The sequence below is a fragment of the Streptomyces sp. DH12 genome (genome assembly GCF_020873895.1).
Lineage (GTDB): Bacteria > Actinomycetota > Actinomycetes > Streptomycetales > Streptomycetaceae > Streptomyces.
Window position 1 is genome coordinate 1 of sequence record NZ_JAHWGT010000027.1, and the last position, 57671, is coordinate 57671.

At 73.7% G+C, this 57671-nt stretch carries 44 protein-coding genes and 1 pseudogene; 21 read left to right on the forward strand and 24 right to left on the reverse strand.

From position 1 onward, the window contains the following. Positions 1-142: 142 nt before the first annotated feature. Positions 143-481: an ATP/GTP-binding protein gene (locus LPA54_RS23110; RefSeq protein WP_228980900.1), complete on the forward strand. Its 339-nt coding sequence runs from the start codon at positions 143-145 to the stop codon at positions 479-481. A gap of 10 nt (positions 482-491) precedes the next feature. On the opposite strand, the gene LPA54_RS23115 is transcribed toward LPA54_RS23110, so the two are convergent. From LPA54_RS23115 to mce, 7 genes are all read right to left on the reverse strand, one after another. Next, a complete protein-coding gene (locus LPA54_RS23115; protein WP_228980904.1) occupies positions 492-1301 on the reverse strand; it encodes an ABC transporter permease subunit in 810 nt (269 codons plus the stop codon). Then, complete coding sequence (locus LPA54_RS23120) at positions 1298-2368, reverse strand: ABC transporter ATP-binding protein (protein WP_228980908.1); 1071 nt, start codon at positions 2366-2368, stop codon at positions 1298-1300. Before LPA54_RS23120 ends, LPA54_RS23115 begins: the two co-directional genes overlap by 4 nt. A 122-nt stretch (positions 2369-2490) precedes the next feature. Further along, positions 2491-3270, reverse strand: coding sequence for an ABC transporter permease (locus LPA54_RS23125; RefSeq protein WP_228980910.1), 780 nt, complete (start codon positions 3268-3270; stop codon positions 2491-2493). Positions 3271-3273: 3 nt separating this feature from the next. Next, positions 3274-4218, reverse strand: coding sequence for an ABC transporter ATP-binding protein (locus LPA54_RS23130; RefSeq protein ID WP_228980914.1), 945 nt, complete (start codon positions 4216-4218; stop codon positions 3274-3276). 145 nt (positions 4219-4363) lie between these two features. After that, a complete protein-coding gene (locus LPA54_RS23135; protein ID WP_228980915.1) occupies positions 4364-5302 on the reverse strand; it encodes a cellulose-binding protein in 939 nt (312 codons plus the stop codon). 115 nt (positions 5303-5417) lie between these two features. Continuing rightward, positions 5418-9473 (reverse strand): polarized growth protein Scy, encoded by a 4056-nt coding sequence (gene scy, locus LPA54_RS23140; RefSeq protein WP_228980917.1) that lies wholly within the window; start codon positions 9471-9473, stop codon positions 5418-5420. A gap of 177 nt (positions 9474-9650) precedes the next feature. Then, positions 9651-10091, reverse strand: a complete 441-nt coding sequence (gene mce / locus LPA54_RS23145) for a methylmalonyl-CoA epimerase (RefSeq protein WP_228980920.1) — start codon at positions 10089-10091, stop codon at positions 9651-9653. Between the two features lie 149 nt (positions 10092-10240). On the opposite strand from mce, the gene LPA54_RS23150 reads away from it, so the two are divergent. Beyond that, positions 10241-11452 carry an acetyl-CoA C-acetyltransferase gene (locus LPA54_RS23150; protein WP_228980921.1) on the forward strand — a complete coding sequence of 404 codons (1212 nt, stop codon included), beginning with the start codon at positions 10241-10243 and terminating at the stop codon, positions 11450-11452. Positions 11453-11467: 15 nt separating this feature from the next. Then, complete coding sequence (meaB, locus tag LPA54_RS23155; protein ID WP_228980923.1) at positions 11468-12424, forward strand: methylmalonyl Co-A mutase-associated GTPase MeaB; 957 nt, start codon at positions 11468-11470, stop codon at positions 12422-12424. A gap of 177 nt (positions 12425-12601) precedes the next feature. Here the strand turns inward: meaB and LPA54_RS23160 are convergent, their stop codons facing one another. The 4 genes from LPA54_RS23160 to LPA54_RS23175 form a co-directional block, all read right to left on the reverse strand. Next, entirely contained in the window at positions 12602-13078 is a 477-nt protein-coding gene (locus LPA54_RS23160) for a MarR family winged helix-turn-helix transcriptional regulator (protein ID WP_228980925.1), read from the reverse strand. A gap of 128 nt (positions 13079-13206) precedes the next feature. After that, on the reverse strand, positions 13207-14001 hold the full coding sequence (locus LPA54_RS23165; protein ID WP_228980927.1) for an AIM24 family protein: 795 nt from the start codon (positions 13999-14001) through the stop codon (positions 13207-13209). Beyond that, entirely contained in the window at positions 13998-14648 is a 651-nt protein-coding gene (locus LPA54_RS23170; RefSeq protein ID WP_228980928.1) for an AIM24 family protein, read from the reverse strand. The genes LPA54_RS23165 and LPA54_RS23170 overlap by 4 nt, the downstream gene beginning before the upstream one ends. Beyond that, positions 14648-15286: an AIM24 family protein gene (locus LPA54_RS23175; protein WP_228980929.1), complete on the reverse strand. Its 639-nt coding sequence runs from the start codon at positions 15284-15286 to the stop codon at positions 14648-14650. The genes LPA54_RS23170 and LPA54_RS23175 overlap by 1 nt, the downstream gene beginning before the upstream one ends. A 152-nt stretch (positions 15287-15438) precedes the next feature. On the opposite strand from LPA54_RS23175, the gene LPA54_RS23180 reads away from it, so the two are divergent. The 4 genes from LPA54_RS23180 (at position 15439) to LPA54_RS23195 (ending at position 20122) form a co-directional block, all read left to right on the forward strand. Further along, the gene (locus LPA54_RS23180) at positions 15439-15783 is read left to right on the forward strand and encodes a DUF3817 domain-containing protein (protein ID WP_228980934.1); all 345 of its coding nucleotides are present in this window, start codon (positions 15439-15441) and stop codon (positions 15781-15783) included. Continuing rightward, positions 15780-16073 carry an MTH1187 family thiamine-binding protein gene (locus LPA54_RS23185; RefSeq protein ID WP_228980936.1) on the forward strand — a complete coding sequence of 98 codons (294 nt, stop codon included), beginning with the start codon at positions 15780-15782 and terminating at the stop codon, positions 16071-16073. The genes LPA54_RS23180 and LPA54_RS23185 overlap by 4 nt, the downstream gene beginning before the upstream one ends. A gap of 359 nt (positions 16074-16432) precedes the next feature. Beyond that, on the forward strand, positions 16433-18139 hold the full coding sequence (locus LPA54_RS23190) for a glycosyltransferase family 2 protein (RefSeq protein WP_228981044.1): 1707 nt from the start codon (positions 16433-16435) through the stop codon (positions 18137-18139). A gap of 3 nt (positions 18140-18142) precedes the next feature. Continuing rightward, complete coding sequence (locus LPA54_RS23195) at positions 18143-20122, forward strand: kelch motif-containing protein (protein WP_228980938.1); 1980 nt, start codon at positions 18143-18145, stop codon at positions 20120-20122. A gap of 112 nt (positions 20123-20234) precedes the next feature. Here LPA54_RS23195 and LPA54_RS23200 read toward each other — a convergent pair whose 3' ends face one another. Then, on the reverse strand, positions 20235-21296 hold the full coding sequence (locus LPA54_RS23200) for a glycoside hydrolase family 6 protein (protein WP_228980939.1): 1062 nt from the start codon (positions 21294-21296) through the stop codon (positions 20235-20237). Positions 21297-21450: 154 nt separating this feature from the next. Between LPA54_RS23200 and LPA54_RS23205 the strand changes: the two genes are divergently transcribed. From LPA54_RS23205 to LPA54_RS23220, 4 genes are all read left to right on the forward strand, one after another. Further along, positions 21451-21960, forward strand: a complete 510-nt coding sequence (locus LPA54_RS23205; protein ID WP_228980941.1) for a MarR family winged helix-turn-helix transcriptional regulator — start codon at positions 21451-21453, stop codon at positions 21958-21960. A gap of 100 nt (positions 21961-22060) precedes the next feature. Then, entirely contained in the window at positions 22061-22393 is a 333-nt protein-coding gene (locus LPA54_RS23210) for a DUF3817 domain-containing protein (RefSeq protein WP_228980943.1), read from the forward strand. 94 nt (positions 22394-22487) lie between these two features. Continuing rightward, the gene (locus LPA54_RS23215; RefSeq protein WP_228980951.1) at positions 22488-24188 is read left to right on the forward strand and encodes a methylmalonyl-CoA mutase; all 1701 of its coding nucleotides are present in this window, start codon (positions 22488-22490) and stop codon (positions 24186-24188) included. Between the two features lie 73 nt (positions 24189-24261). Further along, positions 24262-24756, forward strand: a complete 495-nt coding sequence (locus tag LPA54_RS23220; protein ID WP_228980954.1) for a GNAT family N-acetyltransferase — start codon at positions 24262-24264, stop codon at positions 24754-24756. 35 nt (positions 24757-24791) lie between these two features. On the opposite strand, the gene LPA54_RS23225 is transcribed toward LPA54_RS23220, so the two are convergent. Beyond that, positions 24792-25445 (reverse strand): TetR/AcrR family transcriptional regulator, encoded by a 654-nt coding sequence (locus tag LPA54_RS23225; protein ID WP_228980955.1) that lies wholly within the window; start codon positions 25443-25445, stop codon positions 24792-24794. 228 nt (positions 25446-25673) lie between these two features. On the opposite strand from LPA54_RS23225, the gene LPA54_RS23230 reads away from it, so the two are divergent. The 4 genes from LPA54_RS23230 to LPA54_RS23245 all read left to right on the forward strand — a co-directional run bounded on the left by LPA54_RS23230 (position 25674) and on the right by LPA54_RS23245 (position 29902). Beyond that, positions 25674-26645: a tetratricopeptide repeat protein gene (locus tag LPA54_RS23230; RefSeq protein ID WP_228980957.1), complete on the forward strand. Its 972-nt coding sequence runs from the start codon at positions 25674-25676 to the stop codon at positions 26643-26645. 590 nt (positions 26646-27235) lie between these two features. Further along, positions 27236-27901: a DUF6230 family protein gene (locus LPA54_RS23235; protein WP_228980959.1), complete on the forward strand. Its 666-nt coding sequence runs from the start codon at positions 27236-27238 to the stop codon at positions 27899-27901. Between the two features lie 92 nt (positions 27902-27993). After that, positions 27994-28518: a DUF6114 domain-containing protein gene (locus tag LPA54_RS23240; RefSeq protein ID WP_228980960.1), complete on the forward strand. Its 525-nt coding sequence runs from the start codon at positions 27994-27996 to the stop codon at positions 28516-28518. After that, the gene (locus LPA54_RS23245; protein WP_228980963.1) at positions 28508-29902 is read left to right on the forward strand and encodes a hypothetical protein; all 1395 of its coding nucleotides are present in this window, start codon (positions 28508-28510) and stop codon (positions 29900-29902) included. Before LPA54_RS23240 ends, LPA54_RS23245 begins: the two co-directional genes overlap by 11 nt. 45 nt (positions 29903-29947) lie before the next feature. On the opposite strand, the gene pyk is transcribed toward LPA54_RS23245, so the two are convergent. The 3 genes from pyk to pta form a co-directional block, all read right to left on the reverse strand. Next, positions 29948-31378 carry a pyruvate kinase gene (pyk, locus tag LPA54_RS23250; RefSeq protein WP_228980965.1) on the reverse strand — a complete coding sequence of 477 codons (1431 nt, stop codon included), beginning with the start codon at positions 31376-31378 and terminating at the stop codon, positions 29948-29950. Between the two features lie 113 nt (positions 31379-31491). Beyond that, a complete protein-coding gene (locus LPA54_RS23255) occupies positions 31492-32700 on the reverse strand; it encodes an acetate kinase (RefSeq protein ID WP_228980967.1) in 1209 nt (402 codons plus the stop codon). 99 nt (positions 32701-32799) lie between these two features. Then, entirely contained in the window at positions 32800-34878 is a 2079-nt protein-coding gene (gene pta, locus LPA54_RS23260; protein ID WP_228980968.1) for a phosphate acetyltransferase, read from the reverse strand. A gap of 293 nt (positions 34879-35171) precedes the next feature. On the opposite strand from pta, the gene LPA54_RS23265 reads away from it, so the two are divergent. Together LPA54_RS23265 and LPA54_RS23270 are read left to right on the forward strand one after the other, a co-directional pair. Next, positions 35172-36197 (forward strand): ATP-dependent 6-phosphofructokinase, encoded by a 1026-nt coding sequence (locus LPA54_RS23265; protein WP_228980969.1) that lies wholly within the window; start codon positions 35172-35174, stop codon positions 36195-36197. A gap of 193 nt (positions 36198-36390) precedes the next feature. After that, entirely contained in the window at positions 36391-37734 is a 1344-nt protein-coding gene (locus LPA54_RS23270; protein WP_228980970.1) for an RICIN domain-containing protein, read from the forward strand. Between the two features lie 45 nt (positions 37735-37779). Here LPA54_RS23270 and LPA54_RS23275 read toward each other — a convergent pair whose 3' ends face one another. From LPA54_RS23275 to LPA54_RS23285, 3 genes are all read right to left on the reverse strand, one after another. Further along, positions 37780-38391: a helix-turn-helix transcriptional regulator gene (locus tag LPA54_RS23275; protein WP_228981046.1), complete on the reverse strand. Its 612-nt coding sequence runs from the start codon at positions 38389-38391 to the stop codon at positions 37780-37782. 256 nt (positions 38392-38647) lie between these two features. Beyond that, positions 38648-39346: a response regulator gene (locus LPA54_RS23280; protein ID WP_228980971.1), complete on the reverse strand. Its 699-nt coding sequence runs from the start codon at positions 39344-39346 to the stop codon at positions 38648-38650. After that, on the reverse strand, positions 39343-41049 hold the full coding sequence (locus tag LPA54_RS23285) for a sensor histidine kinase (RefSeq protein WP_228980973.1): 1707 nt from the start codon (positions 41047-41049) through the stop codon (positions 39343-39345). Before LPA54_RS23285 ends, LPA54_RS23280 begins: the two co-directional genes overlap by 4 nt. Positions 41050-41174: 125 nt before the next feature. On the opposite strand from LPA54_RS23285, the gene LPA54_RS23290 reads away from it, so the two are divergent. The 3 genes from LPA54_RS23290 to LPA54_RS23300 all read left to right on the forward strand — a co-directional run bounded on the left by LPA54_RS23290 (position 41175) and on the right by LPA54_RS23300 (position 46628). Next, positions 41175-42581, forward strand: coding sequence for a cation:dicarboxylase symporter family transporter (locus LPA54_RS23290; RefSeq protein ID WP_228980974.1), 1407 nt, complete (start codon positions 41175-41177; stop codon positions 42579-42581). Positions 42582-42846: 265 nt separating this feature from the next. Continuing rightward, complete coding sequence (locus LPA54_RS23295; RefSeq protein ID WP_228980975.1) at positions 42847-44088, forward strand: YncE family protein; 1242 nt, start codon at positions 42847-42849, stop codon at positions 44086-44088. Positions 44089-44336: 248 nt separating this feature from the next. After that, positions 44337-46628, forward strand: a complete 2292-nt coding sequence (locus LPA54_RS23300; protein WP_228980978.1) for a UvrD-helicase domain-containing protein — start codon at positions 44337-44339, stop codon at positions 46626-46628. Here the strand turns inward: LPA54_RS23300 and glgB are convergent. From glgB to LPA54_RS23325, 5 genes and pseudogenes are all read right to left on the reverse strand, one after another. Further along, positions 46615-48834: a 1,4-alpha-glucan branching enzyme gene (glgB, locus tag LPA54_RS23305; RefSeq protein WP_228981048.1), complete on the reverse strand. Its 2220-nt coding sequence runs from the start codon at positions 48832-48834 to the stop codon at positions 46615-46617. The genes LPA54_RS23300 and glgB overlap by 14 nt on opposite strands. 86 nt (positions 48835-48920) lie before the next feature. Next, the gene (locus LPA54_RS23310; protein WP_228980980.1) at positions 48921-50381 is read right to left on the reverse strand and encodes a phosphotransferase; all 1461 of its coding nucleotides are present in this window, start codon (positions 50379-50381) and stop codon (positions 48921-48923) included. Positions 50382-50798: 417 nt separating this feature from the next. Then, positions 50799-52484, reverse strand: a pseudogene (gene treS / locus LPA54_RS23315) (maltose alpha-D-glucosyltransferase); the annotation flags it as partial. After that, the gene (locus LPA54_RS23320) at positions 52481-54517 is read right to left on the reverse strand and encodes an alpha-1,4-glucan--maltose-1-phosphate maltosyltransferase (RefSeq protein WP_228981049.1); all 2037 of its coding nucleotides are present in this window, start codon (positions 54515-54517) and stop codon (positions 52481-52483) included. The pseudogene treS and the gene LPA54_RS23320, both read right to left, overlap by 4 nt. 297 nt (positions 54518-54814) lie before the next feature. Next, complete coding sequence (locus LPA54_RS23325) at positions 54815-55744, reverse strand: SDR family oxidoreductase (RefSeq protein WP_228980983.1); 930 nt, start codon at positions 55742-55744, stop codon at positions 54815-54817. 117 nt (positions 55745-55861) lie between these two features. On the opposite strand from LPA54_RS23325, the gene LPA54_RS23330 reads away from it, so the two are divergent. Further along, positions 55862-56815: an AraC family transcriptional regulator gene (locus tag LPA54_RS23330; protein WP_228980985.1), complete on the forward strand. Its 954-nt coding sequence runs from the start codon at positions 55862-55864 to the stop codon at positions 56813-56815. Positions 56816-57671: the final 856 nt, after the last annotated feature.

Sequence of the window (57671 nt, forward strand, 5' to 3'; positions counted from 1 at the left end):
GGCCGGTGGTGGGGGTTGTGGTCCCTTTCGGGGGCGTGAGGCGGCGGGGGCGCCCGCGGGGGCGTGCCGGGCGCCCCCTGGGCGGCCCTTAGGCTGGACGGGAGACCGCAGCCCGTGCCCGCCCGCCCCCGTGAGGTGTCCCGTGTCCCCGCGCCGCAACCAGCCCCCGAAGCGGGGCGGAGCGAAGTACCCCCTCCCCCCGGGCGCGGGCGACGGCGACCGGTACGGCGGCTTCCAGCGGACCGAGACCTGGCAGGGCGAGGAGTGGTCGGTCCGCGACGTCGCCGGGGCGACCGCGATGGGTAAGCGCTACCGCTGCCCCGGCTGCGACCAGGAGATCCCCTCGGGCGTCGCCCACGTCGTCGCCTGGCCGCAGTACGGCGGCGTGGACGACCGGCGGCACTGGCACAAGGCGTGCTGGAACGCGAAGGACCGCCGCACCACCCGGGTGCAGCGGTCCCGCAACGCGCCCCGCTACTAGGGGCCGTCGCCTACACGTCGCGGCGGTCGAGCGCCACGGACGCCCCGGCGAGCGCCACGGCGGTCACCGCGAGCATGATCCCCAGCGGCTGCCAGCCCGACGGCGCCGCGGCGTCCATCGAGCCACCGCTGTACAGCGCCGCCAGCATGCTGGGGATGGAGTACTCGACCAGGGCGCTGCGCAGCGGCTGGAGGTTCTCCGTGTAGAGGCCGATCGCCAGGACGAACGGCATCAGCACCAGGCCGATCACCGTCGTGATCGCCCCGGCCGAGTGGCGCAGCAGGGTGCCCACGGCGAGGGACAGCAGGCCGAGGGTCGCCATGAAGAGGCCCACGCCGAACGTCGCGCGCACCCACTGCCCGGCGGTGGCGCCCCCGGTCGAGCCGAGGACGGCGGACTGCGCGGCGGCGGTGAACGCCGACACGAGCGTGGTGATGGTGAAGACCAGCCCGAAGAAGACGACGCACTTGGCCGCCAGCACCCGGCCTCGGCTGGGGCAGGCCGTCAGCGACGTGCGGATCATGCCGGTGCCGAACTCGGAGGTGATCGTCAGCACGCCCAGGGTGATCACGCAGACGGTGCCGAGCAGCATGCCGACCATGCCGAGGTCCAGCGCGGTGCCGCCGACCTCGCCGCCCTCCGGGATCCGGCCGATCGCCACGGCCAGCAGGATGCCGACGCCGGCGACGACCAGGACCATGACGCCGAGCGTCCAGACCGTCGACCGCAGCGACCGGATCTTGGTCCACTCGGAGGCGATGGCGTCCCCGAGGTGGGCGCGGCGCACGGGGATGGGGGAGGTGTACGGAGTGGTGGTCATCGGGCGTCCTCGGTGCTGCTGTCGTGCGTACGGCTCTCTCGCGGCCCGCCCCCGGCGCCGGGCGGCGGCGGCGCGTACCAGCCCTCCATCGGGACGTCCGGGACGACCGGCGGCTGCTCCGGCAGCGGGCCCAGCTCGGCCAGCCGGTCGTCGGTGGAGCGGTAGTCCACGGCCGACTGCGTCATGCGCATGTACGCCTCCTCCAGCGACGCCTGGTGCGGCGAGAGCTCCCACAGGCGTACCCCGGCGCCGTGCGCCAGGTCGCTGATGCGGGGGAGGGGCAGCCCGGTCACGCGCAGCGCCCCGTCGCGCTCCGGCAGGACGAAGCCGCCCGCGCCGGTGAGCGCGGCCGTGAGCTTCTCGCGCTGCTCCGGCTCGTCCGAGGGGACCCGCACGCGGGCGAAGCCGGCGGAGTTGGCGGCGATGAACTGCGGCACGGTCATGTCGGCGAGCAGTCGGCCGCGGCCGATGACGATGAGGTGGTCGGCCGTGAGGGCCATCTCGCTCATCAGGTGCGAGGAGACGAAGACCGTGCGGCCCTCGGCGGCCAGCGCCTTCATGAGGTTGCGCACCCAGAGGATGCCCTCGGGGTCCAGGCCGTTGACCGGCTCGTCGAAGAGGAGCACCTGCGGGTCGCCCAGGAGCGCCGCGGCGATGCCCAGGCGCTGGCCCATGCCGAGGGAGAAGCCGTTGGACCGCTTGCGGGCCACGTCCTGGAGGCCGACGACGCCGAGGACCTCGTCCACCCGGCCCGCGGGGATCCCGGCGAGCTGGGCGAGGGCGAGGAGGTGGTTGCGGGCGGTGCGGCCGCCGTGCACGGCGCGGGCGTCGAGCAGCGCGCCGACCTGGCGGGGGGCGTTCGGCAGCTCCCGGAAGGGGTGGCCGCCGATGGTGACCCGCCCGGAGGTGGGCCGGTCCAGCCCGAGGATCATCCGCATCGTCGTCGACTTGCCGGAGCCGTTGGGCCCGAGGAACCCGGTGACGACACCGGGCCGCACCTGGAACGAGAGGTCGTCGACGGCGGTCTTGGCGCCGTAGCGCTTGGTCAGGCGGACTGCCTCGATCATTCTCCAGCCCCAGCACAGGTCGGTTCGTCGGGGGGCGCCACCGGGTCGGACCGGACGCGGGGGTCACCCGTAAGAGGTAAGAGGGGGATCCGGCGGTGCCGGTTCCCTCCTCCGTCCACAACCTACGCGTCGCGGTGCTTCAGCACCATGTAGCCGCCGACCAGCGCCGCCGCCACCCACAGCACCATGATCCCGAGCCCGCCCCACGGCCCGTACGGGGCCGGTTCCTGGCCCATGGCGTCCGGGAGCACCTGCATGATCTTGGAGCCGGCCTGGTCGGGGAAGTACTGGGCGACCTCCCTGGCCTTCGGCACCGCCGACAGGATCTGCGACACCAGGAAGAAGAACGGCACGAGCACGCCCAGCGACAGCAGCGACGAGCGCAGCATCGCCGCGACGCCCATCGAGAAGACCGCGATCAGCCCCATGTACAGGCCGCCGCCGACCACCGCGCGCGCCACGTTGTCCTCGGTGATCGTCGTGCTGTGCTCCCCGAGGAGCGCCTGACCGACGAAGAACGACAGGAAGCTGGTGACCAGCCCCACCGCCAGGGCCAGCAGCCCCGCCACCGCGATCTTGCCGAAGAGGAACGTCGCCCGCTGCGGGACCGCCGCCAGTGACGTGCGGATCATGCCGGAGCCGTACTCCGTGCCGACGACGAGGACGCCGAAGACGACCATGGCCAGCTGGCCGAGCATCATCCCGGAGAAGCTGACCACCGTGGGGTCGAAGGTCAGCCGCTCCGCCTCCGGCAGGTCGTCGAAGAGCGACCGGGTCAGCGCGCTCAGCCCCGCGCCGACCGCGACCGTCACGACCAGGGCGCTCGCCAGCGTCCAGACGGTCGACGCGACCGTGCGGATCTTGGTCCACTCCGACCGGAGTACCGCCGGTACCGATGCCATCGTTCAGGCCCCCTTCACGCCCGCGCCCCACTGGGGCGGGGCGACCGTGTGTGCGTGGTACTCGACCGCGCCGGCGGTCATGCGCATGAACGCCTCCTCCAGCGAGGCGCGCTGGGCGCTCAGCTCGTGCAGGACGACGCCGTGCCGCGCGGCCAGCTCGCCGATCCGCTCCGTCGACGCCCCGTCGATCTCCAGCGACCCGTCGGCGCCGTCCACGGGCGTCATCCCCTCCTGCCGGAGCACGTCCCGGGCGAGCTCCTGCTGCGGGGTGCGCAGGCGTACGTACGCCCGCGAATTCCGCTGGATGAAATCCGCCATCGTCGTGTCGGCCATCAGCCGGCCCTGTCCGATGACGATCAGGTGATCCGCCGTCAGTGCCATTTCACTCATGAGATGGCTCGAAACGAAGATCGTCCTTCCTTCGGCCGCGAGCTGTTTCATCAGATTGCGGATCCAGTGAATTCCCTCCGGGTCAAGCCCGTTGACCGGTTCGTCGAACATGAGAATCCGTGGATCACCCAGCAGCGCTGCGGCGATTCCCAGTCGCTGCCCCATGCCCATCGAGAAGTTCTTCGACTTCTTGCGCGCCACCGCCGTCAGCCCGACGATGTCGAGCACCTCCCCGACCCGCTGTTCGGGAATGCGGTTCGCCTGCGCCAGGCAGAGGAGGTTGTGGTACGCGCTGCGCCCGCCGTGCATCGCCTTCGCGTCCAGCAGGGCGCCGATGTACTTCAGCGGCTCCTGGAGCTGCTGGTACCGCATCCCGTCGATCCGGACCGTCCCGCTCGTCGGGGCGTCCAGACCGAGCATCATGCGCATCGTCGTCGACTTGCCCGCGCCGTTGGGCCCGAGGAAACCCGTGACCATTCCGGGACGGACGGTGAAGGAGAGTCGATCGACGGCCGTCTTCGTACCGAAACGCTTCGTCAGGCCCTCTACTTCGATCATGCGCCCACGCTACGGAAGCCGATGGCCCCCCGCCACCTCAATGACGGAGGGCCATCGGACGTACACGCACGGCGGTCCTCACGGGGGAACAGGACCGTGTCGCGCGGCGGCCGCGCCGGGGCACGGCGGCTCGTACGCCGGTGTGTCAGCGGGACTGCTGCGCCGGGACGCCGCGGGTCGTCGGCTCCTCGTCGCTCGGCACGTTGGCCGCGGCGACGGCCGCGCCGGTCAGCGTCGCCAGCATCTCGCGGACGTTGGTCAGCTGGGCGTTGATGGAGTCGCGGCGGTTCGTCAGCGCGGCGAGCTCGCGCTCCGACTCGCTGCGGATGCGGTCCGCCTTGGCGTTCGCGTCGGCCACGATGTCCTCGGCCTGGCGCTGCGCGGTCTCCACCGTCTGGCGGGCCCGGCGCTCCGCGTCCGTGCGCAGCTTCTCCGCCTCCAGGCGCAGCTGCTCGGCACGGTGCTCGATCTCCGCGAGCCGCTTCTCCGCCTTCGCCTGACGCGAGGCCAGGTCCCGCTCGGACTGCTCGCGCCGCTTGGCGAGGTTCGTCTCGAAGTCGGCGGCGGCCTGCGCGGCCTTGGCGCGGGTCTCCTCGAAGAGGGCCTCCGCCTCCTCCCGCTTGGACTGGGCGTCCTTCTGCGCCTCGGAGCGCAGCGAGTTCGCCTCGGACTGGGCCTTCTCGATGATGCGGACGCCCTCGTCCTCCGCCTTCGCCTTGCGCTCGGCGGCGAACGACTCGGCGTCGTTGCGCACCTGCTGGGCGGCCGACTCGGCGAGCTCACGGTGCTGCTCGGCGGCGCGACGGGCCTCCTCGCGCAGGTCCTTGGCCTCCTCCTCGGCGAGGCGGAGGATCTTCTCGACGCGGGCGCCGAGCCCGGCGTACGACGGCTCGGCGTCGCTGACCTGGGCCTGGGCGTTCTGCGTCTCGAGGTGCAGCTCCTCGATGCGCTTTTCCAGAGCGGTGATTCGGGCCAGAGCACTGTCACGGTCGGCGACGAGCTTGGTAATGCGGTCGTCCACCTGACCGCGGTCGTAACCACGCCGCACGAGCTCGAAGCCGAAGGGGGAGGATGTGTCGCTCATGGGGTTCCTGTCGAATGAGACCGGTGAGGTGTTAGAGGGAATCCTAGGGGCCGAGGCGGCGTGTCATCGAGCGGATGACCGTTTGATTGGGAGAATGTCCAGCCTTTTGAGTGGCCTAGTCGGTGTTTGACTTGCCACTCGAACGGGTACCCCCGGCCGCCGCGCCGGCCTTCACGGCGCCGTCCTTGCCGCCGGTTGCCGGCGCCTCGAAGGACTCCAACGCCTCCAGTACCGCCTGGACACGGGAGATCTCCGTCTGGATGTCCCCCTGGCGACGCACGAGCACCTCCAGCTCCTGCCGTCCGTCGGCCACCACGCGCGCGGCCTCCGCCTCCGCCTCCTCGCGGACGCGCTGCGCCTCGCGGTCCATGTCGGCCTTCTTCTGGTTGGCCTCCTTCAACAGGCCCTCGGCCTTCTTCACCGCGGCGATACGGACCTTGCTCGCCTCGGAGTTGGCGTCGGAGAGCAGCTTCTCGGCCTTCGCCTCCGCCTCGGCCAGCTGCTGCTCGGCGGCCTTCACCAGCTTGTCCGCCCGCTCGCCGGCGACCCGCACCTGCTCGGCGCTCTCCCGGCGGGCGCGCTCGTGCAGCTCCTCGATCTCCGACTCGGTCCGCGTGCGCAGCTCCTCCATGCGCTCCCTTATGGCGTTGGCGTCGCTGCGCGCGCCGACCAGCAGCTCGTCGGCGTCCGTACGCGCCTTCTCCACCAGGGCGTTGCCCTCGATGGTCGCCTCGGAGACGATGCGCTCGGCCTCCTTGCGGGCGGCGCCGACCATCGTGTCGGCCTGCGACTCGGCGTCCGTCGTGGCGCGCAGCGCCTCCTCCTGCGCCTTCGCTACCAGCTGGTCCGCCTGCTCCGCGGCGTCGGCGCGCCGCTTGTCGGCCGCCTCCCGGGCCTCGTCGAGCAGCCGGTCCGCCTCCGTACGGGCCTCCGCGCGCAGCTGCTCGGCGACCTCCTCGGTCTCCCGCAGGTGCTGCTCGGCCTCCTCGCGCAGCCGCTCGGCGGCCCGCTGCGCGGAACCGACCGTCTCGGCCGCCTCCGCCCGCAGCCGCTCCGCCTCGCCGCTCGCCTCCGCGACCAGCTGGTCCGCCTGCTCGGCGGCGTCGGCGCGCCGCTTGTCGGCGGCCTTGCGGGCCTCGTCCCGCAGCTGCTCGGCGTCCGCGCGCGCCTCGGCGCGCAGCCGCTCGGCCTCCGTCTCGCCGTCGGCCTTCACCCGCTCGGCCGCGGCGCGCAGACGGGCCGCCTCCGCGCGCGCCCCGTCGAGCGCCGCGGTCGCCTCGGCGGCCAGCCGCCCGGCCTCCTCGGACGCCCGGGTGGTGACGCGCTCCGCCTCGCCCGTCGCGTCGCCGACGATCTCCTCGGCGCGGGCGGTCGCGTCACCGACGAGCTTCTCCGCCTCGTTCGACGCCTCCGTGACGAGCCGGTCGGCCTGCGCGGCCGCCTCGGAGCGGATGCGGTTGGCGTCGCCCCGGGCCTCGGCCCGCGTACGCGCCGCGTCCTGCTCGGCCGCGGCCAGCGAGTCCGACGCCTCCGTGCGCACCCGCTGCGCGTACTCGGAGCTGTCGCTCTTCAGCCGCTCGGCCTCCGCCAGGGCGTCGCGGACGGTCCGGTCGGCGAGCGCCTTCGCCGCCTCGCTCTCCTCCTGGGCCCGCTCGCGGACCCGGGTGGCGTCCTCGGCGGCGCGCTCCCGCTCCTGGTAGGCGTCGGCGCGGACGCGGTCCGCCTCCTCCTGCGCCTCGGTACGGGTCCGCTCGGCGGCGTGCTCGGCGGCCGACCGCAGTCCGGCGACCTCCTCCTCGGCGGCCTCCTGCAGCCCGGCCACCGAGTCGCGCACCTGCTGCGCGGTCTGCTCGGCGGCGGAGACCAGCTCCGTGGCCCGCCGGTCCGCCTCCTCGACCAGCCGCTGCGCCTCCGTCTGGGCCTCCTCGACCCGGGTGCGGGCCGACGCGAGCAGCTCCTCGCTCTGCCGCCGTGCCCGGTCGCGCTCCTGGTCGGCCTCGGCGCGGGCGGCGCCGAGGGTCTCCTCGGCCTCCCTGCGGCGCCGGTTGGCCTCCTCCTGCGCGGCCGCCAGCTCCTGGTCGGCCTCCGTCTTGAGCCGCTCGGCCGCCGCCTGGGCCTCGGTCCGCACCCGGTCGGCGGTCTCCTGCGCCTCGGTGCGCAGCCGCTCGGCCTCGGCGGCCGCCTCGGCGCGCAGCCGTACGGCGGCGTTCTCCGCCTCGGCGCGGGCGCCCGACGCCTCCGCCGCCGCCTCGGTGCGCAGCCGTTCGGCCTCCTGCTCGGCCTGCTCCTGGAGGGTGCGGCGCCGCTCGGCCGCCTCGGTGCGCAGCCGCTCGGTCTCCTCGGCGGCCTCCCGGCGCAGTCCCTCGGCCTGCGCGCGGGCGTCGGCGAGGGCCTGCTCGGCCGAGGTGAGCCGGGCCTCGGCCTCCTCGTGGAGCCGGGACAGTTCCTCGGCGGCCTCCTCGCGCCGGGCCGCCACCCCGCGCTCGGCCTCCTCGCGCAGCGCGGTCGCGGCGGTCTCGGCGGCCGCGCGCACCGACTCGGCCTGCTCCTCGGCCTCGGCGCGCAGCCGGTCGGCCTCGGCGCGGGTGCGCTCCAGGGTCTCCTCGGCCTGGGCGCGCAGGGCGGTCGCGCGCTCGATGGCCTCGGCGCGGACGCGCTCGCTGTCGGCGGCCGCCGCCGTGCGCAGCTCGTCGGCGTCGGACTTGGCCTTGGTCAGCAGCTCCTCGGCGGTCCCGGCCGCCTCCTCGATCTGCTGGAGCGCCTCGCGCCGGGCCTCGGTGCGGATCCGCTCGCCCTCGGCGACGGCCTCCGACCGCAGCTGCTCGGCCTCCCCGCGCAGCCGGCGGGCCTCCTCCTGGAGCTCGACCGTCTTGGCGCGGTACTCCTTGGTGTCGTCCTTGGCGGCGCCGCGCAGCTGCTGCGCGGTGTCCGCGGCCTCGCCGACCAGGCGGTCGGCCTCGGCCTCGGCCTCGCGGCGGATCCGCTCGGCCTCCTCGCTCGCCTTGCGGGTGGTGGCCTGGGCGTCCTCGGACGCCTTGCCGAGCACCTCCTCGGCGGCGCGTGCGGCCTTCGCCAGCTGCGCCGCGGAGTCCTCGGCGGCCTTGGTGCGGGACCTCTCGGCCGCCTCGGCGACCAGCTTCTCCGCCTCGGCGCGGGCGTCGGCGAGCGCCTGCTCGGCCTCCGCCTTGAGCGCCTCGGCCTCCTTGGTGGCCTCGCCGACCAGCCGGGCGATCTCCGTCTTCGCGGTACGGCTGCGCTGCTCGTTGGCGGACTCGGCGGCGGCGAGCTTCCTCGCGGCGTCCTCGGTGGCGGCGGCGACGACCTTGTCGGCCTCGGCGCGGGCCAGGCGCAGCCGCTCCTCGGCCTCCTGCATGCGCTGCTCGGCGCCGCGGCTCAGCTCGGTGGCCTGCTGCCGCGCCTGCTCGGCCTCGGTGGCGGTGGCGGTACGCAGCTGCTCGGCGTGGCTGGTGGCCTCCTGGGCCTGCGCGGAGGCGGCGTTGAGCAGCCGCTCGGCGTCCCGGCGGGCGCGCAGCAGCGTCGCCTCCGCCTCGGCGCGCGCGGCCTCGGACTCGGCCGCCAGCCGCTGGCGGGCCTCCTCGGCGACCCGGGCGGCCTCGGCGCGGGCGGCGGCGAGCGCCTGCTCGGCCTCGGCGCGCGACTCCTCCATCAGGCGCCGCGCCTGGGCCTCGGTGCGGGCCCGCAGCTGCTCGGCCCAGGCCACGTTCTCGTTGACGTGCGCCTCGACGGTGCGGCGGCGCTCGGCCAGCTCCTGGTCGAGCTGCTGGCGCCGCTGGACCGCCTCGTGGTGCAACTCGGCCTGGAGGCGGGCCTGGTGCTCGGCGTGCTCCTGGAGGATGCGCTGGGTCTGGGCGCGGGCCTCGCGCAGCTCGCGCTCCGCGTCGGAACGCATCTGCTCGGCCTGCATCTGGGCGTTGCGCAGCAGCTGTTCGGCCTGGTAGCCGATGTCCGCGTTGTCGTAGGCAGGCCGGGAGGCGATGGCGCGCCGGGCCTCGTGGAGCTTGGCGCGCAACACCTCGACCTGGTAGCCGAGGTCCTCGGCGTGCTGGACGGCCTTCTCCCGCTCGGTCTTCAGCCGGTCCATCTCGGCCTCGAACCGCGAAAGGTGGTCGTCGTCAGCCCGGTGGCTCTCCTGGCGTTCGTAGCCCCGCACTGCGCGGTCCCATCCGTCCCCTGGTCGCGAACTCTCTTCGTACGGGCACCGTTCGCCGGCGAACGGCCCCCCGGGGAATGGTCTCAGATCGACGCCTGCGACGACGACGCCGTGGCACGGCACCGACCCGGCCCCGGCCCGGAGCCGCCCACTCTACCGGGCCGGGAATCCGTCGGGTCAGTGCTCCGCTGAGGCGGACTCAGCCGAGGTGACCAGTTCGGTGAGGACCCCGTGGCAGTCCTTGGGGTGCAGGAACGTGATCCGCGACCCCATGGAGCCGCGCCGCGGCTCGTCGTAGAGGACCCGCACGCCCTTGTCCCGGATGTCCGCCGCGTCGCCGTCGACGTCCGCGGTGCCGAAGGCGATGTGGTGGACGCCCTCGCCGTTCTTGGCCAGCCACTTCGCGACGGTGGAGTCCTCGCGGGTGGGTTCCAGGAGCTGGAGGTAGGAGGCGCCGCCGTCGGAGGTGCCGTTGATCTTCAGCATGGCCTCGCGGACGCCCTGCTCCTCGTTGACCTCGGTGTGGAAGACCTCGAAGCCGTAGGTGGAGCGGTAGAACTCCACGGTCGTGTCGAGGTCGTGGCAGGCGATCCCGATGTGGTCGATTCTGGTGAGCATGCGACCAGTGCAGCGCTCCACGGGGTGGTTACGCAACGTGCGCGCCGTCACACCGACCGCCCGGTGACCGGGGGTGGTACCGCTCAGTACATTGGCGGTAAACCCTCGTTCACTCCGCAGCCCAGCCAGGCTGGAAGGGGATCGTCCTCATGTCTGGAACGACCGGTACCACCTCCGTCATCGTCGCGGGCGCACGCACGCCCATGGGCCGGCTGCTCGGCTCCCTGAAGTCCTTCTCCGGGGTCGACCTCGGCGGCTTCGCCATCAAGGCCGCCCTCGACCGCGCGGGCATCGGCGGCGACCAGGTGCAGTACGTGATCATGGGGCAGGTGCTCCAGGCGGGCGCCGGGCAGATCCCCGCCCGTCAGGCCGCCGTCAAGGCGGGCATCCCGATGAACGTCCCGGCGCTCACGATCAACAAGGTCTGCCTCTCCGGCCTCGACGCCATCGCCCTCGCCGACCAGCTGATTCGCGCGGGCGAGTTCGACGTGATCGTCGCCGGCGGCCAGGAGTCGATGACCAACGCGCCGCACCTGCTCCCGAAGTCCCGTGAGGGCTACAAGTACGGCGCCATCGAGATGCTCGACGCGATGGCGTACGACGGCCTCACCGACCCGTTCGACAACATCGCCATGGGCGCGTCCACCGAGCGGCACAACACCCGCCTCGGCATCCGCCGCCCCGAGCAGGACGAGATCTCCGCCCTGTCGCACCAGCGCGCGGCGGCCGCCCAGAAGAACGGGCTGTTCGAGGCGGAGATCACGCCCGTGGAGATCCCGCAGCGCAAGGGCGAGCCCGTCCTGTTCGCCAAGGACGAGGGCATCCGGCCCGAGACCACGGCCGAGACGCTCGCCCGGCTGCGCCCGGCGTTCTCCAAGGAGGGCACGATCACGGCCGGCTCCTCGTCGCAGATCTCCGACGGCGCCGCCGCGGTCGTCGTGATGAGCAAGGCCAAGGCGGAGGAGCTGGGCCTGGAGTGGATCGCGGAGATCGGCGCGCACGGCAACGTCGCGGGCCCGGACAACGCGCTCCAGTCGCAGCCGTCCAACGCGATCACGCACGCCCTGAAGAAGGAGGGCATGGACGTGGCGGACCTGGACCTGATCGAGATCAACGAGGCGTTCGCGGCCGTGTCCGTGCAGTCCATGAAGGATCTGGGCGTCTCCCCTGAAAAGGTGAACGTCAACGGCGGCGCCATCGCCCTGGGCCACCCGATCGGCATGTCCGGCGCCCGTATCGTGCTCCACCTGGCGCTGGAGCTGAGGCGGCGCGGCGGCGGGACCGGCGCGGCGGCGCTGTGCGGCGGCGGCGGCCAGGGCGACGCGCTGATCCTGCGTGTCCCGAGCGCTTCGGCGAAGTAAGGAGCTCTGTACGTGATGGTGGACGTCCCCGCACTGGTCGCCCAGGCACGGGAGGGCAGGCCCCGGGCCGTGGCCCGGTTGATCTCGCTCGTGGAGGGGGCGTCCCCGCAGCTCCGTGAGGTGATGGCGGCCCTCGCCCCGCTCACGGGCGGCGCGTACGTGGTCGGCCTGACGGGTTCGCCGGGCGTCGGCAAGTCCACGTCGACCTCGGCGCTGGTCTCCGCCTACCGCCGGGCGGGCAAGCGGGTCGGCGTCCTCGCCGTGGACCCCTCGTCGCCGTTCTCCGGCGGCGCGCTGCTCGGCGACCGGGTCCGGATGTCCGAGCACGCCTCGGACCCGGGCGTCTACATCCGCTCCATGGCCACCCGCGGGCACCTGGGCGGTCTGGCGTGGTCGGCGCCGCAGGCGATCCGCGTCCTGGACGCGGCCGGCTGCGACGTGGTGCTCGTCGAGACGGTCGGCGTGGGTCAGTCCGAGGTGGAGATCGCCTCGCAGGCGGACACGTCGGTGGTGCTGCTGGCACCCGGCATGGGCGACGGCATCCAGGCGGCGAAGGCCGGCATCCTGGAGATCGGCGACGTGTACGTGGTGAACAAGGCCGACCGGGACGGGGCGGACGCCACGGCGCGCGAGCTCAACCACATGCTCGGTCTCGGCGAGGCGCGGGCGCCGGGCGACTGGCGGCCGCCGATCGTGAAGACGGTCGCCGCGCGCGGCGAGGGCGTCGACGAGGTCGTGGAGGCGCTGGAGAAGCACCGCGCCTGGATGGAGGAGCACGGCGTCCTGGGCGAGCGCCGCAGGGCCCGCGCCTCGCACGAGGTGGAGACCATCGCGGTCACCGCGCTGCGCGAGCGCATCGGCGACCTGCGGGGCGACCGGCGCCTGGGCGTGCTGGCGGAGCGGATCGTGTCGGGCGAGCTCGACCCGTACGCGGCCGCCGACGAGCTGGTGGCGGGCCTGACGGGCCGCTGAGCGGGCGTGACCGAAGGGCCCCGCCCCCGATCGGGGGGCGGGGCCCTTTCGTGTGTCGCGGTTCCCGTGGAGGGTCGGTCGGCGTGGCCCCCACCGGGAGGATGCGCCCCGCGGGGCAGCGCGGGGTCGTGCGGGTCGTGCGCGTGGTGCGGGGTGGTGCGGGTGCGCGCGGGGCCGCTACGGCTTGCCGCGCAGGCCGCGCAGGTGTTCCGCGATCGGCCGCAGGGAGGCGTGGAGGTCGGTCAGCGCCTCGGGGGCCAGCTGGTCGATGAAGTGCCTGCGCACCGACTCGACGTGGTGCGGTGCCACCTTGTGCATGGTCTCCATGCCCTGGTCGGTGAGGACCGCGTACAGTCCGCGCCGGTCCGACTCGCAGTTCTCGCGTCGGACCAGGCCGGTGTTCTCCATCCGGGTGATCTGGTGGGAGAGCCGGCTCTTGGACTGGAGGGTCGCCGCGGCGAGGTCGCTCATCCGCATGCGGCGCTCGGGCGACTCCGAGAGGTTCACGAGGATCTCGTAGTCGTTGTAGGTCAGGCCGAACGGCTGGAGGTCCTTCTCCAGCTGGTAGGTGAGTAGTCGGTTGACGTCGAGATAGGTGCGCCAGGCGCACTGCTCGCCATCGCTCAGCCACGGGGTGGCCGTCTCGGTCTCCATATGTGGATTCTACCTAAGATGTTGAATATTGGACGAAGTAGTGACGCCGCTTCGCTCCCCGTCCCCCGTCCCCGTACGACCGCACACTGCGCAGGCGTTCGAGCGCGTCACACTCCGCAGACTACCGCTCACAGCCCGAAGCGACGCTGGAGGTCCCCCAGCTGGCCGGGAAGGCGCGGTGACGCACCGTGCGACCCCTGGCCGGAACCCTGCCCGGCGTGCGGCGCCCCGCCCCCCGGGACGCCCGGCTCGTGCGGAACGGTTCCGGTGCCCTGCTCCGGCATCAGCGTCTCCGTCGACTGGAGCAGCACCGTCCCCGCGCCGACGAACTCGAACTGGTGCTCCTCGCCGGACGCCCCGCCGAACCCGGTGAGCGCCCGTACGCCGCCGAGGACGCCCCGCAGGTAGCCGTGGTCGTAGTGGTGGCACGGCGAGGGGCAGTCCGCCCACCCGACGAGAGCCTGCGGGTCGACGCGGATCGGCGGCTCCATGAAGACCACCTCGCCGTTGGACGCGGCGACGAACTTCCCCGTGCCGATCAGGGTGAGGAAGCCGGGCACGATCGACTGCTTCAGCGACAGCGACGGCTCGAAGGCCAGGAGGTTGCCCGCCCGGATCGTGAGGTTGCCGTCCTCCAGGTCGAAGGAGTTCACGTCGAAGGCCCGGTCCGCGAGGAGCATCCGGCCGCTGCCCTCCGCCACGACCCAGTCGCCCGCGTACATCGGCGAGTGGAAGCTCGTGCGCACCAGCCGCTCCAGGGCGCCGTGTCCGACGCCGTTGAAGGAGATGTCGCCGTAGTAGGCGATCATCTTGCCCTTCTGCAGGAACCACCGGGAGCCCTTGAGGGCCACGCAGAAGGTGTACGGGTTGACGTTGTCGTCACTCGGGAGGTTCGACGGGTCGAACACGGTGGACGCGCTCACAGCTTCTCCTCCGACGCCTGGACGTACACCGCACCGCTGCCGCTCAGCTCCAGCTGGAACGCCTCGCCCGAGCCGCGCCCCACCATGTCGCGCCAGCCGAGCGCCGTGGAGAGCTTGTTCCGCACGTCGCCGTGGTGGGCCACGTACGCCTGCGGGTCCACGTGGACCGGGCGCCCGGGGGTGATCGGCAGCTCGATCACCCCGCCGTGCGCCATGACCGCGACGGAGCCGTGCCCCTTGAGGGTCGTGGTGAACAGGCCCTGCCCCGTCACCTGGTCGCGCACCATCCCCATGACGCCGCCCTGGGCGCCCATGAACATCGTCCCCTGCTCCAGCGTCCCGTCGAAGGCCAGCAGCCGGTCCGCCTCGACGTACAGGGTGTCGCCGGCCAGCCGGATCACCTGCACGTGGTGGCCGCCGTGCCCGAACATCACCGTGCCGCTGCCCTCCACCGTCATCAGCGGGGCGGCCTCCCCGGCGACGCGCCGCCCGATCATCGCCATGACGCCGCCCTGGCCGCCGGCGGTGTTGGGCGTGAACGTGACCTCGCCGCGGTACGCCAGCATCGCGCCGCGCTGGCTGAACAGCCGCTGCCCCGGGGTGACCGCGGCCTCGACCATCTTGGAGTTGATCTCCCGGAACGGCATCAGACGTCGCCCCCCACGGTGTTGCGCTCGCTCGGTTGCACGTACACGACCCCGTCGCCCTCGAACCGGACCTGGAACGCCTCGCCGCCGCCCTCGCCCACCAGGGTGCGGAAGGTGACGCCGGACTGGAGGGTCTGGCGCAGGTCGCCCTGGTGCGCCACGTACGCGCCCGGGTCCACCACGAGCGGGTACCCCGGCGTCACGCGCAGCACGACGGCCGGGCCGTCGGAGGTGATCGCCACCTGGCCCGAGCCCTCGACGGTCGTGGTGAACAGGCCGTTCCCGCTCGCCCCGCCGCGCAGCCCGGTGAAGGTCGTGCCGGTGCGCAGGGCGGCGTCGGAGCACAGGAGGTTGCTCGCCTCGACCCACAGCCGCTCGCCGTGGAGCCCGAGCACGGTGACGTCGGAGGCCCGGTCGGCGAAGTAGCAGGTGCCCTGCCCCGTCACCTCCATGACCTCCATCTGCTCCCCGGTCAACCGCCGGGTGACCATGCCGCGGAGGCCCTCGCCGCCGCCGCTCATCTTCTTGAAGGCCATCCGGCCCTCGTACGCGACCATCGCGCCGTTCTTCGCCTTGACGGCGTCGCCGGCCAGGTCGACGGCGAGCGCTTTGCTGCCCTGGAGTCGGAAGGTTGCCACGCACAGACCGTAACGGGCGCGGCCGCCCCGGGGACAGCGCCCCGGGCGGTTCCCGCCCCTGATGACGTACCGGGGCGCCCACCTGACAGAATGGGCGCACGCTTGTGCATCCATTCACAAGATCGATCCCCGCGCAGAAGGTGCTCGTTCCCGTGGACATCAAGACCGCATCCGCCCTCCACCGCCTCCGGCTCGTCTCCGGCCCCGAGGCCACCTCCTTCCTCGTGCTGCTCGTCTGCTCGGTCCTCAAGCGCACGACGGAGTTCAACGCCGTCCCGTTCATGGGCGCCGTCCACGGCTTCCTCTTCCTGCTGTACGTGGTCTTCTGGCTGGACGCCTGGAAGAACGCGAAGTGGGACGTGAAGACGGGCGTGCTGTTCTTCGTCCTCTCCGTCGTCCCCTTCGGCGGCTTCTACGCCGACCGGAGGCTCAAGCGCGCCGCCGACGACGCGGTGATCGCCTCCCGTGCCCGCGGCGAGGGCACGGTGAACGCGTGATCGTCGCCTTCTCCGTCACGCCGCTCGGGGTCGGCGAGGACGTCGGGGAGTACGTCGCCGACGCCGTCCGCGTCGTCCGCGACTCCGGGTTGCCGCACCGCACGGACGCGATGTTCACCTCCGTCGAGGGGGAGTGGGACGAGGTCATGGACGTCGTCCGGCGCGCGGTCGCGGCCGTCGAGGCGCGCGCCCCGCGCGTCTCCCTGGTCCTCAAGGCCGACATCCGGCCGGGGGTGACGGACGGCCTCACCTCGAAGGTCGCCACCGTGGAGCGCCACCTCGCCCCCTGAGGGCCCGGGGCCCCGCCCGCGTGTGCCGCCGAGCCCGGCCGGTCGTCCACCGGCCGGGCTCCGCCGTGTCCGGCCGGGTTCCGCCGTGTCCGGGTGGCTGACGCGCCGTCAGGCGTAGGGGGCCAAACCCCGGTGCGGTCGGTACGCCCACTCGGATGTTCCCGGGTCGACATGTCCCGGTCTGTCTACTTCTGTGGGATCAAGCGACCCCGCTCGACAGGCTGGAGGCACCCGTGCTGCGGTCGGAGAGCAGCGGCGACAGCGACAGCAGGAGTCCGCGCCTCGACGAGAACCGGACCCGGGCCCCGGACGACGCCGGCGGCTACGACTACGACACCCACAGCCGCCTCGCCGGGCCCCTGACGGAGCCGGGCCCGTCGGCGTACACCGTCCGGTACCGCTCCCTGCTGGCCGGGCAGCCCCACCGGGTCCGGGCCGGCCTCCTCATGGTGCTCGCCCCGCTGCTCTCCGCCGCCCTGCTCGCCTACCTCGTCTGGCCCACGCACTGGACGCGCCGGGAGGGCGGCGACCGGTGGCTGGTCGCGTTCGACACCGTCATGCTCGTCTCGATCGCGCTGATCTGCCTGTTCATGCTGGTCAACGTCGTCTCGATCGCGCACGCCACCCTCGTCGCGCGCGACCCCGTGCCGGTACGGCCCCAGGAGGGCACCCGGGTCGCCTTCGTCACCACGTACGTCCCGGGCAAGGAGCCGCTCTCCATGGTCCGCGCCACCCTGGAGGGCGCCGTGCGGGTGCGCCACGCGGGCGTGGTGGACGTGTGGCTGCTCGACGAGGGCGACGACGAGCAGGCGCGGGCCCTCTGCGAGGAACTGGGCGTGCACCACTTCACCCGCAAGGACGTGCCCGAGTGGAACCGGCCCGCCGGAGTCCACAAGGCGCGGACCAAGCACGGCAACTACAACGCGTGGATCGCCATGCACGGCCACGCCTACGACTTCCTCGCGTCCGTCGACACCGACCACGTCCCGCTGCCCGGCTTCCTGGAGCGGATGCTCGGCTACTTCCGCGACCCCGACGTCGCCTTCGTCGTCGGCCCGCAGGTGTACGGCAACTACGCCTCGCCCGTCACCAAGGCGGCGGAGTCCCAGCAGTTCCTCTTCCACGCCCTCATCCAGCGCGCCGGCAACCGCTACCGCGCCCCGATGTTCGTCGGCACCAACAACGTCCTGCGGCTGACCGCCGTCTTCCAGGTCGGCGGGCTCCAGGACTCCGTCACCGAGGACATGGCGACGGGCTTCGAGATCCACCGCCGCAGGAACATGCGCACCGGCCGGTACTGGCGGTCGGTCTACACGCCCGACGTCCTCGCCGTCGGCGAGGGTCCGGCCTCCTGGACCGACTTCTTCACCCAGCAGCTCCGCTGGTCGAGGGGGACGTACGAGACGCTCATCAAGCAGTACTGGAAGGCCGCCTTCCGGCTCCCTCCCGGACGGCTCCTGAACTACACCCTCATGCTCGTCTACTACCCGATGACCGCCGTCAACTGGTTCCTCGGCCTCCTCAGCTGCACCCTCTACCTCTGGCTCGGCGCCTCCGGCACGCAGGTCTCCTCCGCCGTGTGGCTCATGCTCTACAGCGACGCCGCGGCCCTCCAGATCGGCCTGTACCTGTGGAACCGGCGCCACAACGTCTCCCCGCACGAGCCGCAGGGCTCCGGCGGCCTCGCCGGCATGGCGATGTCGGCGCTCTGCGCGCCCGTCTACCTCAAGTCGCTCTGCGCCGCGGTCCTGCGCACCAGCGGCCGGTTCGTCGTCACACCCAAGGGCGGCGCGGCCAGCCCCGACCGGCTGGGCACCTTCCGCATCCACCTCGGGTGGGCGGGCGTGCTCGCCACCGGCCTCGTCGCCTCCGCGCACTTCGACCACACGCACGCGGCCATGCGCACCTGGGCCGTGCTGGCCCTCGCCGTCTGCCTCGCCCCCGTCGCCGTCTGGGGGTGGACCACCGCCCGGGAGCGCCGCGCCGCCGAGCGACCCGCCGAACGGACCGCCGACCGGGGCGAGGAGTCCGGCGCCGCTCTCGCCACCACCTCAGGAGGGAACTGACCCATGGCCTACCGGCCGTCCAGGAACTTCAAGAAGACCCTGCTCGGAGGCGGCGCCTTCGTCGTCCTCGCCGGCCTCAACGCACCGGCGGCGCTCTCCTTCGCCGAGGAGAAGTACCACGCCTACAAGATCGCCCAGCCCGGCTACAAGGCGCGGTACGGCTCCTGGGCGCCGGTGGAGGTGCCCGGCGAGTACCGCCTCAACGCCATCCACGCGGCGCTCCTGCGCACCGGCAAGGTCCTCCTGATCGCCGGCTCGGGCAACAACCAGAAGAACTTCGACGCCGGCTCGTTCAAGACCATCCTCTGGGACCCGGCCGCCGGCACCTTCAAGGACGTCGACACCCCGGAGGACTTCTTCTGCGCGGGCCACAGCCAGCTCCCGGACGGCCGTCTGCTGGTGGCCGGCGGCACGGCCCGCTACGAGGTCCTCGACGGCGAGGTGAAGCGCGCGGGCGGCGCCATGCGCGTCAAGAACGAGAGCCCCGACAAGGCGGTCACCCTCCCCAAGGGGACCGTCTTCCGCTCGCCCTCCGGCGTCGAGTACGTCTCCCGCTTCGACGTGACCGTGCCCAAGGCCAAGCGGGACTTCAAGGTCACCTACGACCGCGGCGGCCGGATGAAGCCCTGGGAGACCCGGGTCACCGCCGCGGAGGCCCGGGTCTTCGTCGAGGCCAGGAACCAGGGGCCGGAGGGGCTGACGACGCAGGCGGCCCAGTACCGGGTGGTCGGGCTGACCGGCGAGGACGCCCGCAACGTCTACGGCCTGGCACAGAAGCTCACCACCGAGAAGCAGGACTTCCAGGGCATCAAGTCGGCGTACGAGTTCGACCCGGTCGCCGAGCGGTACGTGCCCGTCGCCCCCATGAAGGACGCCCGCTGGTACCCCACGCTCGTCACCCTCCAGGACGGCCGGGTCCTCGCCGTGTCCGGGCTCAACGACGTCGGCGACGTCGTGCCCGGCGACAACGAGGTGTACGACCCGAAGACCAAGAAGTGGACGAAGGGCCCCACCCGCTACTTCCCGACCTACCCGGCCCTCTTCCTCACCAAGGGCGGGAAGCTCTTCTACACCGGCTCCAACGCCGGCTACGGCCCGGCCGACAAGGGCCGCGTCCCGGGCCTGTGGGACCTGCGCAGGAACGTCTTCCAGGAGATCCGCGGCATCGACGACCCGGACCAGCTGGAGACCTCCGCCTCCCTCATCCTGCCGCCCGTCCAGGACCAGAAGCTGATGGTCCTCGGCGGGGGCGGGGTCGGGGAGTCGCCCCTGTCGACCCCGCGCACGGCGGTCATCGACCTCAAGGAGGAGAGCCCCGTCTTCCGCGCCGGCCCCGCCCTCCCGCAGGGCACCCGCTACCTCAGCAGCGTGCTGCTGCCGGACGACACGGTCTTCACCACCGGAGGCTCGTCCGACTACCGCGGGCGCGGCGCCAGCGACGTCCTCAAGGCGCAGTTCTACGAGCCCGCGGCGGGCACCTTCCGCCCGGCCGCCGACCCCACCGTCGGACGCAACTACCACTCCGAGGCGCTGCTGCTGCCGGACGGGCGCGTCGCCACCTTCGGCTCCGACCCGCTCTTCGGCAACAAGGACAACACCAAGCTCGGCACCTTCGAGCAGCGCGTCGAGGTGTACACCCCGCCCTACCTCCAGGGCGACGCCGCGCGCCGCCGCCCGGTGCTCGGCGAGGGGCCCCGCGAGCTGGACCGGAACGGCCGCGCCACCTTCCGCACCAAGGACGCAGCCCGCATCACCAAGGCGCGGCTGCTGCGGCCCAGCGCCGTCACGCACACCACGGACGTCGAGCAGCGGTCCGTCGAGCTCGGCCTGACGCGCACCGCGGACTCGGTCACCGTCGAGGCGCCCCTCGACCCGAGCCTGGTGCCGCCCGGCTGGTACATGCTCTTCGCCCTGGACGCCGAGGACCGCCCGTCGGTGGCCCGCTGGGTCCAGGTCCGCGCCCGGGGCGCCGAGGACGACTGACGGGGCGGGGCCGGCCGGGCGGACCGCACACCCGCCCGTCCGCACACCCGCCCGTCCGGCCACACCCGCCCGTCCGGGCACGCGGGCCGTACCCCCGCCCGGCCGCGCGGGACTAGCCGGCCGCCCGGCGGGCCAGGCCGAGGGCGTACTCCGGCCACCAGGTGCCCGCCGCGGGGCCGCCCCGGCAGGTGCCGTCGGACTCGCCGGGCCGCTTGATCCACAGGTACGCGTCCACCAGCCGGTTCCCGGTGCGCACGGTGGGCGGGGTGCCGAGCGCGCGGCCGGGCGGGTTGCACCAGGACTCCTCGCCGGCCTCCGCGCCGGCGAGCGGACCGAGGCCGTTGCGGCTGGTGTCGACGGTGAAGTGGAGGCCGCCGAGCAGGTCGGACAGGCGCGCCCCGAACTCCTCGACGACGTCGTTGGTCTGGAAGTTGGAGACGTTCAGCGCGAAGCCGTCCGCCCTCTCGACACCGGCCCGCCGCAGCGGTTCGACGAGCTTGGCCGGGTCCTTGATCCAGGCGGGGTTGCCGGCGTCCAGGTACACCTTGGTGCGCGGTTGGCGCTTCAGCCGGTCCACCGCCTCCGACAGCAGCGCGTACCGCTCCTCCGCGGAGCCGCCCGCCGCGCAGCCCTCCACCAGGTGCGGCACGGCGTCCGGCTCCAGCACGACGACGGCGGGCGCCGTGCCGAGCGCCCCGGCGAAGGCGTCGATCCACGCCCGGTAGGCGTCCGCGTCCGCCGCGCCGCCGGCCGAGTACTGGCCGCAGTCGCGGTGCGGGATGTCGTACGCGACGAGGACGACCGTGCGCCCGTCGCGCGCGGCGCCGCGCACCGCCTCGGTGACGTCCGGGACGGGGTCGTCGCCGGCCGGCCAGACGGCGGCGGGGCGGTCGGCGATGCGCCGCATGAGCCGCGCGTCCTCGGTCCTGCCGGCCGCCTCGTACTCCGCGGCCTGGCGGACGGCGTCGCTCCGCGGGTCGACCCAGAAGGGGGAGTCGGCGTACGGCGCGGCGGCCTCGCCCCGCCCGGCGGAGGCGACGGACGGGCGTTCCCCGGCCGTGCCGCCGGCCCCCGCGCCACCGGGAGAGCAGCCGGCGGCGGGGAGCGCGGCGGTGAGGGCGGCGGTGAGCGTCAGGAGGAGCGGCGTGCGGGACGACGATCGGTGACCGGACATCACGACCCCTTGGCAGGCTGCGGACAGGTCGGGCAATCGTTACATAACGGACAGGGGGTGGCGTGGTGCGACACCGTGGGCCCCGGGTGGGCCGGGCCGACCGAAGCGTGAGACCGGGCTGACCGCCATGTGACCACTGGGTAAGGTCGACCGCGTGCCGAAGCCGCTCAGTCTCCCCTTCGACCCCATCGCCCGCGCCGACGAGCTCTGGCGGCAGCGCTGGGGTCCGGTCCCCTCGATGGGCGCGATCACCTCAATCATGCGCGCCCACCAGATCCTGCTGGCCGAGGTCGACGCCGTGGTCAAGCCCTACGGGCTGACCTTCGCGCGGTACGAGGCGCTGGTGCTGCTCACCTTCTCCAAGGAGGGGGAGCTGCCGATGTCGAAGATCGGCGAGCGGCTGATGGTCCACCCCACCTCCGTGACCAACACCGTCGACCGGCTGGTCCGCTCCGGCCTCGTCGCCAAGCGCCCCAACCCCAACGACGGCCGCGGCACCCTCGCCGCTATCACGGAGAAGGGCCGCGAGGTGGTCGAGGCCGCCACGGCCGACCTGATGGCCATGGACTTCGGCCTGGGCGCGTACGACGCGGAGGAGTGCGCCGAGATCTTCGCGATGCTGCGGCCGCTGCGGGTGGCGGCGGGCGACTTCGACGAGGGGTGAGCGGGGCCCCGCGGCGGCCGCCCGGCGGGCGGGCGGGGAGCGGGGCGGGGGCGAGGGGGCGCGCGAAGATCGCCCGGATCGGGTGGTTACGCTCGATGCCATGAAATCCAGCGTGCTGACCCGTTACCGGGTGATGGCCTACGTCACGGCCGTCATGCTCCTCGTGCTCTGTACGTGCATGGTCGCCAAGTACGGCTTCGGCGTGGGTGAGGACCTCACCTTCGTGGTCTCGCAGACCCACGGCGTGCTGTACATCATCTACCTCGTCTTCGCCTTCGACCTGGGCTCCAAGGCCCGCTGGTCGTTCGGCAAGCTGCTGTGGATCCTGCTGAGCGGCACGATCCCCACCGCGGCCTTCTTCGTCGAGCGCAAGGTCGCGCGGGAGGTCCGGCCGCTGATCGTCGACGCGCGGCCGGTCACGGCCAAGGCGTAACCGGACCCCGGTCGACACGGCCGACGGCCGGGCGCGGGGCGCGCCCGGCCGTCGGCCATCGACATTTACTAGGACGTCCTAGTAAATTCGAGGTATGGACGCTGACGCCATCGAGGAAGGCCGCCGACGCTGGCAGGCCCGTTACGACGCCGCCCGCAAGCGCGACGCCGACTTCACCACGCTCTCCGGCGACCCCGTGGAGCCCGCGTACGGGCCCCGGCCCGGCGACACCTACGACGGCTTCGAGCGGATCGGCTGGCCCGGGGAGTACCCCTTCACCCGCGGTCTGCACGCCACCGGCTACCGGGGCCGCACCTGGACCATCCGCCAGTTCGCCGGCTTCGGCAACGCCGAGCAGACCAACGAGCGGTACAAGATGATCCTCGCGGCGGGCGGCGGCGGCCTCTCCGTCGCCTTCGACATGCCGACGCTCATGGGCCGCGACTCCGACGACCCCCGCTCCCTCGGCGAGGTCGGCCACTGCGGCGTCGCCATCGACACCGCCGCCGACATGGAGGTCCTCTTCCAAGACATCCCGCTCGGGGACGTCACCACCTCGATGACCATCAGCGGACCGGCCGTCCCGGTCTTCTGCATGTACCTCGTCGCCGCCGAGCGGCAGGGCGTCGACCCGGGCATCCTCAACGGCACCCTCCAGACGGACATCTTCAAGGAGTACATCGCCCAGAAGGAGTGGCTCTTCCAGCCCGAGCCCCACCTGCGGCTCATCGGCGACCTGATGGAGCACTGCGCGGAGCGCATCCCCGCGTACAAGCCCCTCTCCGTCTCCGGCTACCACATCCGCGAGGCCGGCTCGACGGCCGCGCAGGAGCTCGCGTACACCCTCGCCGACGGCTTCGGCTACGTGGAGCTCGGCCTCTCCCGCGGCCTGGACGTCGACGTCTTCGCTCCCGGCCTGTCCTTCTTCTTCGACGCGCACCTCGACTTCTTCGAGGAGATCGCCAAGTTCCGCGCGGCCCGCCGCATCTGGGCGCGCTGGATGAAGGAGGTCTACGGCGCCACCACGGACAAGGCGCAGTGGATGCGCTTCCACACGCAGACCGCGGGCGTCTCCCTCACCGCCCAGCAGCCGTACAACAACGTCGTCCGCACGGCGGTCGAGGCGCTCGCCGCGGTGCTCGGCGGCACCAACTCCCTGCACACCAACGCCCTCGACGAGACCCTCGCCCTCCCCTCCGAGCAGGCCGCCGAGATCGCCCTGCGCACCCAGCAGGTCCTCATGGAGGAGACCGGCGTCGCCAACGTCGCCGACCCGCTGGGCGGCTCCTGGTACGTCGAGCAGCTCACCGACCGCATCGAGGCGGACGCCGAGAAGATCTTCGACCAGATCAAGGAGCGCGGCCTGCGGGCCCACCCCGACGGCAAGCACCCCATCGGGCCGATGACCTCCGGGATCCTGCGCGGCATCGAGGACGGCTGGTTCACCGGCGAGATCGCCGAGGCCGCCTTCCGCTACCAGCAGTCCCTGGAGAAGGGCGACAAGAAGGTCGTCGGCGTCAACTGCCACACCGGCTCCGTCACCGGCGACCTGGAGATCCTGCGGGTCAGCCACGAGGTGGAGCGCGAGCAGGTGCGCGCCCTCGCCGACCGCAAGGCCCGGCGCGACGACGCCCGCGTCCGCTCCGCGCTCGACGCGATGCTCGCCGCCGCCCGGGACGGCTCCAACATGATCGGGCCCATGCTCGACGCGGTACGCGCGGAGGCCACCCTCGGCGAGATCTGCGACGTCCTGCGCGACGAGTGGGGCACCTACACGGAGCCGGCGGGCTTCTGACCGCCCCGCCCCGCGCGCCCGTCACCGGCGCAATACGCTCGACCGGGTGATCTCCGGCGTGCATGCTGGGCCCATGCACGTCGAGATCCGTGAGGCCACCGCCGGTGACTGGCCCGCCATCTGGCCCTTCTTCCGCACCATCGTCGCCGCCGGCGAGACCTTCACCTACCCGGTGGACCTCGCCGAGCGGGAGGCGAGCGGCTGGTGGCTCCTGGAGCCGCCGGACCGCACGGTCGTCGCGCTCGACCCGGCCGGCACGGTGGTGGGGACGGCCAAGATGAACCGCAACCAGGCCGGCAACGGCGCGCATGTCGCCAGCGCCAGCTACATGGTCGACCCGACCCACGGCGGGCGCGGCGTCGGACGGGCCCTCGTCCGGTACAGCCTCGACTGGGCGCGGTCGGCGGGGTACCGGGCCATGCAGTTCAACGCCGTCGTGGACACCAACGAGCACGCGGTACGGCTCTACGAGGACCTGGGCTTCCGGATCATCGGCACCGTCCCGGGGGCCTTCCGCCACCCGGTGCGCGGCTACACCGGCCTGCACGTGATGTACCGGGAGCTGTGACCCCCGGCGGTGTCCCCGGTGGTGCCCCCGGCGGGTCACTCCCGGGGGACGGCGGAGAGCCCGCCGAGGAGCAGCGCCGTGAACCGCCGGGCCCACTCCCGGTCGACGGGCTCCCCGCTCACCAGCGCCCGGTGGACGACCGCGCCCGCGATCACGTCGAAGACCAGGTCGTCCGTGGCGTCCGCCGCGCCGGCGCCCTGGCCGCCACCGGCGGGCGCGGGCAGCTCGCCCCGGGCCTGGGCGCGGGCCCTGCCCTGGAGGACCAGGCGCTTCTGCCGCTCGACGATCGAGGAGCGGATGCGTTCGCGCAGCGGCTCGTCGCGGGTCGACTCGGCGACGACGGCCATCAGTGCCGTCTTGGCCTCCGGCCGCTCCAGCAGCGCGGCGAACTGGCGCACCACGCCCTCCACGTCCGCCGCGAGGCTGCCGCGGTCGGGTAGCTCCAGCTCGTCGAAGAGGACGGCGACGGCGTCCACGACGAGTTCGCTCTTGCCCGCCCAGCGCCGGTACAGGGTGGTCTTGGCGACGCCCGCGCGGGTGGCCACGTCGCCCATCGACAGCTTGGACCAGCCCAGCTCCACCAGGGCCGCGCGGGTCGCCTCCAGGATCGCGGCGTCCGCGGCGGCGCTGCGCGGGCGCCCGGGACGGCCGGGGCCGGTGGGGGGAGTGGCGGCGGGGCGGCTGCACATGACGGCGACCATACCGGCGGGTAGCCCCGCTGCCCCCGGTGCCGCGCGTGTGAGCCACTTCACTCCGTCCGCCCGGTCCGCGCCCCCCGCGCCCCAGTTACGCTACGACGCGTAGCGAAAGGCTGGGACCAGCCCGCAGCGACGACCACGGCACCGGTGGGGACCGGTGCCACCACGGCTCAGGCCATGACGTACCGGTTACGCGCGCGGAAGGGGGAGGATGTACCCATGCAGCCTAGGAACATGTCCATGAGCGGCGTCGTCGACCTCGCCGCGGTGAAGGCGGCCGGAGAGGCCAAGGCGAAGGCGGAGCAGACCCGCACGCAGGCGGCCCGGGAGGGCGGCTCCGGCGCCGTGCCCCCCTCCGCCCTGGTGATCGACGTCGACGAGGCCGGCTTCGAGCGCGACGTCATCCAGCGGTCGGCCGAGGTGCCGGTCGTCATCGACTTCTGGGCCGAGTGGTGCCAGCCGTGCAAGCAGCTCGGGCCGCTGCTGGAGCGCCTGGCCGTCGAGTACGGCGGCCGCATCCTCCTGGCGAAGGTCGACGTCGACGCCAACCAGATGCTCATGCAGCAGTTCGGGATCCAGGGGATCCCGGCGGTCTTCGCGGTCGTCGCCGGCCAGGCGCTGCCGCTCTTCCAGGGCGCGGCGCCCGAGGCCCAGATCCGCCAGACCCTCGACCAGCTGGTGCAGGTCGCCGAGGAGCGCTTCGGCCTCACCGGCCTGGTCGTCGACGCGGACGGCGCGGGCCCGGAGGCCGGCGTCGCCCCGGTGCCGGCCGGCCCGTACGACGCCCTGCTGGAGGCGGCGGTCCGCGCGCTGGACGCCAACGACATCCCGGGCGCCGTCCAGGCGTACAAGAACGTCCTGGTCGACGACCCCGGCAACACCGAGGCCAAGCTCGGCCTCGCCCAGGCCGAGCTCCTCGGCCGCGTGCAGGGCGCGGACCCGCAGCAGGTCCGCAAGAACGCCGCCGACGACCCCGCCGACGTACCGGCGCAGCTCGCCGCCGCCGACCTGGACCTGGTGGGCGGACACGTCGAGGACGCCTTCGGGCGGCTGGTCGACACCGTGCGGCGCACGGCCGGCGACGACCGCGACGCGGCGCGGGTGCGGCTGCTGGAGCTGTTCGAGGTCATCGGCTCCGACGACCCGCGTGTGATCAAGGCCCGCGGCGACCTGGCGCGCGTGCTGTTCTGAGCCGCACCGGCCTGACGGCCCGCCGATCGGGCGAGGAGTGAGGGACGGCGGCCGCGCTTTGCCAAATCTTGGCAAACGCGGCCGCTGTTACTTCCAGTAAGTCGACGCCGCCTTTATGTCCGGCCATCGCCGCTGAAATCACCTTCTGTCGAACCGGTGGGTAGCACCGTGAGTGCCTGTGCGACGGCGCGCCGTCGCACCCGGTTTATCGAGCCGTTACTAGCGGGTAACGAACCCCCTTGTGCCCCGGGCCCGAATGGACCACGATCGGCCACGCTCGGTCCAATCCCGTACCAGCCCGGCCATCAGCCGCGCCACGAGTGGTTGGGTCCCCACCGAGTGGGCCGGGGCGTCTGCGCCGGCCGTGGACAGGGGGGTTCCTGCCGACCGGCAGGGCCTGTCCGAACGGGCCGCGCGGACGCCTGCGCCGAGCGGCACGGTGGTTGTCGCTCGGGGGTGATCGCCGGTGATCCGGACGCGGTTCGCGCCTGATCCGCGGGCGTTCCCCTTCCCGAGGACGTAGCACTTCTCCCATCCCAGGCGGACCTCCGGGTCCGGCCCGGAGATGTACGTCCGAGAAGGAGGAATCTATGCAGTCCCAGATCCGCGGTGGGACCAGATGGAAGCGGTTCGCCGTCGTCATGGTGCCCGGTGTGGCCGCGACGGCCGCGATAGGCGTCGGGCTCGCCCAGGGCGCCCTCGCCGCGTCGTTCGCCGTCTCCGGCCAGGAGTTCAAGGTCACGGCGGAGTACCTCGACGGCCGCGGGTTCGCCCAGTACGGCGGCGTCGACATGGGGTACGCGAACGTCAAGGAAGGTGACCAGGTCGTCCCGCGGCCGGTCGCGATCTCGACGTTCAAGAACGCCACGATCACCAACATGTGCCAGTCGGTGGTCACGCCGGACGTCCCGATCTTCGGCAAGATCACGCTGAAGCTGAAGGCCGGCGAGGACCCGAAGAACCCGGTCGTCGCGGAGAACCTGTACCTCGACATCACCGACCTGAAGGCCGACGCCGAGTTCGAGAACATCGACATCGGCATGGCGGCCAAGGACACCGGCGCCGGCAAGTTCGCCAAGGGCCCGGTCGTCAAGGACCACAGCATCAACCAGAACGGCTTCGCCCAGCAGGCGACCCGTGCCCAGCTCCGCAACGTGCAGCAGAAGGCGTGGGCGACCACCGCCGCGTCCTTCAAGCTGAGCGGTCTCAGCATGAAGCTGCACAAGGGCGACGGCCCGGGCGTCGAGTGCTACTGACCGGTGAACCGTGAGGGCGGGTGGGGCGCTCGCAGCGTCCCCACCCGCCCGACTCCCACCTCGACGAGCAACACCAGTACCAGGGAGCTTCCATGAGCGCCGAGTCGCCGGAGCAGAACGAGCACTTTGTCCGCGTCCTCAAGAGGCGGTTCCGTGACTGGCGGGGCAGCCGGCCGTTCTGGGCGGGCCTCTTCACCCTGCTGGGTGGAATCCCCATCGCCTACTTCCCGTACGCGAGTCTCCAACTCGGGCAGATGACCCTCTCGATGGCGACGACCACGGGCGCCGGGGCCCTGATCATCGGGGGTCTGCTGGTCACCCTCGGCCTGACCATGTGGTTCCAGCAGGCCGTGCGCATCTTCGCGGGCGTCGCCGCCATCCTCCTTGCCCTGGTCTCCCTCCCGGTGGCGAACCTGGGCGGTTTCGCCATCGGCTTCCTCCTGGCCCTCGTCGGCGGAGCGCTCTCCATCGCCTGGGCCCCCGGCCGGCCGGAGGACGACGAGCCGGAGCACGACCTGCGGCCCCGCGCGGACGACCCGCTGGAGCCGTTCCACGCACGCACGTACGACACCGAGACGATTGTCGACGCCAACGGCGGGAGGAACAGTGCGGGGTGACGAGACGCAGCCGGCGGTCGCCGGCGGCGAGGCCGCACGCGTCAGGAGGGGGCCGCGCCACGCGGCTCCGCGCAAGTCGCTGCTGACCAAGTTGCAGGCGCCGGCGGGCAAGGCACTGGCCCTGGCGGCGATGCCCACGGCCGTCCTGGTCGGCATGAGCCTGACGCCGAGGCCGGCGCTCGCCGACGAGAAGGACATCCCGTTCGCGCCCGGCCCCTGCGTCACGCAGTCGGACGAGCCGGCCGCGTCGCCGGAACCGAAGCCGAGCACGTCCCCCACGGCCTCCCCGTCTCCCTCCGCCTCCGCCACCGCCTCCGCCACCGCCTCGCCGGACGGCGGCGGTACGGACACGGGGGCGGAGCCGCCCGCGCCGACCGGGACACCGTCCGCGCGGGGGACGACCGGGCCGGCGGAGCCGGTGCGGCCGACGCCGCCGGGCAAGGAGCCGCAGGCGGGTACGGCGGGCCCGTCCGCGACCCCGTCCCCGACGGCGACCCCCGCGCCCGCGCCCTCCGCGTCCCGCCACCCGCTGGACCCGCTGGGCGTCGGGGACGCCGTCAAGGACCTCCTGGGCGGACTGGGCGGCGAGCGGCAGACGCCCGCACCCGCGCCCTCCGTGCCCACGGCGGACCCGGCACCCGCCCCCCCGGCCACCCCGTCGGCCCCGGCCCCGCCCTCGGCCAAGCCTCCGGCCCGCGACGGGCTGGACCGGCCGGACGCACCCGCCGACAAGGAGGCGAAGCCGGGCACCGGAAGCGGCGCCGGCTCCGGGGACGCGACCAAGGAAGCGATCAAGGACGCCGCCGACGAGGTCGGCGCCGAGGTCGAGGAGCTCCCCGAGAACGTCAAGGGCCGGGAGCCGAAGAAGGACGAGGACGTCCCCGACGGCGCCAAGCCGCCCTTCCCCTGCCCGACCCCGGACCCGCAGGCCCTCGCCGACGCGGAGCCGGAGCCCGGCGTCCCGCACGTGGCGGACCACCCGTGGCGGCTGGAGAGCACGCGGCTCACGCTGCGTGGGCTGAAGTACCACGGCATCGTCGAGGTGCGCACGGGCGGCGGCACGCTGAAGAAGGCCCTGAAGTTCACCGCGTCCGAGGTGGACATCAAGGACCTGCACCAGCTCACCGTCCACGGCGAGGGCCGCACCGGGCACGTGACGTCCCGCGCCGGCTCCACCTCGACGATCACCGGCGGCACGGTGACCATGTACACCGAGCGGCTGAAGGGCAACCTCTTCGGTCTGATACCGATCACGTTCAGCCCGGAGACCCCGCCCCCGCTGGACGTCCCCTACGCCTTCTTCACCGACGTCGAGGTCGTCCAGGCGGCCCAGTTCGGCGGCACCCTGAAGGTGCCGGGCCTGAGGAACCACATCGAGGACTGACCCCCGGTACCCGGTACGACGGCGGGAAGGACCGGCGGCCGGGGATCAGTCGGTCTCCGAACCGCCCAGGTGGTGGACGCGGACCATGTTGGTGGTGCCGGGGACACCGGGGGGCGAGCCGGCGGTGATGACCATCGTGTCGCCGGGGTTGTACCGCTGGAGCTTCAGCAGCTCGGCGTCGACCAGGTCGACCATCGCGTCGGTGTTGTCGACGTGCGGGACGACGAAGGACTCGACGCCCCAGCTCAGGGCGAGCTGGTTGCGGGTCGCGGTGTCCGTCGTGAAGGCCAGGATCGGCTGGGTCGCGCGGTAGCGGGACAGCCGGCGGGCCGTGTCACCGGACTGGGTGAAGGCGATCAGGGCCTTGCCGTGCAGGAAGTCGGCGATCTCGGCGGCCGCGCGGGCCACCGAACCGCCCTGCGTACGGGGCTTCTTGCCGGGCACCAGCGGCTGGAGGCCCTTGGAGAGCAGCTCCTCCTCGGCCGCCACGACGATCTTCGACATCGTGCGGACCGTCTCGATGGGGTAGGCGCCGACGGACGACTCGGCCGACAGCATGACCGCGTCGGCGCCGTCCAGGATCGCGTTCGCGACGTCGGACGCCTCGGCGCGGGTCGGGCGTGAGTTGGTGATCATCGACTCCATCATCTGGGTCGCGACGATCACCGGCTTGGCGTTGCGGCGGCACAGCTCGATGAGCCGCTTCTGCACCATCGGCACCTTTTCGAGCGGGTACTCGACGGCCAGGTCGCCGCGCGCCACCATCACGCCGTCGAACGCCATGACGACGTCCTGCATGTTGGCGACGGCCTGCGGCTTCTCGACCTTGGCGATGACCGGGACCCGGCGGCCCACCTCGTCCATCACGCGGTGGACGTCCTTGACGTCGTCGGCGTTGCGCACGAAGGACAGCGCGACCATGTCGCACCCCATGCGCAGCGCGAACCGCAGGTCCTCGACGTCCTTCTCGGAGAGCGCCGGGACGTTCACCGCCGCGCCCGGCAGGTTGATGCCCTTGTGGTCGGAGACGACCCCGCCCTCGATGACGATGGTCCGGACGCGGGCGCCGTCCACCTCCAGGACCTTCAGCTCGACGTTGCCGTCGTTGATGAGGATCTGGTCGCCCTTGGCGACGTCGCCGGGCAGTCCCTTGTACGTGGTGCCGCAGACCGACTTGTCGCCGGGGACGTCCTCGGTGGTGATGGTGAACTCGTCACCCCGCACCAGCTCGACCGGGCCCTCGGCGAAGGTCTCCAGCCGGATCTTGGGGCCCTGGAGGTCGGCCAGCACGCCGACGGCGCGCCCCGTGTCCTCGGCCGCCTCGCGGAGGCGGTGGTACCGCTCCTCGTGCTCAGCGTGGGTTCCGTGGCTCATGTTGAAACGGGCCACGTTCATGCCGGCCTCGATGAGCGCTTTCAGCTGCTCGTAGGAGTCGACGGCGGGGCCCAGTGTGCAGACGATTTTGGAACGGCGCATAAGGCGGATCCTATCGGTTTGTTTCTCTGCGGAATATTCCGTCTGGTGGAATGTACAAATGGGCGGGGGACCGCTCAGCCGAGTTCTTCGAAGTGCGTGGAGTTTCCCCGTTTTCAGTTGCTTACCAGCGAGTACGTCTGTCGGGCGATCTCCAGTTCCTCGTCCGTCGGGACGACGGCCACGGCCACCCGCGCGCCCTGCGGGGAGATCAGCCGCGGTTCGCCGGACCGTACGGCGTTCAGCTCGGGGTCCACCGCGAGGCCCAGCTGTTCCAGGCCCTCCATCGCAGCTTCCCGCACCGGCGCCGCGTTCTCACCGACACCGGCCGTGAACACCACCGCGTCCACCCGGCCGAGCACCGCGCAGTACGCCCCGACGTACTTCTTCAACCGGTGGACGTAAATGTCGAACGCGAGCTTCGCCCGCTCGTCGCCCTCGTCGATCCGGCGGCGGATCTCCCGCATGTCGTTGTCGCCGCACAGGCCCACCAGGCCGCTCTTCTTGTTCAGCAGCGTGTCGATCTCGTCCACCGACATCCCCGCCACCCGCCGGAGGTGGAAGGTGACCGCCGGGTCGACGTCACCGGAACGCGTCCCCATGACCAGGCCCTCCAGCGGCGTCAGGCCCATCGAGGTGTCCACGCACCGCCCGCCCGCCACCGCCGAGGCGGAGGCGCCGTTGCCGAGGTGCAGCACGATCACGTTCACCTCGGACGGGTCCTTGCCCAGCAGCCGGGCCGTCTCCCGCGAGACGTACGCGTGCGAGGTGCCGTGGAAGCCGTAGCGCCGGATGCGGTGGGCGTCGGCGGTCTCGGTGTCGATCGCGTACCGGGCCGCGTGCTCCGGCATCGTCGTGTGGAACGCCGTGTCGAAGACCGCCACCTGCGGCAGGTCGGGCCGCAGCGCCATCGCCGTGCGGATGCCGGTGATGTTCGCCGGGTTGTGCAGCGGCGCGACGGGGACCAGCCGCTCCACCTCGGCCAGCACCTCGTCGGTGACGACGGTCGGCGCGGAGAACCGCAGGCCCCCGTGGACGACCCGGTGGCCGACGGCCGCCAGGTCGGGGGAGTCCAGGCCCAGGCCGTCGGCGGACAGCTCCTCGGCGACCGCCCCCAGCGCGGCCGTGTGGTCGGCCATCGGCGCGGTCCGCTCGCGCCGCTCCCCGCCGCCCGCCAGCGGCGTGTGCACCAGCCGCGAGCCGGGCTCGCCGATCCGCTCCACGAGGCCGGCCGCGAGGCGGGAGCCGTCGCGCATGTCGAGGAGCTGGTACTTCAGCGACGAGGAGCCGGAGTTGAGGACGAGGACGCGGGTCGGGCTGGTCACGGTGGCGGTGCTTTCTGTCGTCACGGGAGGGGCGGGGCCGGGGGCGCCCGGCGCGGGCGGGGCGGTGGGCCGGGCGGGGCGGCCCCGCCCGGGCGCGGGTCACACGGGCGGGGCGGCCTGCGCCTGGATGGCGGTGATGGCCACGGTGTTCACGATGTCGCTGACGAGGGCGCCGCGCGACAGGTCGTTCACCGGCTTGCGCAGTCCCTGGAGCACGGGGCCCACGGCCACCGCGCCGGCCGAGCGCTGCACGGCCTTGTAGGTGTTGTTGCCCGTGTTGAGGTCGGGGAAGACCAGCACCGTCGCGCGGCCCGCGACCTCCGAGCCGGGCAGCTTGGTCGCGGCGACGGACGGCTCCACGGCCGCGTCGTACTGGATGGGGCCCTCGATCCTCAGCTCCGGGTGCGCCGAGCGCACCAGCTTCGTCGCCTCGCGGACCTTGTCGACGTCGGCGCCGGTGCCGGAGGTGCCCGTCGAGTACGACAGCATCGCGATCCGCGGCTCGACGCCGAACCGGGCCGCCGTGGCGGCCGACTGCACGGCGATGTCGGCCAGCTGGTCGGCGTCGGGGTCGGGGTTGACCGCGCAGTCGCCGTAGACGAGCACCTTGTCGGCCAGGCACATGAAGAACACCGACGACACGATCGAGGCGTCCGGCTTCGTCTTGATGATCTCGAAGGCGGGCCGGATCGTCGCCGCCGTCGAGTGCACCGACCCCGAGACCATGCCGTCGGCGAGCCCCTCCTGCACCATGAGCGTGCCGAAGTAGTTCACGTCCGCCACCACGTCGTAGGCGAGCTCCACCGAGACGCCCTTGTGCGCGCGCAGCTCGGCGTACCGCTCCGCGAACCGCTGGCGCAGCTCCGAGGCGGCCGGGTCGATCAGCTGGGCGCCGGACAGGTCGATGCTGAGGTCGGCCGCCTTGCGGCGGATCGTCTCCGGGTCGCCGAGCAGGGTCAGGTCGCACACGTCGCGGCGGATCAGCACGTCGGCGGCGCGCAGCACCCGCTCCTCGGTACCCTCGGGGAGGACCACCCGGCGGCGGTCCGTCCGGGCCTGCTCCAGCAGCTCGTGCTCGAACATCATCGGGGTGACCCGGCCGCTGCGGGCCACCGAGATCCGCTTCAGCAGGTCGGCGGTGTCCACGTGCCGCTCGAAGAGGCCGAGCGCGGTCTCCGCCTTGCGCGGCGTCGCCGCGTTCATCTTCCCCTCCAGGGCGAAGAGCTCCGTGGCGGTGGGGAAGCTGTTGCCGCTGACGGCGATGACCGGCGTGCCGGGCGCGAGGCGCGCGGCCAGGGTGAGGATCTCCTCGCTGGGCTGCTCGTTCAGCGTCAGCAGGACGCCCGCGATCGGCGGCGTGCCCGCCGAGTGCGCGGCCAGCGCGCCCACCACCAGGTCGGCGCGGTCCCCGGGGGTGACCACCAGGCAGCCGGGCGTCAGCGCGTTGAGGAAGTTCGGCAGCATCGCGCCGCCGAAGACGAAGTCGAGGGCGTCGCGGGCCAGCCCCGCGTCGTCGCCGAGGACCACCCGGGCGCCCAGCGCGTGGGTGATCTGCGCGACCGTGGGCGCGGACAGCGACGGCTGGTCGGGCAGCACGTAGCAGGGGACGGGGAGGCGGGCGGAGAGCCGCTCGGCTATGGTCTCCCGGTCCTCGGCGGCGACCCGGTTCACCACCATCGCGAGGACGTCGCAGCCCAGCCCGGCGTACGCGCGGAAGGCGTTGCGCGCCTCGGCCCGCACCGCGTCGGCCGCCGCCCCCTTGCCCCCGACGACCGGGATGACGGAGGCGCCGAACTCGTTCGCGAGGCGCGCGTTGAGGGCCAGCTCGTCGGGGAGCTGCGTGGCGGCGAAGTCCGTGCCGAGCACGAGCACCACCTCGTACTCCCGCGCCACCGCGAGGAACCGTTCCACCAGCCGGGACACCAGCTCGTCCGTGCCCTGCTCGGCTTGGAGCGCCGACGCCTCCTGGTAGTCCATCCCGTACACGGTCGCCGGGTCCTGGGAGAGGCGGTAGCGGGCGCGCAGCAGCTCGAAGAGGCGGTCGGGCCCGTCGTGCACCAGGGGGCGGAACACCCCCACCCGGTCCACCTGGCGGGTCAGGAGCTCCATCACCCCCAGCTCCACGACCTGGCGGCCGTCCCCGCGCTCGATCCCGGTCACGTACACGCTGCGCGCCACGCCGTGGTCTCCTGTCCGTCAAGCGAGTGTGCGTCTGGTACCCCGTACTGGCCTGAAACATCCCACGGGAGATGGCCATACCCTCTTGACAATACCTCTGCGAATGGGTAGAGCGCTTGCCGGGTGTCCGGGGCGGGGAAGCCCCCCGGCGCGCGGCCGGCAGGGCGCTCGGAGCACCGGCCGTGGGACAATTCGGAAGGCGCGCCCCCGACGAGCACCGAGCCCTCCGGCGTCCGCGACGCCCGCCCCCCCAGCCGACGACGACACGACTACCGAGCAGGAGACACAGCACGATGCGCATCGGAGTTCTCACCGCAGGCGGCGACTGCCCCGGCCTGAACGCCGTGATCCGGTCGGTCGTGCACCGCGCGCTCACCGGCCACGGGGACGAGGTGATCGGCTTCGAGGACGGGTTCAAGGGCCTCCTGGACGGCCACTACCGGCCCCTCGACCTCAACGCGGTCAGCGGCATCCTCGCCCGTGGCGGCACCATCCTCGGCTCGGCCCGCCTGGAGCGCGCCCGGTTGCAGGAAGCCGCCGAGAACTGCGGCGACTTGCAGCGCCGGTACGGCATCGACGTCCTCATCCCCATCGGCGGCGAGGGCACCCTGACGGCGGCGCGCATGCTGTCGGACGCGGGCATGCCGGTCGTCGGCGTCCCGAAGACCATCGACAACGACATCTCCTCGACCGACCGGACCTTCGGCTTCGACACGGCCGTGATGGTCGCCACCGAGGCCATAGACCGCCTGAAGACCACCGCCGAGTCCCACCAGCGGGTGATGGTCGTCGAGGTGATGGGTCGTCACGCCGGGTGGATCGCCCTGGAGTCGGGGATGGCCGGCGGCGCCCACGGCATCTGCCTGCCCGAGCGGCCCTTCCAGGTGGACGACCTGGTCAAGATGGTCGAGGAGCGGTTCGCGCGCGGCAAGAAGTTCGCCGTGGTCTGCGTCGCGGAGGGCGCGCACCCCGCCGAGGGGACCATGGAGTACCGCAAGGGGGAGATCGACCAGTTCGGCCACGAGCGCTTCCAGGGCATCGGCACCCGGCTCGCCAAGGAGCTGGAGAAGCGGCTCGGCAAGGAGGCCCGCCCCGTCATCCTCGGCCACGTCCAGCGCGGCGGCACCCCCACCGCGTACGACCGCGTCCTCGCGACCCGCTTCGGCTGGCACGCGGTGGAGGCCGCCCACCGCGGCGACTTCGGCCGGATGACGGCGCTGCGCGGCACGACCATCACGATGGCGCCCCTCGCGGACGCGACGACCCGGCTGAAGACCGTGCCGGAGGACCGGATGCTGGAGGCCGAGTCGGTCTTCTGACCGGCGCCGGCCCGCGCGGCGCGCGCGGCACCCGCCGAGCGGCCTCGATCGCCCCCCGTGGGGGATCGAGGCCGCTCCTGCGCGGTGCGGCCGAAACCCCCTCTTGAGCCCCTCCGCCGGATCAACAAGGCTGGGCCTCGTCCAGGACGTGTGTCCCGACTCCGACCGGGGCCGGCCAGGGAGGCGGTGGCGCATGTCCGACCGGGAGAGGGCGCCCGGCCCCGCGGGGGCACGGGACCCCGCGGCGTTCGTCGCCCGGCTGCGGGCGCTGAAGGACTGGTCCGGGCTCACCCACCGGGAGCTGTCCGCCCGTGCCGAGGCGGTCGGCCACAGCCTGCCGCGCTCCGCGGTGGAGGACATGCTGGCGCGGGCGACGCTGCCCCCCGAGGACTTGCTCGCCGTCTTCGTCCGCGCGTGCGGGGCGGGCCCGGCCGAGACGGAGCGGTGGGTGGCGGCCCGCGAGGCGATGGCCGCCCGCGTCCGTACCGCCCCGCGCGAGGCCGGGGCCGGGGCCGAGGCCGACGAGGGCGCCGGCGCCGGCGGTGAGGGGGCCGGCGGACGCGCACCGGGTGCCGGGCCCTCCGGCCGTGCGCCGGCGGGCCTGCGGGGCGGCCAGGGCGGGGCCGGCGGCGGCGCGGGTCGCAACGGCTCCGGTGGCGCGGCGGACGGATCCCGCGGGACGTCCCGAGGCTTCGTGGCGTGGCCGGGGGGCCCGGCGGGCGGCGCCCGGGGCGCCGGGCCGGCGGCGGGCGGCCACGGAAACGGTTCCGCACCCGGCGGCCGGGGCGGCGCCGCAGGCGCGTACGGCGCGAACGGCTCCGGCGGTGGTGCCCATGGCCCGGGCGGGACCGGCTCTCCGGGCGGCGGTACGGCCGGGCGCCGGCCGTGGCGGGCGGTCCGCGACGGTGCCCGCCGGTGGTGGACGGCGCGCGGCGGCGCCCGTCAGTGGTGGACGGCGCGGCTGGTGGTGCCGGTCCTCGGCGGTCTGACCCTGGTCGTGGCGCTCACCACCCTGGCCGCGCTGCTGCGCGGCGGCGACGAGCGGGGCCACGGCCCCCGGCCCGCGGTCGCGGCGCCCGCGCCCGGTCCCGTCCACATACGCGCGATCCACTCCGGGCTCTGCCTCAACGAGCGGCCCGGCCGGCGCGGCGGCCGGGTGTACCAGGTGGAGTGCGCGGACGCGGACGTGCCGCGGTACTCGCTCCGACCCCTCGGCGGCGGGCTGTGGCGCCTCGCCACCGACCACCCGGAGCACGGGCGCGGCTGCTCCGGTGCCCCGGTCGACGCCCCCGCCGGCGCGGACGCGCCCCTCGTCGACCAGGAGTGCGGGAGGCGGGGCGCGGGAGAGGAGTACCGCATCGAGCCTGCCGAGGGCGGCGCCCACCGGGGCCACCGTGTCCGCAACGCCGCCACCGGACTGTGCGTGACCGTGCCGGACGGGGCCCGCCGGGCGTGGACGCCCGTGGTCCACCGGGCGTGCGCGCCGGACGCGGCCGGCCAGCTCTTCAGCTTCGACCCGCGCCCCGGCGAGCGGTGAGGCCCCCTCCCCGTGAGCCGTGGTGTCCGGTGCCGCCGGCTGCGGCTACAGCCGGGCCAGCGCCCAGAAGTGGTCCACGATCCGGTCCAGGAACTCCCGCCCCGCCTCGCCGCCGCTCCCGCCGGAGTCGCCCCAGCTGTACGTGGCGACCATCCGCGCCTGGTAGTCGGCGTGCAGCCGCTGCAGCACCTCCTCCAGGTGGTCGCGGCGCAGCGGGAGCAGCTTCGCGGCGGGCCGGACGTACGCCTGCCAGCGCGTGGTCGCCGCGTCGCGCAGGACGGCCGCCAGTTCCTCGTCCCGGCCGGTGGCGTTGAGCAGTTCGCGGGGGCCGAGGCCGAGGACCTCGGCGAGCGCGGCGGTCTGGCGCTCGTTGCCGCGCCAGCGGCCGGTCTCCTCCATCTTCAGGTACGCCCGGGTGTCGACGCCGACCCGGCGGGCCAGGTCCTCCGGCGCCATGGCGCGCGCCAACCGGTGCTCGCGCAGGGTGGTGGCGGCGGCCAGCAGCTCGCCGGGGGAGCACCACAGCACGCCCGCCAGGGCGGTCAGCTCGCGGTTGTCGGGCGTGGCCGCGCCGCGTTCCCAGGCGATGACGGTCTCGGGCGGGACGTTCAGACCGTACTGCGCGCGCAGGCCGTAGGCGACGTGACCGGGCGCCATGCCGAGGCCCTCGCGCAGCCGGCGCGCGGCCAGGGCGTTGAACGGGGGAGTGGAGGAGGGGGGAGACGGGTGCACGCGCACAAGCTAGGTGCGCGGCGTCACGGCTGGCTACGGTGTGTTCGACCAAGACCGAATGTTGGAGGAACGTCCAGAACGTACCTACTCCTAGGTAATTAAAGCCCGCGTGAAGGCACCCGGTCAACGGGGCCTCGGCGGAACATCGCCGGGGCCCGGACCGGGCCGCCCGCGGCGTCCGTCAACGGCTCCCCGGCGCCGGCCCGGGGAGCCACCGGTACTGGAACTCCGGGCGCCCGACCTGCCCGTACTGCGGGGCCCGCTCGGCCCGCCCGGTGGACACCAGGTGCTCCAGATAGCGCCGGGCGGTGATGCGGGAGATGCCCACGGCGGCGCCCGCCTCGGCGGCGGTGACCCCGCCGGGGGCCTCGCGCAGGGTGCGGGTGACGGCGGAGAGCGTGGGGCCGCTGAGCCCCTTGGGAAGCGCCGCGGGCTGCGGCGTGCGGAGCGCCGCGAGGGCCCGGTCCACCTCGTCCTGGCCCGACGCCTCGCCGACCGCCGCGCGGAACTCGGCGTACCGGGCGAGCCGGTCGCGCAGGGTCGCGAAGGTGAACGGCTTCAGCACGTACTGCACGACGCCCAGCGACACGCCCTCCCGGACGACCGCGAGGTCCCGCGCGGAGGTCACCGCGATCACGTCGGCCGCGTGCCCGGCGGCGCGCAGCGAGCGCAGCAGCTGGAGCCCGTAGCCGTCGGGCAGGTACAGGTCGAGGAGGATCAGGTCGACGGGCGTGCGCTCCAGCAGCCGGACGGCGGCGGCGCGGGAGTGGGCGACGCCGACGACGGCGAAGCCGGGCACGCGCCCGGCGTACAGGGCGTGCGCGTCCGCGGCGACCGGGTCGTCCTCGACGACCAGCACCCTGATCGCGTCCCCGCTCACGCGGCGCCCTCCCCGCCCGCGGCGGGAGCGGCCGTACGCGCCGGTCCGGCACCGCCCGCCGGGCGTGCCATCGGGCCGGCTCCGCCCGCCGGGCGTGCCGCCGCGGGTGCCGCGGGTGCCGCGGGCGCCGGTCCCAGGGGCAGCCGTACGGTGAACTCCGCGCCGCCCTCCGGCCCCCGGCCCAGCTCGATCCGCCCGCCCGCCCGGTGCACGGCCTGGCGGACCAGCGCCAGACCGATGCCGCGCCCCGGGCCGTGCGTGGACCAGCCGCGCTCGAACACCGACCCGGCGTCGCCGGACGGCACACCGGGTCCCGAGTCCGCCACCCGCAGCAGCAGTGCGCCGCCGGCCGTGCCGAGCGCCACGGTGACGCGGGAGCGGGCCGAGCCCTGGGCCGCCTCGACGGCGTTGTCGAGGAGGTTGCCGAGGACGGTGACCAGGTCGCGGGCGGCCAGGCCGGGCGGCAGGACGCCGTCGTCCACGCGGCTGTCCGCGGTGAGGACCAACTCGACGCCGCGCTCGCTGGCCTGCGCCGACTTGCCGAGCAGCAGCGCCGCCAGGACCGGCTCGCCGACCGCGTCGACCACCCGGTCCGTCAGCGCCTGCGCGAGCTCCAGCTCGGCCGTCGCGAAGTCGACCGCCGCCTCCACCCGGCCCAGCTCGATCAGCGACACGACGGTGTGCAGCCGGTTGGCCGCCTCGTGCGCCTGCGCGCGCAGCGCCCGGGTGAAGCCGCGTTCGGAGTCCAGCTCGCCGGAGAGCGCCTGGAGCTCGGTGTGGTCCCGCAGCGTCACGACCGTGCCGCGCCGCTCGCCCCCGACGACCGGCCGGGTGGAGACCACCAGCACCCGGTCGGCGGTCAGGTGCAGCTCGTCCTCGCGCGGCTCCGCGGCGAGCAGCGCCTCGGTCAGCGACGGGGCCAGCCCCAGCCCGGCCACGGGGGCGCCGACGGCGTCCGGCGGCAGTCCCAGCAGCTCCCGCGCGCCGTCGTTGACGAGCGCGATACGCCCTTGGCCGTCCAGCATCAGCAGCCCCTCCCGCACCGCGTGCAGGGCGGCCTGGTGGTAGTCGTGCATCCGGCTCAGCTCGGCGGCGTTCATGCCGTGCGTGTGCCGCCGCAGCCGGGCGTTGACGACGTACGTGCCGACCGCGCCGAGCGCCAGCGCCCCGGCGGCGAAGCCGAGCAGCGCGGTCACCTGCCGCCGCACCTGCTCGCTGATCCGGTCGATGGTGATGCCCGCGCTGACCAGGGCCACGACCCGGTCGCGGTCCCACACCGGCGTGACCGTGCGCACGGAGGGGCCGAGCGTCCCCTCGTACGTCTCCGTCACCGTGCCGCCCCGCCGCGCCCCGTCGATGTGGCCGAGGTATCTCCCGCCTATGCGGTCGGGTTCCGGGTGGGTCCACCGCCGGCCGTCCGGCGCCATGATCACCACGAAGGTCACGCCGCCCTCGCCGGTGAGGGCGTCGGCGTAGGGCTGGAGGGCCGCGGTCGGGTTGTCGGAGCGGACCGCGGTGAGGACGGCGGGGGACCGGGCCACGGCCGTGGCGGTCGCGGTCACCTGCCGGCGGGCGGTCTCCTCCGCCTGGGCGTGGTCGGTGACGTACGCGAAGACGGCGCACCCGGCCACGATGGCCGCCACCAGCACGGCCTGCATCGCGAAGAGCTGCCCGGCGAGGCTGCGGGGGCGGGGTAGGCGCATGCGGACCAGTCTGCCTGTCCGAAAACGCGTGAACGAAACGTACGCAACGGTGACCGGGGTCACAGGCGTGATGGATAGTCGCGGGGATCCACCGGGACGTGGAGCGCACTCATCGAGGAGGACCCGTGGCCGCACGGCGGGAACGTACCCACTATCTGTATCTGGCCGTCATCGCGGCGGTGGTGCTCGGCATCGTGGTGGGCTTCGCCGCCCCGGGCGTCGCGCAGGAGCTCAAGCCGCTGGGCACCGGCTTCGTCAACCTCATCAAGATGATGATCTCGCCGGTCATCTTCTGCACGATCGTGCTCGGCGTGGGCTCGGTCCGCAAGGCCGCGAAGGTGGGCGCCGTCGGCGGTCTGGCCCTCGGGTACTTCATGGTGATGTCGACGGTCGCCCTCGCGATCGGCCTGGTCGTCGGCAACCTGCTGGAGCCCGGCTCCGGGCTGCACATCACCGACGAGACCCGGGCCGCGGGCGAGAAGCAGGCGGCGGGCGCGAGCGAGGGGACGGTCGACTTCCTCCTCGGGATCATCCCCAAGACGCTGGTGTCGGCGTTCACCGAGGGCGAGGTCCTCCAGACCCTGCTGGTCGCGCTGCTCGCGGGCTTCGCGCTCCAGGCGATGGGCCGGGCGGGGGAGCCGGTCCTGCGCGGCATCGGCCACATCCAGCGGCTCGTCTTCCGCATCCTGGCGATGATCATGTGGGCGGCGCCGGTCGGCGCGTTCGGCGCCATCGCCGCGGTGGTCGGCTCGACGGGCGTGGACGCGCTGAAGTCCCTCGCCGTGATCATGCTGGGCTTCTACGCGACCTGCGTCGTCTTCGTCTTCCTCGTCCTCGGCACCCTGCTGCGGCTGGTCGCGGGCGTGCACATCGTGCCCCTGCTGAAGTACCTGGCGCGCGAGTTCCTGCTGATCCTCTCCACCTCCTCCTCGGAGTCGGCGCTGCCGCGCCTGATCGCGAAGATGGAGCACCTGGGCGTCAGCAAGCCCGTCGTCGGGATCACCGTCCCGACGGGTTACTCCTTCAACCTCGACGGCACCGCCATCTACCTGACGATGGCCTCGCTCTTCGTCGCCGAGGCGATGGGCCAGCCGCTGGCCGTGGGCGAGCAGATCTCCCTGCTGGTCTTCATGGTGATCGCGTCGAAGGGCGCCGCCGGTGTCACCGGCGCGGGGCTGGCCACGCTCGCCGGCGGACTGCAGTCCCACAAGCCGGGCCTGGTCGACGGCGTCGGGCTGATCGTCGGCATCGACCGGTTCATGAGCGAGGCGCGGGCGCTGACCAACTTCGCGGGGAACGCCGTGGCGACCGTGCTGATCGGCACCTGGACCAAGGAGATCGACAAGGAGCGGGTGTCCGAGGTGCTCGCCGGGCGGCTGCCGTTCGACGAGACGACCCTGCTGGACGACGGCCACGGCGCCCCGGACACCGACCCCGCCGACACCGACCCCGCCGACACCGACCCCGCCGGTACCGCCGATCCCGCGGGCGGGGAGCGGCCCGCCGGGGCGGTGCCGCCCGCCAAGGTCTGACGGCCGCGCCGCGCCCGCCGTACGGGCGGGGGCCAGGACGCCCGTACGGCACGGAGCGCCGGGCGCGGGACCGGGAGAGGAGCCCGGTCCCGCGCCCGGCGCGCGTCACGGCACGGCGTGCCGGGCGGGAGCGGTTCCTCGGCTCCGTCCGGGGTCCGGATGCGGCTACCGCCGGTAACATGGCGAGCCGCGCACGCATGGCATGTACATGATCTTGAGCTGACGCCGACCGCCACCGGTACCGGTGTGAAGGGATGGTCCCCCCATGTCACGTCTGGCCCGCTCGACCGCCGCGCTCGCCCTCCTCCTCCCGCTCGCCCTCGCCCTGCCTGCCGCCTCGGCCGCCCCCGCCGCCCCCGCCGCCTCCGCACCGGCCGCCCCGGCGGGCGGCGCCGCAGAACCGCTGCGGGACGTCGTCCTCGTCGGCAACAGCGCGGACGGCACGGTGAGCTTCCTCGACGCCCGCACCTACCGGAACCTCGGCACGCTCGACGTGGCCCCGGACCTGGAGGAGGTGCTCGCCGGCATGGACGTGTTCCGGCGGGCCGCCTACGAGGTGGTGCGCCGGGAGGCGGGCGGCGACAAGTTCGTGGACGACGCCCACCTCTCGCCCGACGGCCGCACCCTGTACGTCTCGCGAGGCAACCTCGGTGACGCCGCCGCCTTCGACGTGGCCACCGGCCGGCAGCTGTGGCGCACGCACCTGGCCGGGCTGAAGGCCGACCATGCGGCGCTCTCGGCCGACGGCCGCACCTTCGTCGTCTCGGCGATCACCGCCGCCAAGGCCCAGGCCCTCGACACCGCCACCGGCCGTGTCACCGGCGAGTTCGCCACCGGCACCTACCCGCACGAGAACGTCTACTCGGCCGACGGCTCCCTCGTCTACAACATGTCCATCGGCGTGACCTCCCTGCCGAAGGCCCTCGACTCCCTCAAGGGCGCCAAGCAGGTGACCGTCGCCGACGCCCGCACGTGGAAGGTGCTGCGCACGTACACCTTCGACAAGGGGATCCGCCCGGCGGTGATCACGCCGGACGGCTCGACGATGTACGCCCAACTGTCGTACCTCAACGGCTTCGTCGAGTACGACCTGCGGGCCGGCCGCACCCTGCGCACCGTGGAACTGCCGTTCAGTGCGGCCGGCGCGGCGCTGAAGCCCGACGACTACCCGCAGAACTCCGCGCACCACGGCATGGCGATGAACGGCGCGCAGGACAAGCTGTGCGTCGCGGGCACCATCGACGACTACACGGCCGTCGTCTCCCGCCCCGGCCTCACCACCGACGGCTTCGTCCACTACCCGCAGGGCGCCCTGCCGTACTGGTCGGTGACGGGGCAGGACGGCAGGCACTGCTGGGTGACGCTGTCGAACCGCGACGAGGTGTCGGTCGTCGACTACGCGACCGCGCGGGAGGTCGCGCGCGTCAAGGTCGGCGACTTCCCGCAGCGCGAGCGGACCGGCCGGGTCGCGCCCGAGGCCCTGTCCGGCCTCACCCCGCAGGGCTGACCGCCGGCGCCCCGCGGCCCCGCCCGTACGCCTGACGCGCCACCGGCCGGCCGGTGGCGCGTCAGGCGGGGGATGCCAGGCAGAGCGCGTCAGGCGTACGGGCGAGTCGGGCGGGGCGCCCGAAAGCAAAAAGCCCCGCACCGCTGAGGCGGTCGGGGGCGGGTGACGCGTATACTCGTTGATTCGCGTGCGGGCACGACAAAGGAGCACGTGAATTGACGAAGTCACAGTATCGCGTCGGGAGTGGAATGTCAATCGACGAGTCCGAGGCAGTGCGGACGGAACAGCGCTTCGTGAGCGGGGTGTACGCCCGCCTGGACCTCCTGCGCGAGCGTGCCGAGGCGGCCGTGCGGGACGCCCTGCGCGCCGGCGGCACCAGCGCCCAGGCGCGGCTGGAGCGGGACGTGTTCGTCGCCGAGCAGTCCGGGCTCCTCGCCGCGTACGACGCGTGCGACCACAAACTCTGCTTCGGCCGGCTGGTCTTCCGCGACGGCCGGGACCACCGCATCGGCCGGATCGGCATCCGCGACGACGACGACGAGCGCACCCCGCTGGTGGTCGACTGGCGCGCCGACGTGGCCCGCCCCTTCTACCTGGCCACCGGCCACACCCCGATGGGCCTGGCCCGGCGCCGCCACATCACGACGGAGGGCCGCCGGGTCACCGCCCTGCACGACGAGATCCTGGACCTGCGCGACGGGACCCGCAGCGGCCACGAGGGGCGCGACGCGGACGCCGTGCTGCTCGCCGCGCTCGACTCCGCCCGCACCGGGCGGATGAGCGACATCGTGCAGACCGTCCAAGCCGAGCAGGACCGCGTCATCCGCGCCCCCCACCAGGGCGTCCTCGTCGTGGAGGGCGGCCCCGGCACCGGCAAGACCGCGGTCGCCCTGCACCGTGCCGCGTACCTGCTGTACGCCCACCGCGAGCTGCTCGCCCGCCGGGCGGTCCTCGTCGTCGGCCCGAACCCGGCCTTCCTCGGGTACATCGGGGAGGTCCTGCCGAGCCTCGGCGAGACCGGCGTGCTCCTCGCCTCCCCGGGCGAGCTGTTCCCCGGCGTGCGCGCCACCGGCACCGACACCCCCGAGGCCGCCGAGATCAAGGGCCGGGCCGCCATGGCCGGGGTGCTCGCCCGGTTCGTGCGCGACCGGCAGACCGTGCCGCCCACCGGGGAGCCCGTCGAGATCGACCACGAGGACCACGGCACGCTGCTCCTCACCCGCGACATGGCGGAGGACGCCCGTTGGGACGCCCGGGGCACCGGCCTGCCCCACAACCTCGCCCGCCCCCGTTTCGCCACCCGGATCGTCGACGCGCTCACCGCGCAGCTCGTGGACCGCATCGGCGCCGACCCCTACGGCGGGCCCAACCTCCTCGACCCCTCGGACGTCGCCCAGCTCGGCAAGGAGGTCGCCGCCAGCGACGCGGTACACGCCGCGATCGACGGGCTGTGGCCGGTCCTGACCCCGAGGGAACTCGTCGCCCGCTTCCTCGCCGACCCCTTCGGCCACCTCCCCGACGGCGAGGCGGAGTTCGTCCGGCGGGACCCCGCCGACGCGCGGCCCGGCACCGGGGCGCCCACCGGCGCCGACGCGTGGACGCCCGCCGACGTGCCGCTCCTCGACGAGGCGGCCGAGCTGCTCGGCGAGGACGACTCCGCCGCCCGCGCCGCCGCCGCCCGGGAGCGCGCCGAGCGGGTCGCCTACGCGCAGGGCGTCCTCGACGTGGCGCACGCCTCGCGGACCTACGAGTTCGAGGACGAGGAGTCGGAGGTCCTCGGCGTCGCGGACGTCATCGACGCGGAGCGGTTCGCCGAGCGCCACGAGGAGGCGGACCACCGCAGCGCCGCCGAGCGCGCCGCCGCCGACCGGACCTGGGCGTTCGGGCACGTCATCGTGGACGAGGCGCAGGAGCTGTCCGCGATGGCCTGGCGGCTGCTGATGCGGCGCGTCCCCACCCGCTCGATGACCCTGGTCGGCGACCCGGCCCAGACCGGCGACGCGGCGGGCTGCGGCTCCTGGCGGGAGATCCTCGCCCCGTACGTGGGGGACCGCTACGAGCAGGTCACCCTCGGCGTCAACTACCGCACGCCCGCCGAGGTGATGGAGTACGCCGCCGAGGTGCGCCGCGCCGTCGAGCCGGGCTTCCGCCCGCCCCGCTCCGTGCGCTCCACGGGGCTGCCCCCGTGGGAGGAGACCGCCGACGACCTGCCCGCGGCCGTCGCCGCCGCGGTCGCCCGGGAGGCCCGCGACGAGGGGCGGCTCGCCGTGGTCGCGCCCGCCTCGCACCTGGCCGCGCTCGCCGGCGCGCTGCCCGCCGCGTCCTGGGGCGCCGAACCGGACCTGACCCGTCCGGTGGTCCTCCTCGACCCGCGGCAGGCGAAGGGCCTGGAGTTCGACACGGTGGTCGTGGTGGACCCGGAGGCGATCCGCGCCGCCGGGCCGCACGGGGTCAACGACCTGTACGTGGCGCTGACCCGCGCGACCCAGCGGCTCGGCGTGGTCCGGCCGGCGGCCGGGACGGCGCTCAGGCCGGCCTGAACCACACGGTCGCCAGCGGCGGCAGCGTCATCCGCACGCCCTCCGGCTCCCGCTTGACCGGGTCGGCGTTGCGGACGCCGCCGCCGCCGTACTCCACCGCGTCGGTGTTGAGGACCTCGACCCAGGCGGGCACGGACTCCGGCGCCCACAGCCGGTAGTCCTGGCGCACCACCGGCGAGAAGTTGCTCACCGCCAGCAGCGGGTCGCCGTGGGCGTCGTACCGGACGAAGGCGAAGACGTTGTCGTCCGCCGCGTCGCCCAGGGCCCAGCGGAAGCCCTCCGGGGAGGTGTCCCGCTCCCACAGGGCGGGCGTCACGGTGTACACGGCGTTCAGGTCGCGGACGAGGTCGCGCACGCCCCGGTGGTCGCCGGCCGAGTGGTAGTCGTCGCCCAGCAGCCACCACTCGGGGCCGTGCTGCTCGGACCACTCGGCGCCCTGTGCGAACTCCTGCCCCATGAAGAGCAGTTGCTTGCCCGGGTGGGCCCACATGAAGCCCAGGTACGCGCGGTGGTTGGCGCGCCGCTGCCACCAGTCGCCGGGCATCTTGGTGACGAGGGCCTGCTTGCCGTGGACCACCTCGTCGTGCGAGATCGGCAGGACGTAGTTCTCGCTGTACGCGTACACCATCGAGAACGTCATCTCGTTGTGGTGGTACTTGCGGTGCACCGGCTCCTTGGAGACGTACACGAGCGAGTCGTGCATCCAGCCCATGTTCCACTTCAGCCCGAAGCCCAGGCCGCCGTGCTCGGTCGGGCGGGTCACGCCCTCCCAGGCGGTGGACTCCTCGGCGATGGTGACCACGCCGGGGCAGCGGCGGTAGACGGTCGCGTTCATCTCCTGGAGGAAGCGGACCGCGTCGAAGTTCTCCCGGCCGCCGTGCTCGTTGGGCGCCCACTCGCCGTACTCGCGCGAGTAGTCGAGGTACAGCATGGAGGCGACGGCGTCGACGCGCAGGCCGTCGATGTGGAACTCCTGGCACCAGTAGACGGCGTTGGCGACGAGGAAGTTGCGCACCTCCGTCCGCCCGTAGTCGAACTCCAGCGTCCCCCAGTCGGGGTGCTCGGCCCGGCGCGGGTCGGGGTGCTCGTACAGCGGCGTCCCGTCGAAGCGGGCCAGGGCCCAGTCGTCCTTCGGGAAGTGCGCCGGCACCCAGTCGACGAGGACGCCCACGCCGGCCTGGTGCAGCCGGTCCACCAGGTACTTGAAGTCGTCCGGGGTGCCGAGCCGGGCGGTCGGGGCGTAGTAGGAGGTGACCTGGTAACCCCACGAAGGGCTGTAGGGGTGCTCGGCGACCGGCATCAGCTCCACGTGCGTGAAGCCCAGCTCCGTGACGTACGCCGTCAGCTCGTCCGCCAGCTGCCGGTAGGTCAGGCCCGGCCGCCAGGACGGCAGGTGCACCTCGTACACGGAGAACGGCGCCTCGTGCACCGGCCGCTCGCCGCGGCGGGCCATCCACGCCCCGTCGCCCCACTCGTGGTGCGAGGCGGTCACGACGGAGGCCGTCTCCGGCGGGCACTGGGTGCGGCGGGCCATCGGGTCGGCGCGCAGCGAGTGGTGGCCGTCGGGGCCGACGACCTCGAACTTGTACAGCGCGCCCTCGCCGACCCCGGGGACGAACAGCTCCCACACGCCGGTGGAGCCGAGGGACCGCAGGGGCAGGCCCGTGCCGTCCCAGTACGTCCAGTCGCCGGCGAGCCGGACGCCGCGCGCGTTCGGCGCCCACACCGCGAAGCGCGTGCCGGTGACGCCCTGGTGGGTCATGACGTGCGCGCCGAGCGCCGTCCACAGCTCCTCGTGGCGGCCCTCCCCGATGAGGTGCAGGTCCAGTTCGCCGAGGGCGGGCAGGAAGCGGTACGGGTCGGCGACCTCCAGTTCGGCCGACTCGTACGACACGGAGAGCCGGTAGTCGGCCGGGACCTCGCGCAGCGGCAGCACCCCGGAGAACAGGCCGTCGCCGTCGTCGTGGAGGTCGTGCCGCTGCCCGTCGGCGAGGACGACGGCGACGGCGCGCGCGTGCGGGCGCAGCGCGCGGAACACCACGCCGTCGGGCAGCAGGTGGGCGCCCAGCAGCCCGTGCGGGTCGTGGTGCTCGCCGGCGAGCAGCCGGGCCCGGTCGGTGCCCTCCACGGGGTGGGCCGGGACGCCGTCGGCGCCGTCCCGGGGCCGTGGCGGCCGGCCGGGAGCGGCGGTCTGGGGCGCCTCCAGGGCGGTGACGACCGGCTGGGCGGTCGCCGCGGGCGGTTTGCGGGTCGGACGGCGGGGGGTCACGGGGGAGAGCCTCCTCGGTGGAGTCACGTCAGGGTGTCGGGGGCGAGCCGGGGGCGACGGGAGCGCGCCCGGCCGGGGGAGTGCGGTCCCGCGCCCGCGCCGTCCTGCGGCGCGGCGAGGCGGTGGACGGCCGCCATCGGGACCCGGAGCCAGTCGGGGCGGTGGCGGGCCTCGTACACGACCTCGTACACCGCCTTGTCGGTCTCGTACGCCCGCAGCAGCGCCTGTTCGGCGCGCGGGTCGGTGCCGGACGCCTCGGCGTACCCGGCGCAGTACGCGTCGCGGCAACGTTCCGCCCACTCCGCCTGCCAGGGGTGGTGGGAGTGGGCGGCGTAGTCGAAGGAGCGCAGTATCCCGGCGACGTCCCGGACCGCCGGCTGGGGGCGGCGGCGCTCGGCCAGCGGTTTCGAGGGCTCCCCCTCGAAGTCGATCACCGCCCAGTCGCCGCGCGGCGTGCGCAGCGCCTGCCCCAGGTGCAGGTCGCCGTGGACCCGCTGGGCGCGCCAGGTGCCGCCCTGCTCGGCGAGGGCGGCGACCGCGTCGAAGGCGGCGCGCAGCCCCGGGGCGTACGGCAGGAGCGCGGGCACCGCCTGCGCGGCGGCGTCCAGCCGGCGGCCCATCGCGACGGCCAGGTGCCGTGCCTGCGGCCGGGCGAGGGTCACCGTCGGCAGCGCGTCGGCGAGCGCGGTGTGGACCTCGGCCGTGGCGCGGCCCAGGGCCCGCGCCTCCTCGGTGAAGTCGTCCCCGGCCGCCAGCGCGTCGAGCGCGAGCTGCCAGCCGTCCTGCGAACCGCGCAGGAACGGCTGGAGCACGCCGAGCGTCGCGGCGCCGTCCGGGTGCCCGGGGCCGGACTCGTACCAGGCGACGGGCGCCGGCACCCGGGCGCAGCCGGCCCGGGCCAGGGCGAGCGGCAGTTCCAGGTCCGGGTTGGCGCCCGGGTGGATCCGCCGGAAGATCTTCAGGATGTACGCGTCGCCGTAGACCAGCGACGTGTTGGACTGCTCGGCGTCCAGCACCCGCGGGACCAGCCCCTCGGGGATGGGCACCGTGCGGTGGAAGGCCAGCGGCCCGATGGTGCCCGGCGACCGCAGCCGTTCCAGGAGGATCGCGGCGAGCCGGGGGTCGTGGAGGGCCTCGTACACCGTGCGCCCGGCCAGCGGGCCCTGGGTGACGCGGCCGATGAGGGCGGGGGCGAGCCGCGGCGGCAGGGTGTCGCGGACGCCCAGCAGGAGTTGGTAGCAGTCCCCGGGCGGCGTGGGCGGCCCGCCGGCCCCGGGCTGCTGCACCCGGACGAGCAGGTGCAGGAGGCCGGGTCCGGCGGTGTCGAGCGGGAGCAGCTCGGTGGCCGACACGAGGGCGAAGCCGGTGACCGGCCGGCCCTTCCCGGCGAACCACCGCCTGCGTGGCAGCCATTCGTGGAGCAGTGGCGCCAGCGACGGCAGCAGGGCGACGGGGGCCCGGGCGGTGGATGCGGTCTCCGACATGGCAGCGCGTCCTTTCCCCGGGTACTACAGAATGCACGGAACGTGCAGAGTGTCCCGGAATGCGGCATGGGCTGTCCGGCTGTGCGGGACGTGTCGGGCGGGGATGGTCCTTATAGACCCGAATCGACGTATGAGGTGGACAGTGCCCAGGGCGGAGCGAGGGAAACGCCCCGCCCCGGACGTACGGGGGGCGTGGGGCCGAGGGGTCCGCCGGGGAGGCCGGACGGTCCGTCAGCGCCGTGGGCCCGGGGCGGGGCCGCCGCCCGGTCTGCCGGCGGGGGCCGCCGCCGGGACGGCCGCCGCCGGAGCGGCCGCCGCGACCGGCCCCGGGGCCGCCGCGACCGCGCCCGGGGCCGTGGGCGGCGGGGCGGGCAGACCGGCGGACCGGGCCGTCTTCGTGGGCAGCACCGTGTCCGCGCGCAGCCGGAACCAGTAGAAGCCGTGCCCCGCGAGGGTGAGCAGGTACGGCAGCTCGCCGACGGCGGGGAAGCGGACCCCGCCGATCAGCTCCACCGGGTGCAGCCCGTCGAACTGGCGCAGGTCCAGCTCGGTCGGTTGCGGGAAGCGCGAAAAGTTGTGGACGCACATCACCAGGTCGTCGCCGTACTCCCGGAGGAAGGCGAGGACCGCCGGGTTCGACGACGGCAGCTCGGTGTACGAGCCGAGGCCGAAAGCCGGGTTCTGCTTGCGGATCTCGATCATGCGGCGGGTCCAGTGCAGCAGCGACGACGGCGAGGCCATCGACGCCTCCACGTTCGTCACCTGGTAGCCGTAGACCGGGTCCATGATCGTCGGCAGGTACAGCCGCCCCGGGTCGCAGGAGGAGAAGCCCGCGTTGCGGTCGGGCGTCCACTGCATCGGGGTGCGGACGCCGTCGCGGTCGCCGAGCCAGATGTTGTCGCCCATGCCGATCTCGTCGCCGTAGTAGAGGATCGGCGAGCCGGGCAAGGAGAGCAGCAGCGCGGTGAACAGCTCGATCTGGTTGCGGTCGTTGTCGAGGAGCGGGGCCAGGCGCCGCCGGATGCCGATGTTGGCGCGCATCCGGGGGTCCTTGGCGTACTCCGCGTACATGTAGTCGCGCTCCTCGTCGGTGACCATTTCCAGGGTCAGCTCGTCGTGGTTGCGCAGGAAGATGCCCCACTGGCAGTTCACCGGGATCGCCGGGGTCTTGGCCAGGACTTCGGAGACGGGGTAGCGGGACTCCCGGCGCACCGCCATGAAGATGCGCGGCATCACCGGGAAGTGGAACGCCATGTGGCACTCGTCGCCGCCGCCGGCGAAGTCGCCGAAGTAGTCGACGACGTCCTCGGGCCACTGGTTGGCCTCGGCGAGCAGCACGGTGTCCGGGTAGGCGGCGTCGATCTCCTTGCGGACCCGCTTGAGGAAGGCGTGGGTCGCCGGGAGGTTCTCGCAGTTGGTGCCCTCCTCCTGGTAGAGGTACGGCACGGCGTCGAGGCGGAAGCCGTCGATGCCCAGGTCGAGCCAGAACCGCAGCGCGGAGAGGATCTCCTGCTGCACGGCCGGGTTCTCGTAGTTCAGGTCCGGCTGGTGCGAGAAGAAGCGGTGCCAGTAGTACTGCTTGCGCACCGGGTCGAAGGTCCAGTTCGACGTCTCGGTGTCGACGAAGATGATCCGCGCGTCCTGGTACTGCTTGTCGTCGTCGGCCCAGACGTAGTAGTCGCCGTACGGGCCGTCCGGGTTCGCGCGGGACTCCTGGAACCACGGGTGCTGGTCGCTGGTGTGGTTCATGACGAAGTCGATGATCACCCGCATGCCGCGCTGGTGCGCGGCGTCCACGAACTCCACGAAGTCCGCGAGGTCGCCGAACTCCGGCAGTACCGCCGTGTAGTCCGACACGTCGTAACCGCCGTCGCGCAGCGGCGACTTGAAGAACGGCGGCAGCCAGAGGCAGTCGACGCCGAGCCACTGCAGGTAGTCGAGTTTGGCCGTGAGGCCCCTGAGGTCGCCGATGCCGTCGCCGTTGCTGTCCTGGAAGGAGCGGACCAGCACCTCGTAGAACACGGCCCGCTTGAACCAGTCGGGGTCCCGGTCCTTGGCGGGTGTGTCCTCGAACGTGTCGTGGACGGGCTCGTTCACGGTCATGATGTGGGTGACCCTCCGATCGGGGGAGACGGTCGCAGGACCGCACCGTGCTGATCAGGGGGGCAGCCCCCGGATCCCCGGCACACCACGAGCACGTGCGCGGGCGATACGCCCGGCTCCAGGCGCACGTAGTTGGTCCTGCCCCAGTGATATGTCTCGCCGGTGAGCTCGTCGCGCACCGGTACGGTCTCGTGCCAGTCGAGGCCGAGATCCGGCATGTTCAACGAAACCGTGGCTTCCTGGGTGTGGTGGGGGTCGAGGTTCACGACCACCAGAACAACGTTCGAACCCGTCCGCTTGCTGTAGGCGATGACCGCGTCGTTGTCGACGTGATGGAAGCGCAGGTTCCGCAGCCGCCGCAGCGCCGGGTTGCGGCGCCGCAGCCGGTTGAGGGACGTGATGAGCGGGGCGATGCTGCGGCCCTCCCGCTCGGCCGCCGCCCAGTCGCGGGGGCGAAGCTGGTACTTCTCCGAGTCGAGGTACTCCTCGCTGCCCTCCCGGACCGGGGTGTTCTCGCACAGCTCGTACCCGGCGTACACGCCCCACGTCGGCGACAGCGTCGCCGCCAGCACCGCGCGCGCCTCGAAGGCCGGCCGGCCGCCGTGCTGGAGGTAGGCGTGCAGGATGTCGGGGGTGTTGACGAACAGGTTCGGCCGCATCGTGGCGGCGGACTCCGTCGACAGCTCCGTCAGGTACTCGGTCAGCTCCTGCTTGGTGTTGCGCCAGGTGAAGTAGGTGTACGACTGCTGGAAACCGATCGCGCCGAGCGTGCGCATCATCGCGGGGCGGGTGAACGCCTCCGCCAGGAAGATCACGTCCGGGTCGGTGCGGTTGACGTTGGCGATCACCTTCTGCCAGAAGACCACCGGCTTGGTGTGCGGGTTGTCGACCCGGAAGATCCGCACGCCGTGCGCCATCCAGTGGCGCAGCACCCGCACGGTCTCGCGGACGATGCCGCGCATGTCCTTGTCGAAGGCGATCGGGTAGATGTCCTGGTACTTCTTCGGCGGGTTCTCCGCGTACGCGATGGTGCCGTCCGCCCGGTGGTGGAACCAGGCCGGGCGCCGCTTCACCCACGGGTGGTCCGGCGAGCACTGGAGCGCGAAGTCCAGCGCCACCTCCAGCCGCAGGTCGCGGGCGCGCGCGACGAACGCGTCGAAGTCCTCGATCGTGCCGAGGTCCGGGTGGACCGCGTCGTGGCCGCCGTCGGCCGAGCCGATGGCCCACGGCACGCCCGGGTCGTCCGGGCCGGCCTCCAGGGTGTTGTTGGGGCCCTTGCGGTGCGTGGTGCCGATCGGGTGGATCGGTGGCAGGTACACCACGTCGAAGCCCATCGCCGCGATCGCCGGTAGCCGGTCGGCGGCCGTGCGGAAGGTGCCCGACACCAGCCGTCCGCCGGCGTCGCGGTGGGCGCCCTCGGACCGCGGGAACATCTCGTACCAGGACCCGTACAGCGCCCGCTCCCGCTCGACGAGCAGCGGCAGCCGCTTCGACGCCGTGACCAGTTCGCGCAGGGGGTGGCGGTCCAGGGCGTCGCGGACCTCCGCGGCGAGCACGGCGGAGAGCCGCTCCGCCGGCGCGCGGCGGGTGTCGCGCAGGGCGTCGACGGCGGCGAGGACGGCCTCGCGGCCCTCGTCCTTCGGCACCCCTTCGGCGGCCCGCTCGTGGAGCGCGGCGCCCTCCGTCAGCACCAGCTCGGTGTCGATCCCCGCGGGCACCTTGATGCCGGCCTGGTGGCGCCAGGTGGCGACCGGGTCGCTCCACGCCTCGACGTGGTACGTCCAGCGGCCCTCGCAGGTGGGGGTGACCTCGGCGCCCCACCGGTCGGTGCCGGGTGCCAGCTCTCTCATGGGGGTGAACGGGCCGGTCCGCCCCGACGGGTCCGTGAGGACCACGTCGGCGCCGACCGCGTCGTGACCCTCGCGGAAGACCGTGGCCGAGACCTGGAGGGTCTCACCGGCCACCGCCTTCACGGGCCTCCTGCCGCAGTCGACGATCGGGGAGAGGTCCAGGACGGGAATGCGACCAATCAGCGGGTTCACAGCATCACCTGAGGGTTGCTTACGGGGTATCGCTCTTTGTAACTGCTCCGTTGACGCGTGGCGCGGCGCAGGCATCACCGCTCCTCTCCGGGTTCACTCGGGTGGGCGGGTACCGCAGGAGCCTTCCCACCCCCTTCGGGTGGGCAATCAGCGGGTTTCACACCTGTCGGCCCGAAACGCCGTCCGGCCAGACAGCCGAGAACCGACCCCGTTCGATGGAATCGCGGGGTCGGTCCGCAGGTCGGGAGTGTCAGGCGGCCGTTCGGGCCGCTCCGACAAGGGCCGGAATCATCTCCCCGCGCCGGTCGCCTCCCCGGCCCAGATCTGCCACGGACGGCGGGCCACCCAGTCCTCGACGGGGCCCGGGTCCACCCCCAGCAGCCGTGCGGCGGTGCCGTCGTCACCCGCCATCAGCAGCGGGTCGGCCGGTGACGCCATGTGGTGGTAAAGCCCGGCGACGCCCGCCGCCACCCCGGCGTCCAGCACCCCGGCGAGGCGCTCCTCGAAGACCGCCGGGTCCAGCGGCACGTACCGCACCGAGCGCCCCAGGCCGCGCGCGAAGGCCGCCGCCAGCTCGTCGCCCGTCAGGGTCCGCGCCCCGCCGACGTCGAGGACGCGACCCTCGGCGCCGTCCGCGGTGAGCGCCGCGCACACGGCCTGCGCGAGGTCCTCGTGGGAGAGCCACGCCGTCGGGACGTGCGCGGGCAGCGGGTAGGCGAGGACGCCGTCGTCGACCAGCGCCGGGCCGTTCCACGGGCTGAAGAGGTTGTCGAGGTAGACCGGTGGGCGCAGCACCACCAGCGGCACCCCGCTGCCGCGCAGCGCCTCCTCGGCGATCCGCCGCGTCTCGAACGCCGCCACCCGGGTGACCCGGGCGGGCAGCCGGGTGTTGGCGTTGAACACCACGCGGCGCACCCCGGCGGCGCGGGCGGCCGCCGCGACGTTGCGCGCGTACCGGGCGACGCGCTCCGCGTCGTACACGAGCGGCATCGTCACGGCGGCGTGCGTCGCGCCCTCGAAGAGCGCCCTGACGTCCTCCGCCCGCGCCAGGTCTCCCGAGGCGCAGGCGACGCCCGGCAGCGGCGGCCGGTCCCCCTCGGGGCGGCGCGACAGGGTCCGTACGCGGTGGCCGCGCGCGGCCAGCAGGCGGGCCACGGCGCCCCCCTGGAATCCGGTCGCCCCCACCACGGCGACGCGCATCGGAAAGTGATCGGACATATGCCTGAAGGGCCCTTCGATAGGGTGTCTCTGCTGCCTGGACGGCATCTTTCAGGCTGACGGCGGCGGCTTTGGCCGATCAATTAACAAACCGGGGCGGGGGTTGAAGGATCGTCCATGGACATCACCGAGAACGACGGCGACGACCTCCTGAGCGAACTGCTGAAACCGCTGCGGCTCACCGGCGTGTTCGACAGCCGCTGGCACGTGAGGGCGCCGTGGGCCATCGAGGGCGACGCCGAGCGCAGCTGCGCGGTCCTGCACTACGTCGTCGAGGGCGACTGCTGGATCAGCGGGACCGACCACCCGCCGCAGCGGCTGGTCACCGGCGACCTGGCCGTCTTCCCGACCGGCGCGGCGCACCGCCTGTCCGACCGGCCCGACCGGCAGTGCGTGCCCCTGCGCACGGTCCTGCCCGAACGCCAGCCCGGCACCTCCGGCGCGATCAGCTTCGGCGGCGAGGGCCCCGAGACCCGGCTGCTGTGCGCCGGGCTGCACTACGACTCCAGCGCCGCCTCCGGCCTGTACCGGGCGCTGCCCTGGGCGCTGGTCCTCGACACCACCCAGGTGGACCGCGAGCCGCTGCTGCGCGACACGCTGCGGCTGCTCGCCTCGCCCGACCGGCCCACCGGACCCGGCGACCGGCTGATCACCCTGCGCGCCTTCGAGATGGCGCTCGTCCTGGCCCTGCGCCCGCTGCTGCGCGACCTGACCGAGAAGCCGGGCGTCCTGCCCGTCCTGCACCACCCGGGCATCAGCCGCGCCATGGTCATGATCGCCACCCGGTTCGCCGAGCCGTGGACGATCGAGTCCCTCGCCCGGGAGGTCGGCATGTCCCGCTCGGCCTTCACGGCCGCCTTCCGCGAGCTCGTCGGCGAGGCGCCCGCCCGGCACCTGACCGGGCGCCGGATGCAGGAGGCGGCCCGGCTGCTGTGCGAGACCTCGCTGCCGCAGTCGGCCGTGCCGCAGCGCGTCGGGTACCAGAGCGCGGTCGGCTTCCACCTGGCGTTCCGCAAGTGGTTCGGCAAGACCCCGGGCGAGTACCGGTCGCACGCGGCGACCGTCGCGTGAACCGGCCCGGCCGGGCGCCCCGCTCCCGGCGTACGGGAGCATTCCGGTCGCGACGGCGCACGGCCGGCTGGCCGGTTCTTAAGGACCGCTGGACGGTCGTTCATTGCCGCAGGCGGCCGGGGGCGGTCAGGCTCTGCTGGGCGCAGCCGTTCCGCGGAGGAGACATGGTGACCAGGTCGGGTCAGGATTACTCGCAGTCGCGACGCGACGGCGGCGCGACGGGACCCGACGGCGGACCCCGGCGCGGACCCGAGCGCGGACCCGGCGGGGGACGCCGGCGCGGACCCGACGGCGGTCCGTGTGCTGCGCGCGGCGGCGCACGCCCGTGCCCCGCCCCGCGTGCCACCGCGGTCGCGCATGCCGCACCGGTCGCGCGTACCGCGCCGGCCCCGGGTGCCACGGCGGTCCCGCGTACCGCGCCGGTCTCGCCGGCCCGCCGGGAGCGATGACGTGCCGGGGGCGCGTACGGCGCGGGCACCGCATGCCTGCGCCCCGCCGCCCCTGACCGCGCCCCCGGCGGCCACCGCCCCCGCCACCCCGGGCGCCCCCGGCACCCCGCCCGCCCCTGCGGGACCGGCCGCCCCCGCCGTCTTCGCGGCGCCCGCCGCCGTCCGCGTCCGCACCCCCGGACGGGCGGCGCCCCCCGCGCGGACCCCCTGCTTCCGTACGGCCCGGCCGGCCGGCGCCGCCTCCCCGGCGGCCGCCGGCCCGCGCCCCGTACGGCCACGCCCGCCCGCCCCCGTACCGGCGGCCACCCCGCGCCAGGACCGGGTGGGCGCCCCGCGGTGACGCCGGGCGGCCCGGCGGGCCCACGCACCACCCCGCCACCCCGCCGCGGTCCGCCCGTGCGCCGGCC

What these genes read in the sequence shown, in the direction of transcription:
- LPA54_RS23115 (WP_228980904.1), bottom strand. Translation starts at nt 1,301, where the DNA reads ATGACCACCACTCCGTACACCTCCCCCATCCCCGTGCGCCGCGCCCAC.
- LPA54_RS23120 (WP_228980908.1), bottom strand. Translation starts at nt 2,368, where the DNA reads ATGATCGAGGCAGTCCGCCTGACCAAGCGCTACGGCGCCAAGACCGCC.
- LPA54_RS23125 (WP_228980910.1), bottom strand. Translation starts at nt 3,270, where the DNA reads ATGGCATCGGTACCGGCGGTACTCCGGTCGGAGTGGACCAAGATCCGC.
- LPA54_RS23130 (WP_228980914.1), bottom strand. Translation starts at nt 4,218, where the DNA reads ATGATCGAAGTAGAGGGCCTGACGAAGCGTTTCGGTACGAAGACGGCC.
- LPA54_RS23135 (WP_228980915.1), bottom strand. Translation starts at nt 5,302, where the DNA reads ATGAGCGACACATCCTCCCCCTTCGGCTTCGAGCTCGTGCGGCGTGGT.
- mce (WP_228980920.1), bottom strand. Translation starts at nt 10,091, where the DNA reads ATGCTCACCAGAATCGACCACATCGGGATCGCCTGCCACGACCTCGAC.
- LPA54_RS23150 (WP_228980921.1), top strand. Translation starts at nt 10,241, where the DNA reads ATGTCTGGAACGACCGGTACCACCTCCGTCATCGTCGCGGGCGCACGC.
- meaB (WP_228980923.1), top strand. Translation starts at nt 11,468, where the DNA reads ATGGTGGACGTCCCCGCACTGGTCGCCCAGGCACGGGAGGGCAGGCCC.
- LPA54_RS23160 (WP_228980925.1), bottom strand. Translation starts at nt 13,078, where the DNA reads ATGGAGACCGAGACGGCCACCCCGTGGCTGAGCGATGGCGAGCAGTGC.
- LPA54_RS23170 (WP_228980928.1), bottom strand. Translation starts at nt 14,648, where the DNA reads ATGCCGTTCCGGGAGATCAACTCCAAGATGGTCGAGGCCGCGGTCACC.
- LPA54_RS23195 (WP_228980938.1), top strand. Translation starts at nt 18,143, where the DNA reads ATGGCCTACCGGCCGTCCAGGAACTTCAAGAAGACCCTGCTCGGAGGC.
- LPA54_RS23200 (WP_228980939.1), bottom strand. Translation starts at nt 21,296, where the DNA reads ATGTCCGGTCACCGATCGTCGTCCCGCACGCCGCTCCTCCTGACGCTC.
- LPA54_RS23210 (WP_228980943.1), top strand. Translation starts at nt 22,061, where the DNA reads ATGAAATCCAGCGTGCTGACCCGTTACCGGGTGATGGCCTACGTCACG.
- LPA54_RS23215 (WP_228980951.1), top strand. Translation starts at nt 22,488, where the DNA reads ATGGACGCTGACGCCATCGAGGAAGGCCGCCGACGCTGGCAGGCCCGT.
- LPA54_RS23220 (WP_228980954.1), top strand. Translation starts at nt 24,262, where the DNA reads ATGCACGTCGAGATCCGTGAGGCCACCGCCGGTGACTGGCCCGCCATC.
- LPA54_RS23225 (WP_228980955.1), bottom strand. Translation starts at nt 25,445, where the DNA reads ATGTGCAGCCGCCCCGCCGCCACTCCCCCCACCGGCCCCGGCCGTCCC.
- LPA54_RS23230 (WP_228980957.1), top strand. Translation starts at nt 25,674, where the DNA reads ATGCAGCCTAGGAACATGTCCATGAGCGGCGTCGTCGACCTCGCCGCG.
- LPA54_RS23235 (WP_228980959.1), top strand. Translation starts at nt 27,236, where the DNA reads ATGCAGTCCCAGATCCGCGGTGGGACCAGATGGAAGCGGTTCGCCGTC.
- LPA54_RS23240 (WP_228980960.1), top strand. Translation starts at nt 27,994, where the DNA reads ATGAGCGCCGAGTCGCCGGAGCAGAACGAGCACTTTGTCCGCGTCCTC.
- pyk (WP_228980965.1), bottom strand. Translation starts at nt 31,378, where the DNA reads ATGCGCCGTTCCAAAATCGTCTGCACACTGGGCCCCGCCGTCGACTCC.
- LPA54_RS23265 (WP_228980969.1), top strand. Translation starts at nt 35,172, where the DNA reads ATGCGCATCGGAGTTCTCACCGCAGGCGGCGACTGCCCCGGCCTGAAC.
- LPA54_RS23270 (WP_228980970.1), top strand. Translation starts at nt 36,391, where the DNA reads ATGTCCGACCGGGAGAGGGCGCCCGGCCCCGCGGGGGCACGGGACCCC.
- LPA54_RS23275 (WP_228981046.1), bottom strand. Translation starts at nt 38,391, where the DNA reads ATGGCGCCCGGTCACGTCGCCTACGGCCTGCGCGCGCAGTACGGTCTG.
- LPA54_RS23285 (WP_228980973.1), bottom strand. Translation starts at nt 41,049, where the DNA reads ATGCGCCTACCCCGCCCCCGCAGCCTCGCCGGGCAGCTCTTCGCGATG.
- LPA54_RS23295 (WP_228980975.1), top strand. Translation starts at nt 42,847, where the DNA reads ATGTCACGTCTGGCCCGCTCGACCGCCGCGCTCGCCCTCCTCCTCCCG.
- LPA54_RS23300 (WP_228980978.1), top strand. Translation starts at nt 44,337, where the DNA reads ATGTCAATCGACGAGTCCGAGGCAGTGCGGACGGAACAGCGCTTCGTG.
- LPA54_RS23310 (WP_228980980.1), bottom strand. Translation starts at nt 50,381, where the DNA reads ATGTCGGAGACCGCATCCACCGCCCGGGCCCCCGTCGCCCTGCTGCCG.
- LPA54_RS23325 (WP_228980983.1), bottom strand. Translation starts at nt 55,744, where the DNA reads ATGTCCGATCACTTTCCGATGCGCGTCGCCGTGGTGGGGGCGACCGGA.
- LPA54_RS23330 (WP_228980985.1), top strand. Translation starts at nt 55,862, where the DNA reads ATGGACATCACCGAGAACGACGGCGACGACCTCCTGAGCGAACTGCTG.